Consider the following 55,521-nt stretch of genomic DNA (forward strand, 5'->3'; position numbering starts at 1 on the left):
CAGATCGCGTGGCGTCTGAGGGGCGGCGCACCGGGAGAAATACTCAGGGGAAGCTACAGCCGCTATGCGCAGTTTCGGGCCAATGGGTACGGCTATCATATCTTTGTCGATAGTGTCTCCGAGCCGCACGCCGGCATCAAAACGATCCGCAACGATATCCCGGAAGCCGTGGTTGGCATCAAACTCAATATGAATATCAGGATATTCGCGTAACAGTGGTGTCAGCTTTGGCAGCAGTGTGGTCTTCAGAACATTAGGTCCACATGTAATACGGACGGTCCCGGCAGGTTTATCACGCAGTGCCGTCAGCATGTCCAGCTCGGCTTCAATCTCATCAATACGATGTCCCACAGACTGCAGCAGGCGCTCCCCGGCAGCCGTCACTGACACACTGCGCGTGGTCCTTGTCAGCAGGCGGATTTGCATCCGTTCTTCCAGCCCGGAAATCGCCTGGCTCAGTGCGGGCTGGGTCACGCCGAGCTGGGCGGCAGCGCGCGTAAAGCTGCCCTCACGCGCCACGGTGACGAAAGAGAGTAAGTCGTTAAGATTGCGTCTGGCCATGCTCGTTTCCGGTCCATTTATAAATTTTACTTATAAGGGTATTAAGTATTCATTAGCTAGTTAACCCGCTGCATATTGGTAACAATAATGCGATGAAAAAGTCAACGCTAACCCTTATGCAAAACGCTTACCGCAGAACATCACTGCTGCTCCTTGCCGGCCTGCTTTTCATCACGCAGTCCGCTATGGCGGGTGACAACGACCGGGGAGTGGCGCAGGAGACGCTTATGAAAATTGAGATCATTGTGGAGGGAGATACCGCCACCGCCACCCTCTTTGATACGCCGACAGGCCGGGACTTTGCGTCTTTGCTTCCCCTCAGCCTGACGCTGGAAGACTATGACGATATTGAGCGTATAAGCGACCTGCCGCGCAGGCTTTCCACGGTGCAGGCACCGGACGGCATGACGCCGGAAGCCGGAGATATCACTTACTACGCGCCCTGGGGCAACCTGGCGATTTTTGCCCGGGGCAGGGCTTACGCCCGTTCACTGATCCCGTTAGGGAAAGTGGATTCCGGACTGCCGGTCCTGCAGCGCCACGGACCTCTTGCGGTGCAGATCAGGGTCGCCAACTGACCCGCAGCACCTTCCGTACCGCGATTATCCCTCTTATCCCGTCCCCGTATGCCGTTTCAGCTCTTCCTGCAGCGCTGAAGGCTCCGGGGCACAGACTTCATGTTATCTACTGAAAAGAAATCCCTGAATGAGTAATAAGACAGACGAAAACAGAAAAAAAAACACCGGAAGCGGGAAACAGCCTGCGCACTGGAGTGGTGTCTTTGCCATGACGCTGTGCGTCTTCGCCCTGATCGCCTCCGAATTCATGCCGGTCAGCCTGCTGACACCGATGGCGCAGACCCTTCGTGTCACCGAAGGCATGGCCGGACAGGGCATCGCTATTTCCGGGGCATTTGCAGTGGTAACCAGCCTGTTTATTTCCGTGCTGGCAGGCACGCTTAACCGGAAAACGCTGCTGCTCGGCCTGACCTGCATTATGGCAATTTCCGGTGCTGTTATTGCGATGGCACCCAATTACCTGACCTATATGGCGGGCAGGGCCCTGATTGGCATTGTGGTCGGCGGATTCTGGTCGATGTCGGCCGCGACGGCAATGCGTCTGGTCCCGGTGCATCGTGTTCCGCTGGCGCTGGCTATTTTCAACAGCGGCAATGCTCTGGCTACCGTCGTGGCTGCCCCTCTGGGCAGCTGGCTCGGATCGGTTGTTGGCTGGCGGGGCGCCTTCTTCTGCCTGGTGCCGGTTGCCATCATCGCGTTTGTCTGGCAATTACTCAGTCTGCCTTCCATGTCGGTCACCCGTCAGGCGGCGGCTTCCCGCAACGTTTTCATGCTGTTTCGTCGCCGGGTGGTCACGCTGGGCATGCTGGGTGTGGGGATCTTCTTTATGGGGCAATTCACGCTCTTTACCTACATCAGGCCTTTCCTTGAGACGGTGACGCGGGTGGATGACGCAACAGTGACCCTGGTCCTGCTGGTTATTGGTGTCGCGGGTTTCATCGGCACTACGCTGATTGGCCGGGTGTTAAAACGCGGGTTCTACCCGACCCTGATGGCCATCCCGGTACTGATGGCCATCACCGCGCTGGCACTGATTGCCTTCGGCAGTCAGGTCGCCATCGTGACGGCGCTGCTTGGGCTGTGGGGGCTGATTTCCACAGCCGCACCGGTGGGATGGTGGGCATGGGTTCCGCGTACCTTCCCTCAGAATGCCGAAGCGGGCGGCGGACTGATGGTGGCGATGGTGCAGCTGTCCATTGCTCTCGGTTCGACGGTGGGCGGCCTGCTTTTCGACCATCACGGCTACCAGAGCACCTTCCTGGCCAGCGCCGCGATGCTGATTATCGCAACCGTACTGATCTTCCTGACCTCGCGGGCAGACACTTCTGCCGCAGACCATTCATAAACCCAGGAGTAATGCCATGACAGTTAAAGCTTACGGTGCCCATGCGGGCACACTGCCGCTGGAGCCGATGGATATCACCCGTCGCGCCCCCGGTGCCCATGATGTGCAGATTAATATCGCGTACTGCGGAGTCTGCCATTCGGATATCCACCAGGTACGCGCTGAATGGGCTGGAACGCTCTATCCCTGCGTACCGGGACATGAAATTGTCGGTCGTGTAGTGGCCGTTGGCGATCACGTCTCCGGTTTTTGTGCAGGGGACCTGGTGGGGGTCGGCTGCATTGTCGACAGCTGCCGGCACTGCAGTGACTGTGACGACGGACTGGAGAACTACTGCGACCATATGACAGGGACATACAATTTCCCGACGCCGGATGCGCCGGGCCACACGCTGGGCGGATATTCGCAGCAGATTGTGGTGCATGAGCGCTATGTCCTGCGCGTCACTCACCCGGAAGCGCAACTAGCCGCCGTGGCTCCGCTGCTGTGCGCGGGGATCACAACGTACTCACCGCTGCGTCACTGGCAGGCGGGCCCCGGCAAAAAGGTCGGCGTGGTCGGTATCGGTGGACTGGGGCATATGGGGATCAAGCTTGCGCACGCCATGGGCGCGCATGTCGTGGCCTTTACCACGTCTGAGTCCAAACGTGACGCCGCCAGAGCGCTTGGTGCAGATGAGGTGGTGGTCTCCCGTCATGCCAGCGAAATGGAAGCCCATGCAAAGAGCTTCGATTTTATCCTCAACACCGTTGCTGCGCCGCATAACCTCGACGTGTTCACTGCGCTGCTGAAACGCGATGGCACGATGACCCTGGTGGGTGCGCCGGCCACGCCGCATGGCTCGCCAGAAGTGTTCAGCCTCATCATGAAGCGCAGATCGATTGCCGGGTCGATGATTGGCGGCATTCCTGAAACGCAGGAGATGCTCGATTTCTGCGCCCAACACGGCATTGTCGCCGACATTGAGCTTATCCGCGCCGACCAGATTAACGATGCCTATGAGCGCATGCTCAGGGGCGATGTGCATTACCGGTTTGTCATTGATAACGCCACCCTGGCTTAATGATAAGGAGACCATCATGAAAAAATTTACGTTAGCGCTGGGGCTGTTGATCAGTGCATTTGCTTCCTCTGCGGCGGATATGTCCCGTGGGGCCGATAATTTTTATAAAAGCGATAAGGTGACGCAGCAAAAAGTCACCTTTAAAAACCAGTATCAGATGGCCGTGGTCGGCAACCTGTTTATCCCGAAAAAGATGAACCAGAATACCCGACACCCGGCGATCGTCGTTGGTCACCCGATGGGAGCCGTTAAGGAACAGAGTTCGAATCTCTATGCGCAGAAGCTGGCGGAGCAGGGGTTTGTCACGCTGGCTATCGATCTCTCTTTCTGGGGAGAAAGCGAGGGCAAACCGGGGCACCTGATTTCACCGGAAATCTACACAGATGATTTCAGCGCGGCGGTTGATTATCTAAGCACACAGCCGTTTGTCGATCCGGATAGCATCGGTGTATTAGGTATCTGCGGCAGCGGAAGTTTTGTTATCAGTGCTGCCAAGATTGACCCGCGTATGAAAGCCATTGCCACCGTCAGCATGTATGACATGGGGCTGCATTTCGCAACGGCCTCAACCATTCCCAGACGCCGGAACAACGAAAGGCCTTTATCCGGTCAGCCACAGAGCAGCGTTTAGCAGAGTTTCAGGGAGGCGAGACGGCCTACATTCCCGGTACCGTGAATACACTGGACGCTTCAACGCCTGATATTCAGCGCGAGTTCTTTGATTTCTACCGCACCGAACGCGGCGGCTACACCCCACAGGGTCAGAAAGAAGAACTGACGACGAAACCGATGCTGAGCAGTATTGGCAAGTTTATGAACTTCTATCCGTTCAACGATATTGAAACCATCTCGCCGCGCCCGATGCTGTTTATTACCGGCGATCAGGCACACTCAAAAGAGTTCAGCGAGGACGCTTTCAAACGCGCCGGTCAGCCTAAAGAACTGTATGTCGTACCGGGCGCAGGGCACGTCGATCTGTATGACCGTACCGACATAATCCCGTTTAACAAGCTGACAGACTTTTTCCGTAAAAATCTGCAATAACACGTTCAGTTAAGGAGCATTTGACATGAACTACAAACATCTGGGGCGTACCGGTCTGCGGGTGAGCCGCATCGGTCTCGGCACCATGAATTTCGGTGAGCTGACGGATGAGTCGGCCAGCTTCAGGATCATGGATGAAGCCGTGGATGCAGGTATCAACTTTTTCGATACCGCTGACGTCTATGGCGGGCCGCAGTCACCGGATATGGCAAAGGGTTACGGAACATCCGAAGAAATCATCGGTAACTGGCTGGCGCGTATTGGTCAGCGTGACCGGATAGTGCTGGCCACGAAAGTTTACCAGCCGATGGACACGGGGCCGAACGACAAATACCTGTCTGCCTACCATATCCGCCGGGCCTGTGAGGCCAGCCTGAAAAGGCTGAAAACGGACCATATCGATCTCTATCAGATGCACCATATCGACCGGAACACGCCCTGGGAGGAGATCTGGCAGGCCATGGAACAGCTGATCCGTGAGGGTAAAATCAGCTACGTTGGCAGCAGTAACTTTGCTGGCTGGGATATTGCCACGGCACAGTGCAAGGCTGACGCGCGCAACCTGCTGGGGCTGGCATCGGAACAGAGCCTGTACAATCTGACCCAGCGCACGATTGAGCTGGAGGTCATTCCGGCGCTGCGTCATTACGGCATTGGCCTGATCCCCTGGAGCCCGGTCGGGATGGGGATGCTGGGCGGTGTTCTGAAGAAAATTGCCGGTGGCCGCCGGGCATCACCGCAGTTGCAGGCACAAATCAACCGCCTGCGGCCACAACTGGAGGCCTGGGAAACACTGTGTGATGAGCTGGGGGAAACACCATCAGACGTCGCGCTGGCTTGGCTACTGCAGAACTCGGTGGTTAGCGCCGTGCTCAGTGGTCCGCGTACAGTTGAACAGCTCCGTCAGAATCTCAATGCCCTGACGCTGTCTCTTTCAGACGATACGCTCAAAAGGCTGGATACCATCTGGCCGGGGCCAGGCGGAGAGGCACCTGAAGCTTACGCGTGGTAAAAGGTTATCAGTGTTAACAATTACCGGCCTTCGGGTCGGTAATTACATTATTTCGGCGAAATTTATTTATTACCTGAAGATGTTGTACTTTTCATCAATTCTTGGATGTCCGCTTTTCGCTCTGAGCGGACCTTCAGCGCTGTTGGCTTGTCCGCTCCGTGCCAGAAGCGGAAGTTTTAGAAGCCAGCTGTTTCCAATAACAGACGTATTATCGAACCGGAAACTCATGTTTTTTAATAACCCCTCTCCGGTTCGAAAGGCAACAAACCATTTTCACGGGGTTATTTCTGTTGTAGCCAGCGCTGAACGCCCGTTAATGCAGAGTCAATTGCGCCTGCCAGATAGCCCGAGAACTGCGGTGACCATTCACTGGCGACACCTGTTATCTCGCCGGACCATTCTACCCAGGCGGGAAGTTGCTCAGGCATTGCGTGCCCGACCTCCTGCAGGAGATCAAATTCCGTCGCAGTAAACGGATCGGCCGCCCAGTCTTTTATATACTCAGCTTCGGGTTCTGCCGCGTCCTGCCCAAATAAGCGTACGAGCTGCTCCCGGCAAAGGCTTTTGAGAACAGCTTCGCTGACTGTCCATCTTGATTTTGCCGGTACGCCAATGAAACCAAAAATCGCCGTTTTTCCCGAATCTGGCTCGGATACGTCGTGGATCTCAACCATTGGCCCCACGCGGCTTCCTGCATTCCCGGAAAGCTGTCGTGCATGAAATAAGTCTGTTTTATATACAGCGACATATTTCGCATGGGGAGCCATCCACGTCGGAGTTTTCCGCCAGTTCGACAGCACCTGTTCCGGCATCGCTGGTCTGAAATCTATTTTAGCTGCCAGGGCAGGAGGCAAAGCGAGGAAGACATGCTCACCGGAAAACAGGGCCTTTTTACTGCCTTCGGAACGGGTATGGACCTGCACTTCCTTGCCAGCCCGGGAAACCGCCACCACCCGATGGCCGGTTTTAATCTTCTCTGCCGGGATCTGACTTTTAAGTGCCGCCGTGAGCGTCTGCATTCCTCCCTTCAGCCTGAAAGACGCCGGGGAACTCTCCCATGACGGGTAGCGTTCGGGGGGCGAATCCAGTTGGCGCTCGTAGAGCATGTCGCCCGGACGGCCATGAGGTATTACCGGAAGATTAAGTCGCTCGATCAGTTGTGCGAAGTCCGGTTGAATATCAGGCCAGAACCACGCTGCCCCCATATCGACATGAATGCCAGCGGTGGTGCTCGCCAGTTCCAGGCCTGACAGTACGCGCCCGCCCGGTCTGTCACGAGCCTCAAGGATCACATAATCAACACCCGCTTTTTCAAGCAGCGTGGCGGCAAAAAGGCCGCTTATGCCCGCACCGATGATAACAGCGCTCTGCTTCATAATGTCGCTCCGGTCAGGGTTGTCGGGCTGAGATGTCCCGTTTTCAGATAAAAAAGTGCGCCAGAGGCGGTGGCTATCAGAGCTGGCATATCACCCGGCGGAAACCGCAGCCAGCTTCCTGACTCATAGCGACCTTCCGGCGCATGGAGTTCCCCCTGCAGAAGAAGGATCTCTGCTCCGCCAACAAGCGGTGCACAGAAGATCCGCTCGCCCGGAGCAAGCTTCTGAAGCTGAACGGTTTCTGAAGCACCGGAGAATAAAGGGCAGACTTGTCTTTGCGGCTGACCGTGCCAGTTAGCTGCCTCCTGCGTATTTATCCTGACCGGCTGGCGCTCATCGGCAGACATCTGGCGCAGCTTGACGAAAATGGTTGTGCCGTCGCGACTTGAGGGCTGGTGAGAAGAACCATCCGGGCTGCGCAGATACCAGCCGGCAGGATAGTCGACCCCGTTTTCGGTAAAAATACCGTCGAGCACCAGAATCTCTTCTCCACCGGGATGGCTGTGTGCGGGAAATTCGGATCCGGGCGCATACCAGACAAGGCTGGTTGCGCGGGCCTGCTCGCGACCAATCCGGTCAAGCATCACGCGCTCAACGCCGGGCTGGGGGGAAGGTATCCACTGATAATCGTCCGGAGTAACGATCGCACGCTGTGAAAAATCAGAATTCAGTAACATCATAGTGAGTGACCAGACGGCCCCGCAGGGGGCCGTCTACAGGCCTATTTGTTCGGCAGATTATCGTACACATCCAGAGCTCGCGCGGTATACGTCAGCGCTGCGCCGGTATTCAGGTTAATGGCAACGGCCAGCGCTTCGGCGATCTCTTCACGCGTGGCACCGTGCTTAACCGCAGCGTCCACATGAACAGCCAGGCAACCGTCACAGCGGGTGGTGACGGCCACGGCAAGTGCAATCAGTTCATGGGTTTTGGGATCGAGGTGCTTGTTTTCTGACGCCCCCTTATCCATTTGCTGAAAGCCTTTCATAAACTCTGGCTGCAGTTTGGCAAATTTGCCGATGGTGGCAAGCAGGCCACTGCGATATTCATTCCAGTTCAAGAACATTGAAAACTCCGGTTGTTGTTAGTTTCAGAAAAGTCATTTCATGACGTCGAAAATACGCACGTCAGGCGCGCTGTGTATTACCTTTCGTTGAGGGCGATTATCAGAAAGCCAGACAGCTTCAACAAATCAGATAATCTTGCGGAGCAGAGAAGAAATTCTATGTCGTGGTTTGGCAGGGAATAAGCATTACGCGCCCGGCATGATTGCAGGAGCAGCGTAATGCCTGAGTGGGCAGTTTATGAACGATCCGAGACGACATCCTGAAGAAGCCAGTCGTGGAAAACTTTCACATCATCACGCATGACTTTTTGCTGCGGGGTCACCACATAATAAGACCACTTGAGCGGCCACCGATGGTCAGGATGCAGCTGGACCAGCTGTCCGGTTTCGATAAGCTTTTTCACCAGCGCGTATCGCACGATAGCCACGCCCCTGCCACTCAGCGCCGCCAGAATCACAGCTGAAGTGGAATTAATATGTAGCCCGCTTTCCAGCGCTTCGGGGGCACCGACCGTTCTCAGTACATCATCCCATGAAGGAAAATCCGCACCAGGATGCGGCGTGTCATCGTGAATGAGTTTTTGCGTGGCGAGCCATTCACTGCAGGCCATTTTCCCGGACGGCACCAGGTGGGGACTGCAGACCAGCACCGCTTCCTCATCCATCAGCCAGGTTTTATTCACGCCTGGCCAGTCGCCCTGGCCGCAGCGAATACCGATATCCGCCTCGCCGTGCGACACGTCCATCAGTTTTTCCGTCACGTTAAGCCGCAAATCGATATTCTCATGGGATTCCGCAAACCGGTTCAGACGGTCCATCAGCCAGTTCATCATCAGTACCTGAGAAGCCGTCACCACCACCACCGAGCGCGACCGGCGACCACGAAGCTTATTTAATCCGGTTTCCAGTTTGTCGAGCCCCTGCGTGATGTCCTGGAGTGCCTCCTGCGCTTCGTCAACCAGCGTCAGCCGCTCTTTTCCTGAGCGGGTGCGGTGAAGAAGCGGGTGCCCGACCCAGTCTTCCAGCGAGCGTACCAGCTGACCTACTGCGGCGGGCGTAACGCCCAGTTCCTGAGCCGCGCCGGTAAAGCTGCCATGCCTGGCGGTGGCTTCAAAAGCGTGCAGCCATTTAAGTCGGTTTAGCGATCGCATTGTGGTCATCCTGATTCATAATTTTCCTCAGTATACGCCAGCGAGAAAGATTTTCTTTCCTGAGTCGCAATTTCTTCTCAGTCGTCAATCAGGGGCCCGGGTGGCATTCTGATTTCACACGATGAGGAGCGCGGCTTTTCATCAATGACAACCATATGAATTCAAAGAGGTTAGCGATGAACGCATCTTTTGCCGGTAAAAAACTGTTAGTGGTCGGTGGTACAAGCGGTATGGGCTTCGAAACGGCGAAGCTGGTTCTGAAAAACGGTGGCAGCGTTGTGCTGGTTGGCAATCGCCAGGACAAAGCCGAGCAGGCCCGCCAGGCGCTGGCTGCAGATGGTCAGGTTTCCATCATCGTTGCCGACCTGATGAAAGAAGAAGGTATGCAGCACGTGGTGAATACCATTAATGCCGAACACAAGGATATCAGCCTGCTGGTCAATGCTGCTGGCGTATTTTTCCCGAAACCGTTCACCGAACATGAAGCGTCAGACTATGACATGTACATGAACATTAACCGCGCGACGTTCTTTATTACCCGTGACGTGGTGCGCAATATGATCGAGGCCGGCATTAAAGGCTCCATCGTTAATATCGGATCCATGTGGGCACAGCAGGCCATCGGTGCCACTCCGTCTTCAGCGTACTCAATGGCAAAAGCGGGTCTGCACGCGCTGACCAAAAACCTGGCCATTGAGCTGGGTGAAAAAGGGATCCGCGTGAATGCGGTGTCTCCGGCCGTTGTTCACACGCCGATTTACGAAGGCTTCATTCCAAAAGACGACGTGAAGGACGTAATGAACAGCTTTGACAGCTTCCACCCGATCGGCCGCGTGGGTACCCCGGTCGATATCGCGGAAACCGTTGCTTTCCTGCTTTCTGACAAGACTGGCTGGGTCACCGGCGCTATCTGGGATATCGATGGCGGCGTAATGGCTGGCCGTAACGCCTGATGGCCATGCCGCACGCGCTGACCCGCGTGCGGCACTGGAGTAATTATGCAAATCCAGACCGCGCATTATGACCTTGTCACCTCGTGGCAGGGGGGTATGGCCAGCCGGACGCTCTGCCAGTCCTTTTCCGAAGACAACGCTTTGCCTGCCCTGCAAAGTCATGTTATCGATTCCGATGAACCGGTTTCGCTGGGTGGCGAAGGGCTGGCTCCCGACCCTCAGGAACTGATTCTCGCCGCGTTTAATGCCTGTATGATGGCCGCCTTTATTCAGGAAGCGAGAAATGAAGGTCTCGCCCTTACGCATCTTGAAATTCACACTGACGGGCACCTTCCGAAGGGTATACCGGCCTCCGGGGACAAGCGTGCAGATGATGCTTCCGGCACGCTTCAGTATGTCATCCATGTAAGCGGTGACGGCACGGTGCATCAATTTAATGGGGTTCATCAGCGGGTGATTAACGCCTCTCTGAACCGGTGGTTACTGGCCCAGAATATGCTGATCGAAGGTGACTTAATACTGTGCTGACGCGGCTGGATTATTCTGCTCAACAGGATGAAATGGTTAGGTGAAAAAGAGACCGTGGAAGCCGTTGCAACCGTCGCCGCCTATAACATGGTGTCTCGTTTTCTCGTCGCCCTTGCCATCTGATAATCCTCATTTTTTACCTGTGCAATTTATGAATAAAAAATATCGTGCTATGCAGGTCGTTGCCCCCGGTGTACTGGAAATGACAGAGCGGCCAATACCCGCTCCCGGCCCGGATGAGGTGCTCGTTAGAATTGAAGTATGCGGCGTATGCGGTGCCGATCTCCGGGACGCGGAAAAAGCACCGCTGGCGGGCCAGTCCGGCCGTATCCCGGGACATGAAATCGTCGGGTTTATTACCCGGAAGGGGAACCAGGTGCCCGATATCTGGCAAACCGGTCAGCGGGTAGGGATTGGGCGACTGGGAGGGTACTGTCAGCATTGCAACCCCTGCCGGAGCGGGCTTTTTCATCTCTGTGAAAACCAACTGACGCCCGGTCTCAGCTGCGATGGCGGCTACGCAGAGTACATTGTCATGCGTCATACCGCGCTCATAGCCATTCCCTCCGCGCTCTCTGCCGTGCATGCCGCTCCGATCCTTTGCGCCGGTACCGCTACCTTCAATGCACTGCGTAATTCAGGCGCAAGGGCGGGCGACAGAGTGGCGGTTCTCGGATTGGGGGGCCTTGGCCACATGGCCGTTCAGTACGCCCGTAAGATGGGTTTTGAGGTGACTGTGATTGCGCGGGGTAGTGAAAAAGAGCAGGCTGCTTTTGAGCTGGGTGCGCATCACTACATCAATATCCTTGATGAAAACGCATCAGAACGCCTGAAAAATGACGGCGGTGTGGATTTTATTGTGGCAACGGCACCGGCTTCAGAAATGGTTTCAGCCCTCATGTCCGCGCTGGCTCCACGGGGAAAAGCGATCCTGCTGGGTACCGGAAAAACGCCGCTGCTGGTCACACCGGGTATGATGATCGGCGCTGAACGTACCCTGACAGGATCCTTTGTCAGCACACCGGTGCAAACCGAGCGCGCGCTGCAGTTCAGCCACCTCTTTCAGGCTTTGCCTGTTACAGAGCTACTACCATTTGAAAGGGCAAATGAGGCGCTCAGCAGACTGAAACAGGGTCTGGCGCGATACCGAATAGTGCTCACCATGAATCAGGATAATTAATCACATGTCCGCAGAACATTTCCTGCCCGTAGCAGATCAGAAAAACAATATCATCCGCCTGTCGGCCGCACAGGCTCTCGCCGGTGCTAACTCCGTCGTCTTTTATGCCACAGGCGCAATTGTGGGTAACGCGATTGCGCCAGACAGCTCACTGGCCACGCTGCCCATCACCATGTTTGTGCTGGGGATGGCAGCCTGTATTCTGCCGTTAGGTTCACTGGCGCGAAAAGAAGGCCGTAAAGCTGCCTTTATGGTTGGCACCAGCGCAGGGGTTATTACCGGCCTGACTGCTGCCCTGGCCGTCATTGTTGGCTCATTCCTGTTGTTCTGCATTGCTGCATTTCTGGGCGGGGCCTATGCGGCCGTTGCGCTCAGCTTTCGTTTTGCCGCAACGGACGGCGTCACGCCCGAACGCAGGGCCCGGGCGCTGTCGTTGGTGATGGGGGGCGGAGTGATTGCTGGGGTGGTTGGCCCCATGCTGGTTTCCGGAACGATGCACCTCTGGCCGCCTCATACCTTCGCCGTCACGTTCCTCGCCCAGGCGCTCGTGGCCGTTATATCAGCGTTCATTCTTAAAGGCGTGAAAACGATAGATTCCGTCAGCACGGTTGGAACAGGTGGACGACCTCTGAGCGTAATAGTCCGACAGCCGGGGTTTGCCAGAACCGTATTCAGCGGTGCGGTAACCTATATGGTGATGAACTTCCTGATGACGGCAGCACCACTCTCGATGCACATGCACGGCATTTCTCAGCAGGCGTCAAATCTCGGTATCCAGTGGCATGTTATTGCCATGTACGGTCCGGGTTTTTTCACCGGTAAATTAATTAACCGTTTTGGGGCCATGCGTATCGCCGCTACGGGTCTGCTTATCACGGCATGTTCTGTCCTGGCCGGACTCAGTGGGACCGATATTTTCCACTACTGGCTGTCGCTGATTTTGCTGGGTCTCGGCTGGAATTTTGGCTTTACCGGCGCATCGGCAAAAATCATTGAATATCACCGTCCCGAAGAGAAAACCCAGGTTCAGTCCCTGAACGATTTTGTCGTGTTTGGGGTGATGATTGTAGGATCGTTTTCTTCTGGTGCTCTGCTTAGTCTCTACGGCTGGAACGCCGTCCTGTGGGGATCCCTTGTTCCCGTCGGGCTTGCATTTTTAGGTATTGTTAACGAGTTGCGGGCAAAAAAGGACCATAAATTAAGCTCCTGACACGGTTTTATCTGCTGCTGTAAGTGGATTATGTTTATGTGAAAAGTATTTAAAGCCCAAAATTAATGAGCATCATTTTGGGCATACTTGCCGATGCTTACTGGTTCCATGTTCTCATTAACGTCCGCTCTTCGCTCTGAGCGGACCTTCAGCGCTGTTGGCTTGTCCGCTCCGTGCCAGAAGCGGACTATGTTAAAGAAAAGAGCTTGAGGTGGCTGAAGTCAGTATAGGTGCAACAAATGTGGTAAATGAGGGTTGAACCAATGGGAAGCAAAAGCTATTTTCGTCTATGTAGGATATATCTCCAAATAGCTTAAAATCCCCAGATGGAAGAATGGTAGTATGGTTTTGATAATTAGAACCGCGAGTACATCAGGCACTCTATTCAAATGATTTATAAGGGAAAAATGACAATGCTTAAAACCTGGAATGATTTAGAAAGTTATACCCAATATGTCTACTCGACCTTGCTTAACCCACGAGATAATGGAGTGGAAGTTAGTCGTAACGTTATCCTTAAGGGATTAAAAGGTGAATATCAAATTGATGTATATTACCAATTTGAAAATGCAGGCTTTATACATCGTGTAGCGATAGAGTGTAAATATCACAATCGCCCGCTTGATCGCGATACTATTATGCCATTTTGCAACAAAATCACAGATATTGGGAATATTATCGGGGTAATAGTCAGTAAGTCTGGTTACCAAAGTGGCGCACAAGAATACGCAGAAAAACATGGCATTACTTTACTGACAACTGATGATTTACCAAAATTTAACATATTGGTTGCCGATTACTTGATAAATTCAACTTTACCTACAAAAGACTGGATCGGCGAGCCTTTTTGGATTTTGATGGAAAGAGAGGAAGATAATGTTTCAGGTTCATACTACAAGTTTGCACAAAAACATAACGGAAGAGATGTAATACCCTTATTCTTTTCAAAGCGTGAAGCAATTGACTTTCTAAATGAATCTGAGCAGTCACTGCATTTTGCAATAAGAGGTGTTCCACAACATTATTTGAAACGGTTGATAGCAATAACAGAGCGGTTAAAACCTTTATTCTTCTTAATGCATCCTGCTTTGAATGAAGAACAAGCCAAAGGTTTATTAATTGAACCAACTGAATTAATGAAAAGATATCTACTATCAGAAATATCACCTGAAGAATATCAAGAGTTTTACGTTAAAAGGAAGTCGCGTTACAAGAATGAGCTTACTCTTTTTAAAATATTAAAAGCAATGAAAGGTAAAATTGGTGCAGAATTGGCTGAAAAAATTTTAAAAAATAAAAAAACGTAATTGCGGAGCCGTGATCACGGGAACCGTTCAACCTGATGTGCTGGCGTTAAAGGTGAAGTGAAGGGCCATTTGCTGAAAAAAAGATTAAGATTTCGATGCAAAGCAAACGGTCTGCTGTGTACCAAGAGCGGAATCTGGAGCGCCAGAGGTCCTCTAAAAATTGATGGTTCGTTTTGCAGGGATACTTACACTTACAGTAGGGCATCTAGCTTTTCAACAGGAATGATGTGTCCTAAGATTGATGAAATTTTTAACTCGAGCAAACGTTATGGCAAAAAAACTAGAGCAATGGAAAAATACACTTGCCGTTGAGAAAATTGTAGAAGGCATGAATGCTGCATCATCTAACGCACGAAGGCTTCTGAACGATGCCTCTGCTTTGTTTGATTTAGAACGCTATCCCTCTGCTACCTCTCTGGCAATCTTAGCTATAGAAGAAGCAGGAAAGGTGTCAATACTTCGAGAGATGTCGCTGTTGAAAGATGGCAAAGATATCAAACAGATTTGGCACAGGTATCGCTCACATACTGAAAAAAATATGATGTGGGTGTTTCTTGATGCAGTTAAAAAAGGCGCTAGGAATCTTAACGATTTTGCACCAATTTTCAGCGATGAATCAGAACATCCCTTTATATTGGATCAATTAAAGCAAATATCATTTTATACGGATTGTCTTGGTAAGGCACATTGGTCGATACCAGACAATGTAATCAATAGAGATACAGCTATAAGCATCATAGAAGCCGCTAAACCTTTAGTGTCGTCAAAATTACACACAGTCGAGGAGGTTGAACTCTGGGTGAAGTACTTGGGACCTGTGTGGAACACTAATGATGCTCTTAAGCGTGAGGCATTAAAAAGTTACTTCGATGCCATGTCCGCAAAAGGACTACTTTCAAATAAAACAACCGCCTCAGCATTCTTAAGCATCTGAATCAATATTTCTTAAGGGATATTGCTGTTGGCGCTGCGAGAGACCTGAGATGGTTGATCAGCTACCCGTTGATTAACACGCCGCAATGCTAGTAATGTGACTGTTTGGCAACGAGATCAACTGCGAACTTCCGCTTTTCGCTCATAGCGGACCTTTTGCTCGGTCAGTTCGTCCGCTCCGTGTTGGGAGCGGGCGTTTGTAGTTCATGAAACTTGCGGCGTTTTATCTTTCGGCGCTCGCCAGTTGGCGAGATAACGCAGCACATTATCGCTATCCAGCTCACTATAGAAATTATCACCCGTGCTTAAGTAGCGAATGAATTTTCCAAGCATCGGAACATCCATATTCTGGCGCGGTAGGCCGGAGGTGTGGGTGACCAGTTCGAGTAGCGTAATTTTTTGTGCATCCGCGCTAAGCGGCGTTCCCGATGGTAGCAATGTCGCCAGGGTATCGTTCCAGTTCAGTTGCCCCTCATATACCAGACAAGCCACCACTTCTGCCGTAATCCCTTTGCTGAGCGAGCCGAGTGCAAACAGGGTGTTGGGCCTGACCGGGTACCGGCCTGACAATGTTGCTGATATGATAATTTTTTGTTGATTCGGAGGGGAAAAATGAACACAAACACGATAGTCACGCTATTAAAGTTCAAGCGCTGGGCAGATGCAGAAACATTACAAGCGATAAAGAAGGTAGATACGTTAGCGAATGCTGATAAGCATCATCTGATGCTCAGGCTTATGAACCATGTTTATGTCGTTGATATGATTTTCAGAGCCAACATTACTGGCCAAAAGCACCAATACACCGCGTTAAATACGCCAGAAACCCCGACTGCAGACGAGCTTCTGACAAAGATGTTTGAATGCACTGAATGGTATATTCAACACGTCGGTACAATGAACACGTCTGATCTTTCTGAAGTCGTTAAATTTCGTTTCGTCGATGGTGGGTATGGTGAAATGAAGGCAGGAGATATGCTCAATCATGTCCTTTTTCACGGTTCATATCATCGCGGCGCGGTGGGCTGGATGCTTTCAGAAACGGGAATAACCCCTCCTAAGGATGTGTTAACCGTTTTCCTGAGGGACCATCATCAGGAGTAATTCAACCTGAGGGTTAACCAGATTTCACGCCGAACCGTTTCTCTTTTAAGGATGCCAGCATGACCAATTTTCATCAACTTACCGCCACCAGCCTGGATGGCCGTCTTATCTCAATGGACGACTATGCGGGTAAGGTAGTTTTGGTCGTGAATACTGCCAGCCAGTGTGGTTTCACGCCGCAATACGCGGGCCTTGAAGCGCTATACACGAAATACGCCAGTCAAGGGTTAGTGGTGCTTGGCTTTCCCTGTAACCAGTTTGGTAAGCAGGAGCCCGGCGGCGCCGATGAAATCTCGAAGACTTGTTACATTAACTACGGCGTAAGTTTCCCCATGTTCGAGAAAGTTGAGGTAAACGGTGGCGCAGCGCACCCGGTGTTTCGTTATCTGCAAAACGAATTGCCAGGCGTGCTGGGAGGACGGATCAAATGGAATTTCACGAAGTTCCTGATCGGACGCGATGGGATACCCCTCAAGCGTTTTGCACCGATGACGACGCCCGAGAAAATGGAGGATGCAATTCTTGAGGCACTGGGGAGGTGAGCGCTTTGGTAGTGATTTAGCGTGCATGATGAACGACGAAATCGCAGGTTATTACCCTTGCGCCATAAAAAGGTTCATTGGAAGCATCGGGTTGTGTGAAAAATTGGTAGTTGAAACATGTCCAGTCAATACAGAAAAATAGATCACTATTTCTGATGCTTAAATGGACTGAGAGGCAAGAAGTGATCGTGTCTGAAACAATAAAGAAAATTGTTATAGTGGCATTTGTGGTGAACATGGCCGCAGGATGTGCGCCGTTGCATCCTTCTGGATGCCATAAGACCACGGCAACGGGCAGTTGCAGTTCAGGGCGCTGGGACGATCAGGATGAGTGGGGCGCGCAAGCGCGGGCAATCAGGGCGGCAATAAATGCCAAACTGGATGAGCCGCAAAACTGGAAAGGGAAAAAATGCAGGCTGCATATTGAATTTGCTCAGGATGGCACGCCTTTAAACATATCCACCAGCAACGGCAATAAAGCCTATTGTGAAGCGATAAAATCAGCAGCCCAAAAAGCCAAATTCCCGGCATTCAACAACCCGGAAGTCTACAGAGATTTTCAAAAATCCGGTTTCGATATGCGCGGGTAACATGCTAACCGCCCTTTGTAAGGTAGCGTCACGCTAAGCTAACACTCACTATGTCCGCCCCGGTTGCATATTTACACACAGATACCGGTTCTTCTGATATCTGTGTGCAACGTGTTCATTCCTGATGTTCAGGGATCCGGGCGATAACCTTTATCTCAAAATCAAATCCCGCCAGCCAGGTAACGCCCACGGCTGTCCAGTTCGGATACGGTGGCTTAGGGAAAAGCGTTTGTTTCACCTGCATAATGGCTGGAAATTGATTCTCCGGATCGGTATGAAAGGTTGTCACATCAACAAGATCGGCAAACGTACATCCTGCAGCGTCAAGCGTGGCCTTGAGATTATCGAAGGCACGCTCTACCTGCGTTGCAAAGTCGGGTTCGGGTGTACCGTCTTCTCGGCTACCCACCTGTCCGGAAACAAACAGTAAATCACCAGAGCGGATCGCTGCAGAATAACCGTGCTGCTCATACAGCGCGTGGCGATTTGCAGGGAAAACGGGTTTCGGTTGGTTCATAACGGATCCTTTCTTTGGACAGGGACAGTGGATGCGCAGCATAAATAAATGAATTAAGATACGCGGCGTATGTCAACTTAATCACACATACGCCGCGTATGTCAAACGACTTGCGTGGTGTAGATTGCAAGGAGTTCGTATGGCAGCCAAACGCCGCGCCGAAACGATGGAAGAAACCCGCACTAAATTGATTGCGGCTGCACGTAAAGCCTTTGCCGAAAAAGGGTTTGCCGCAGCCTCGATGGATGATTTAACCGCCAGCGTGGGCCTGACGCGCGGGGCCCTGTATCATAATTTTGGCGATAAAAAGGGGTTACTTGCCGCTGTCGTTACCCAGATTGATTCTGAAATGGCGCAAAGCGCCAAAAGTGCGGCGGCACATGTGGAGGATGACCAGCAAAAGCTTCTGGCTGAAGGGATAGCCTATATCGAGATGGCGCTGGATGAAGAAGTCCGGCGTATCGTTCTGCTTGATGGTCCGGCTTTTCTTGGGGACCCGGGAAAATGGCCGAGCCAGAATAACTGCCTCGACGCTACGCGTAAGAGCCTTTCCGACCTGATTGAACGCGGCTTAATCGAACCGGTAGATGTTGATGCCACCGCCTGGCTGTTAAACGGTGCCGCACTGAATGCCGCCCAGTGGGTGGCCGCCAGCGAAGATCCGCAGCAGGCATTACCAAAAGCGATTCAGGTTTTTACCCTGCTGGTAAATGGCCTGGTGAAGGGCGTCATACCTCCCGAAGCCACGGCGTAATCGTTAATCCCGTAAGCAAGCCCTCCGGGCTGAGCAGACGGGTGACGGTTTGCCCCCACGGTTCTGTGCGGTTTGCCACCAGCAACCGATAGCCTTTTTCAGTCAAAATACGGGTAGTCGAGTCCAGGTCCTGAACCTCGTACTCAACCCATCCTTGCGGTATCGGGTGCTCAGCGGGCCATTGTTCTTCTCCAAAGCAGGACATTGCCGCCTGTGTAAGCGGCCAGACGGCGAAATGCTTCACGCCTTTCAACTGGCCCACTTCTGCGAGCAGATAATCACTGTTCCCCTCCATCGGCTTAAGCGGAAGGCCGAGTGTATGGATATAAAACGCGGCGCTGGACGCTGTATCCCGTGAAATAGGCCCGAACCCAGCGACAAATAAAACATCAATTTCCGGTAACGCTTGCGGCATATCCCCTCCTGTATGACGTAACACTCACGCTGAATTTATCTTACGACCAGTTGAAATACGACTCTCAATTCTGGCATCGCTTTCACCGTGTCTACACGTTCCCGACGGGTTTAAATTTCAGTGCGATGACGTGCGTTTCAACGTGAGTTTTACTCAACCTCAGTTTTGGACTCATCACACTATACTTACGACCTGAAACCGAAGGGGGCGCACGAGGATGGTATGTCTGGCGAGAACTTATCCAGATCCCGCATGGATTTATCACACCCACGGCTGGTCTGAGTCAGCGCTTGAAAAATCCCTGTCTCTCTTAAAATTACCTGTCCGCGCGGAGCGGCAGATGCGATGTTTTCAACACGCTGGCAGCGTTTTGTTTCATAAATACCGTGGCTTATCGGCTTTTCAGAATGGTATAACGTCCTGCGGCAATCGGGTTGCCGCCAGCTGACCACATTCACAAAGGTGTATATGAAACAAATTACGTTCAGTGACCTGCAGCAACAAAGCGAGCAGGCTGCCAATTCTCCTCGCTTACGCGCGCACCGCAATTTACATCCCGAACTGAGCGACCCGGTACAACGCCTGGCTATCGCGATGGAGCCAGGTACCTATGTTCGCCCTCATCGCCACCCGCACACGTTTGAACTGCTGACGGCTCTGAGCGGTCGCTTTCTGGTGTTGAATTTTGATGACAGCGGTAACGTGACCCAGCGCGTGGTGTTAGGTGAAGACTGCAAAGTGCTGGAGATGGATGCCGGTACCTGGCATGCCGTGCTGTCGCTGGATAAAGGCGGCGTCATTTTCGAGGTCAAACACGGCGGCTATCAGCCTGTTCCGGAGCACGATACCGCTCCATGGTCACCGGCTGAAAACGCGCCCGGTACCGCAGAGCTGATGAAATGGTACGCGCAGGCGCAGGTGGGTGACGGCGGTTTTACCCTGTAATTGTGCTCTCAAGCCCCAGCAGGAATTCCTCAACCTGAGCAGGCATCGCCGTGTCTGCCTGGTAAAGAATATCGAGTTTGACGTTCTTCAAACCGCAGAAGCCGAAAATGCCCTCGATTATTTGAGTCTGAATCGCCGTCGAATAACCATGTTTATCGAAACCGTTAAGATCGCTGCCAGCAGTCGCAATAAGGCGAACGGGAACGTCGCGCAAATTGCCCACAATCCGGCCGTCTTCTGCCACTTTATACGCCCAGTTCAGCGTCAGAACGCGATCAAACCAGCCTTTCAACAGGCCGGGAACGGACCACCAGTACACCGGGAAAACGAATACCAGCATATCCGCCCGCTCGACCCGCTTCTGCTCGCGCAGAATATCTTCAGGAAGGGCGCTCGGATCGCCGTGGTACAAATCAAGATCGGCGCGGGACATGGCCGGGTTAAACCCTTCGGCATGCAGATCGGCCATCTCCACCTGCGTACCCTGTTCACGCAGTTTCCCGGCAATGCGGGCGGCCAGCGAATGGGATAACGAATTGTCGACAGGGTGAGCCGTCACGATCAGTGCATTATTAATGGCATGTGTAGCAGACATAGCGACCTCGAATGGGTGAGAATTGACGTTTATATTACTATTGGTAACTTAGCTGTCAATCCGCACCCAACGATCATTTTGTGCTATTCACGTAGGTCTCCAGCACCCCGGTGATGGCGCCGCTGAGGGTATCTTCCGCAACATTTCGGGCGAGCACGCCGTTACCCGCGGCGGTGCTGAGCGCGTCCGCCGCACCAATGATGGCCGTCAGTACCGCTTCTCCCTGAACGCCTTTCAGGACGACAAAAGGGGAAAGCGCGGTACGCAGGCAGTCGGCGCATTCGGCAACGCACGCCTCACGAAACGACTGCAACGCGCGAGAGCCGGACAGCGCCGCGGCGATGGGCCCGGTTTCGGGCCCGGCGGTCATCGCGCAATCAATATAGGCGGCGCTGAAAAAGCGGATCGTCTTGTCCAGCGTTTTGCTGTCTACCGCCAGCGTCTCACGGAATTTCGCCAACTGCCAATCGCTATAATCCTGATACAAGGCCATCAGCAACCCTTCACGATCGCCAAAATGGTCGTAGGGGATAGGCTTGGTCACGTTGGCCCGCTCCGCCAGGTAACCCAACGTCAGTGCCTCCGTGCCTTGCTGGCGGACAATTCCGCGCGCCACTTCCAGCAGCTGTACGCGGCGATCCTCTTTTCTTAAGCGCTTAACAACCATGCTTTCCTCGGAACAGTTATCTACTTAGGGTAGTTTACACGTTTTCTGCCGGGGACTGCACGCGCTGTTCCGCAGGGCGGATCCGGAACCAGATCGCATACATCGCAGGCAGGAACACCAGCGTAATGGCCGTACCGCCTAAGGTTCCGCCAATCAACGTGTAAGCCAGGGTTCCCCAGAATACCGAATGCGTCAGAGGAATAAACGCCAGCACGGCGGCAAGTGCCGTCAGCAGTACGGGCCGGGCTCGCTGAACCGTCGCCTCGACCACCGCGTGGAACGGATCGAGACCGTCCTTCTGGTTATGATCGATTTGCCCAATCAGGATTAGCGTATTGCGCATAAGAATGCCTGAAAGGGCGATCAACCCCACCAGCGCGTTGATGCCAAACGGCTGATTGAAAATCAACAGGGTCGGCACCACGCCAATCAGCCCCAGCGGCGCGGTAAGGAACACCATCACCATCGCCGAGAGCGAACGCACCTGCAGAATGATGATCAGCAGCGTCAGCGCAATCATGATCGGGAACAGCGGAATCATTGCCTGCGTGGCTTTGCCCGATTCCTCAATCGAACCGGCCATCTCAATGCGGTATCCGGCCGGTAGCGTATCTATAATCGGCTGGAGCTGTTTCATGATGGCGACCGATACATCCGGTGGCTGAAGATTGTCGGCGATATCACCCCGCACGGTAATGGTCGGAGTGCGGTCGCGGCGGCGCAAAATCGGGTCTTCCATACCGATCTCAATCTTGCCAATTTGAGACAGCGGAACGCGCTGCCCCGCATTGCCGACCAGGGTAAAACCCTCAATTTTTGCCGGGTCGAGACGGATATCCCCCGCGGCGCGCCCCATGACCTCTACCGAGCGAATATCTTCCCGCACGGCGGTAATTGGCACGCCTGAGAGCAAGAACTGAAGCTGCTCAGCCACGGCACTGGACGTTAAGCCGGTGGCCTGCAGACGGTTTTGATCGAGGGTGAAATGCAATACCGGAACGCGTGATCCCCAGTCGGTATTGACGGTACGCATCATTGGGCTTGCCTGAAGCACGCCTTTCACCTTGTCTGCGATATCGCGTAAGGTACCGACATCCGGCCCCGAAACGCGCCAGGCAACCGGGAAGGGCGAGTACGGGCCAAAGACCAACTGCGTCACCCGCACGCGGGCGTCAGGCGCCAGGCCGCTGGCGACAGCCTCCCTGAGCCTGAACTTGAGCGCTTCGCGTGACGTCTCGCTGTCCGTCAGGATCACGATTTTTGCAAAAGACGGGTCAGGTAATTCGGGGGCCATCGCCAGGTAAAAGCGGGGCGATCCCTGGCCAATATAGGCCGTCACGATGTTGGCCTCAGGCTGCTGGCTCAACCATGCTTCTATTTTTGCGGTTGCGGCACGGGTCTGTTCGATTGAGGTGCCATAGGGCATCTGCACTTCAACCAGTACTTCCGGGCGGTCGGATGTCGGGAAAAATTGTTTTTTTACCAGTCCCATGCCGGATATGGCGAGGATGAAAATAGCGACCACGGCACCGGCCACCCGCCATTTTCCGGCGATAACGCGGCTCAGCATCCGGCGAAAACGGTTATAACGCGGCGTGTCATAGATGGCGGCATGGCCTCCTTCCACTTTGGGAATGGCCGGGAGGATCTTCACCCCAAGATAGGGGGTAAACACCACGGCGACAAACCACGATGCAATCAGGGCGAGGCCGACAATCCAGAACATATTGCTGGTGTATTCCCCGGCGGTTGACTGGGCAAAACCGTTTGGCATAAAGCCAATTGCCGTCACCAGCGTACCCGCCAGCATTGGCGCGGCGGTATGGCTCCAGGCGTAGGCGGAGGCTTTGACCCGGTCGTAACCTTCCTCCATTTTGACCACCATCATTTCGATGGCGATAATGGCATCATCAACCAGTAAGCCGAGGGCAAGGATCAGGGAGCCCAGCGTGACGCGGTCAAAGTTTATCCCCGCGGCTTCCATCACCACGAAGACCACCGCCAGCGTCAACGGTACCGCCGCTGCAACCACCACCCCCACGCGCCAGCCCATGCTGACAAAACAGACCACCATCACCACCAGCAGGGCGACGAAGAATTTGATCATAAACTCATCCACCGCCGAGCTGATGTTCACTGACTGGTCGGTGACTTTGCTCAGGGTCATGCCCAGCGGCAGACTCGCGTTTATTTTTGCCGTTTCGGCATCCAGCGCTTTACCCAGTGCCAGACCATTCCAGCCCTCACGCATGACGATACCCAGCAGAAGGGCGGGTTCATGCTGGTTACGTATCAGCATCGTAGGGGGATCTTCATAGCCCCGTTCAACCGTCGCCACATCGGACAGCCTGAGCGTTTTGCCCTGAGCTACAACGGGTGTATCGCGGATCTTCTGCAACTCATCAAACGCGCCGTCGAGGCGGATAAACATCTGGGCGCCCCGGGTCTCAATAGAGCCCGCTGCTTTTAACGCGTTCTGATTGTTAAGGGCGTTGAAAATATCCTGCGGCGAAAGACCCAACGTAGCCAGTCGGTCATGAGAGAAAGCGATGTATATCCGCTCCGCCTGTTCGCCGATAATGTTCACTTTCTTCACGCCGGGTACGTGCAAAAGTTGCTGGCGCATGGCTTCGGCATCACGTACCAGCTGCCGCTGGGGTTCACCTTTCGCTTTCAGGGCAAAAAGGGCAAAGGTGACATCGGCGAATTCGTCATTGATCATCGGGCCGATCGTCCCGGCAGGGAGATTCAGGGATTCGTCTCCCAGCTTTTTCCGCGCCTGATAGAACGCCTCCTGCACCTCTGCGGGGGGCGTTTTGTCTTGCAACGATAAGGTGATAAACGCCATGCCGGGGCGGGTATAGGTTTCCGTCCGGTCATACCATTTGAGCTCCTGCAGGCGTTTTTCCAGCGGTTCGGCGACCTGATCCTGCATCTCCTGCGCGGTTGCGCCGGGCCAGACGGATATCACCGTCATTTGCTTCACCGTAAAAGGGGGATCTTCCGCGCGGCCAAGCCCAAAAAAGGCGTAGATACCGGCAATCGTCACAAGGACGATCAGAAACAGGGTGATGGAGCGCTCGCGCACGGCAAGCGCTGACAGGTTGAAGCGACTTCCGCTCATGGCGTGTTCTCCGCCAGCGCGGCATTGCGTTGTTCTGCAAGCCTGACGATTTCACCCTCGTGCAAAAGGTGTGCGCCCAGCGCCACAATCTTCTCGCCTGGCTTCACGCTGCCCGTGACCTGCGCGGCATCTTCACCCACGCTCAGCACCTTCACCGGCGTCCAGGTAACCTTTGCCGGCCTGGCGGAAATGCGCCAGACACCGGGGCCTTTGCCAGCATCGTAGAGTGAGGCGAGCGGAACCTGCATGACCTGACGTTCCGCTTTTGGGTCCTGAACGTTCAGCGTGACGGTTGCCCCCAGCGGCGCGTTTGCCAGGTCACCATTCAGCACGTAGCGGGCTTCATAGGTGCGGGTTGTGGCATCGGCTGAATCAGACAGCAGGCGCAGCGTTGCGCTGACCGGGTGTTTTTCATTGCCATAAAGTGTGGCCAGTGCAGGGCTGCCAACGGCAGGGCGCAGGGTCTCCGGGAACTGCACGAGCGCTTCACGTTGTCCCGCCCTGGCGAGTCGGATCACCACTTGCCCGGCACTCACCACCTGACCCGGCTCGGCGAGGGTTTCCATCACTACCCCGTCTGAATCCGCCAGCAGTACGGCATAGCCCGTTGCGTTTTGCGCCACGTTGGCCTGCGCCCGGGCTGCGCTGAGTTCCGCTCTGGCGGAATCGGCGGCGGCTTTGATCTGATCATACTCCGAGGCGGACACGGCGCCGGACGCCACAAGACCGCGATAACGCGCCTCATCGCTGGACGCTTTTCTCGCACGCGCCTGGGCAGCATCCACCGTGCGCTGCTGTGCCTGGGCCTGTAATTTCAGGTCAACCGGATCGAGGCGCAGTAACGGCTGACCCTGTCTGACGGTTTGCCCGGTATCGACGAGTCGCTCAAGGATTTTCCCCTGAACCCTGAAACCCAAATCACTTTGCGTTCTCGCCACCACCACGCCGGTAAAGGCGTGCGCAGTATTGTTCGCAAGCTCGATGGCGGCGGATCTGACAAGCGGTGGCTTTGTGCGCGGATCGTCACTCGCGGAATTATCGCCGCACGCCACGAGGACAAACGGCAGAAGGCTAACGGCAAGGCGGGCTGTATTGAGCCTGAGCATGGGAAACCCTTATAGAAGTAACAGGACAGTTTCCGCATTCTCAGACTAGTGACCAATAAAGTCAATGGTCACTAATCAGGGGGCCAGGCTTCTTAATACCAGCGAAGAGAGAAGCACCGCCGCAGTGGGGGCCGTTTCGAGGTTATATTGCAGCTGTATGGGATTGATATAAGGGCACATCACCATGTGGATAGCCTGCGTGACCTCATCCAGCGGCGTTTTTCTTTCGAATTCACCCGCCTGCCTGCCTTCAATAATGATGCTCTCAATCAGCTTCATCAGGCCGTCTGTATACCTTTCAGTAGACGGCCATTTGTCCCGTGCGGCGACGGCGGCAATGTCGTAAAGCTTCCGATCGTGGAAAAACAGCTCGCTTCCGGCCTCGGTAAGCGCTTTAAACAGACGGCGTAATTTTTCGCTGGCTGACGGCGCATCCTCGATGGCAGAAAGCACCGCCGCCATGATCAGCTCCAGGCGGTTAGCGCAGATCACTTCGCCAATAGCCTGTTTGGAATCGAAAAACTTATAAATGTAGGACTTAGAGAAACCGATGGATTTCGCGAGTTCGGCGACGGTGGTTTTTTCATAGCCGTAATGCCCGAAGTGCTCAAAAGCCGCTTCGACGATTTGCTCTCTGACAGAATGGTCAAGTGGACCACGTATTGATGGGGCGTTCATATTTTTAGTCATTATTTAAGCTTAGCGTGACAGGCCAGGATTGACAACGAGTGACCATTTCGTCATTTGGTTACTGTTGTTTCCTCATGCGTTCAAACGGGAAGACCCACCCGGTGGGGTAAGTGTATCACTGTTTTTCGCGCATTAAGGCATCTATCTGTCAGCGTTTCAGGGCAATCCTTTGCACTGAAACGACACGGTTTTGCTTAAGTCGATCGTGGACGCAATACTTTTTCAGCGATGAGTAACAGACGCTTACGCGTGACAAACCGGTATAACTGCCCCAGAAGCCAGTTACTGCATCCGGTGATCAGGTAGTTACGGTTGGTATCGACCGCCTTCAACGCCAGCGTAACCACCTTATCCGCTGGCATCCTTTTACCCACCGAGGCTTCTTCCGCATTCACCACATCAAAAAAAGCCGTATCCGTTGCCCCCGGGCAAAGCGCCAACACGCGAATGCCCTTTGCACGGTACTCTCCCCAAAGCGCATTTGAAAAGGAGAGCAGGAAGGCTTTGGTCGCGCCATAAATGGCCATATAGGGATCCGGTTGCATCGCGGCCGTTGAGGCCACATTAATTACCACTCCTGCGCCTTTGCGGAGCATTTCCGGTAGCAAAGCGTGAGTCAGTGCCACGGGGGCCACGCAGTTCACATATATCTCATCACGTTGCCTGTCGATCGACAGCGCTTCGAAGGGGCCATAGGTGGCGAACCCGGCGCAATTAATCAGAATGTCGGGGAAGCGCCTCAGGAGGCCCAGCCGTTCCGCGATGCGGGGAACGGCATCTGATTCCACTAAGTCCTGCACGATAATAGTGATTGATACGCCATGCTTTTTGGCCAGCTCTGCGGCAAGCGCCTGTAGCTTTGGCTCCGAGCGGGCAACCAGGATCAACGACACGCCGCGGGCAGCGAGTTGCCTGGCGAAATCACGACCTATTCCCGACGATGCCCCGGTAATCAACGCTATTTTTCCTGAATAATCAAAAATATTCATACCTCAAATCCCGTTTCCCTGATATGTGTATCACAGGATAAACCGTGCACTTAAGTACACGGTCAAGCGTGATTTTGAAAAGGGGAGGACGACGCGATGCGCATTGGCGAACTGTGTGTGAAAACGGGCTTATCGAAGGAGACGGTCCGTTACTACGAAAGGCAAGGGTTGCTGGAGAAAATCCCGCAACCGAATCGCAGCAACAACTACAAAGTCTACTCCGCCGTCGATTTACAGCGTTTGAAAATGATCAAGCATGCCAAAATGCTGGGCTTTACCCTGGCCGAAATTTCGGATGTTTTAGCTGTCTGGGTCGACGATAAATTTACCGCTGAGCAAAAACAAAGCGCGCTGCGCCGCAAGTTGCAACAGCTGGAAGAGAAGGAAGCCGCATTAACTGAACTCAGATCCAGGCTGGTCAACGCCCTGGATAAGGTGGGTCAGCCTTGTGTCGATGAATTTTAAGCGGGTCTAATCAACATTCACGCTACCGTTTTTTTAGCCAGTCGAGAAAAAACTGGCTAAAGGCCGTGACCTGAAGCGGCTGCAGTTTACGCTGCGGGTAAACAAACTGTAGCCCGACATCTTTGCGGTCGTATCGGCTAAAACCGGTAAAACTGTCAGCAAACAGGACGGTGAGTCTTCCGGCCTCAACATCGTCCTTCACATCCCACCAGGATTTCCCCGCAATGCCAGCGCCGCTGAGCGCCCACTGACGAAGCAATGCCCCGTCGTCGCACACCATGGCTGGCTCTACGCGAACGACACTTTCCTCGCCATCTTTTTCAAAGCGCCATTCGTTCATCACCACGCCCTGAGACTCAAGTGCAAGGCATCGGTGATGGGCTAACTCCGCAAATGTGGCGGGGACGCCGCGGTTGCTAAGATACGCCGCAGAGGCCACCAGCACCCGATGATTTGGGCGGATGTTTCTGACGACCAGGCTGCTGTCCGGCAGGTTACCGAAACGCACGCTCATATCCAGCCGGTTAGCGACCAGATCTTCAACATGTTCTCTTAACGCGATGAAAAATTTCACGTCAGGATGCTGTCGGGAAAATTCCACCACGGCGGGGCTAAGATACTGTCTGCCAAAATCCGAGGGGGCAGAAAGGCGAATATTGCCGCTGAGGACGCCCTCTTTTTGCGTCAGGAGCGACTCGGCATGGCGCATCTCTTCCAGCACGCGCAGCGCGGCATGATAAAACTCTTCTCCGGCACGGGTCAGCGTGATGGATCGCGTTGAACGGTGAAACAGGCGAGTCTGGTAACGTTCTTCAATCGCCTTCAGTCTGGCCGTCATGGTCGCAGGAGAGAGCGACAGCCGTCGTCCGGCGGCGGAAAGCCCCCCGGCCTCGGCCACTTCAACCAGCAATGCCATATCTTCAAGCTTGCCCATTATTCATATTTTCCGAAAAGTGCATCAGTTTTCAGTGTAATTATCAAAATGCAATACCGCCTGTAAAGTGATTTCATCCAAACCATAAGGGATGAAAACATGAACCGTTCCTCACTTTTTGACCGTTACCGGTTGGGTCAGCAGGACCTGAAAAATCGTATCGTTATGGCACCGATGACCCGCGCGCGTTCCCTTCAGCCAGGCAATATTCCCTCGTCGCTGATGGCGGAATACTACCGGCAGCGGGCCAGCGCGGGATTAATCATCACCGAAGCCACCCAGATCTCCCCGCAGGGCCAGGGATACTCCTGGACTCCCGGCATCCATTCGCCGGAGCAGGTTTCAGGATGGCAACTCACGACGGGGGCCGTGCATCAGGCGGGCGGGGTGATTTTTTCTCAGCTCTGGCACGTCGGGCGAATGTCGCACGCCAGTTTTCATCAGGATGGTCTGCCCGTGGCCCCGTCAGCGCTGGCACCGGACGCGAAAGTGTGGGTGGTGAACGAAAAGGGCGAAGGCCAAATGGTTGACTGCCCGCAGCCAAGAACGCTGACGCGCAAAGACATTCACGGCATCATCGCGGACTATCGCCAGGCGGCACTGAATGCCGTCCAGGCCGGCTTTGATGGCGTGGAAGTTCACGGCGGAAACGGCTATTTGATTGACCAGTTCCTGCGTCAAACCTCCAATAAACGCACGGACGAGTATGGCGGCACGCTTGCTAACCGGATCCGCTTTGCCCAGGAGGCCTTGAACGCGATTGCGGAGGCCATTGGCCCCGAGCGAACGGGCATCCGCCTTTCGCCGTTTATTACCCAGCGGGGGATGAATGACCCGCAGGTGATCGACGCCATCCTCGCTCTGGCGGCCTGGTGCGAACAACACGGGATAGCATTCATCCACCTGGCGGAAGCCGACTGGGACGACGCGCCGCAGGTACCCGACACTTTCCGTCAATCCCTGCGCGAGACGTTTAGCGGAACGCTTATCGTCGCGGGCAACTATGACCTTAACAAAGCCGAACAAATACTTACGGCTGGCTATGCCGATTTGATTGCCTTCGGACGGCCATTTATTGCCAACCCGGATTTACCCCACCGGCTGGCGCACAAGTTGCCGCTGGCCCAGGTGCGCGATCCCGCCACGCTGTTTGGTGGCAGTGCGACGGGATATACCGATTATCCCACCTTGCCGTTATCCTGATAAATGATTGAGAGAAAATGATGAACTATTCAACCTGTTTTCGTTCTGTTTTATTGCCGCTTATTTTTATCGGTCTGTCGGGCGCTGCTTATTCGGCGCAGGAGGAGTGGGTGAAACCACAGCAGCTGATTGTCGATAAAAGCCTGCCGCAGGCGCAATTAGCCGCGAATGAGGCTGCAGCCAGAAAATATGCAACGTTCTGGAATACGGGGACGCCGTCTCTGGCGCGTGAAGCGCTTGCAGTTAACTTTATTGATAAAACGCCGCCGGAAGGGCGTAAGCAGGGCCCCGAGGGCGCTATTTTAGCCTCCCGGGCATTTCGTACTGCCGTACCTGATTTGCGCTGTGACGTTGAGCAGATGGTTATTTCCGGTAATCGTGTGGTCTCCCATTTACGTTTTCACGGCACGTTTACCGGAACATTTGGCGAGCTGAAAGGAAAGGGGCAGAAAATAGATTTTATCGCCACGGATATCTATGAAATTAATGACGGTAAAATTGTGGCTAACTGGCATATTGAGGACAACCTGACGCTGATGAAACAGCTGGGCGCACTGTAAATTCATCACTCCGGGGGCGCCCCGGAGTGATGCGAAAATCCTATAACCCCAGATCGCTCAGCGAGGGGTGATCGTCCGGGCGTCTGCCCTGCGGCCAGTGGAACAGTCGCTCAGATTCTTTTATTGGCATATCGTTCACGCAGGCAAAACGACGCTTCATCAACCCGTCCGCTTCAAACTCCCAGTTTTCATTGCCGTAGGAACGGTACCAGTTGCCGGAATCATCATGCCATTCATAAGCATAGCGCACCGCGATCCGGTTATCCGTAAATGCCCAGAGCTCCTTAATCAGGCGGTAACCCAGCTCTTTTTTCCACTTCCGTTCCAGAAACGCCTGCGCTTCTTCACGGTTGGTGGCGAATTCTGCGCGGTTGCGCCATTGGGTATCCAGCGAATAGGCCAGCGCGACTTTTGCCGGGTCGCGACTGTTCCAGCCGTCTTCGGCGAGTCTGACTTTTTCGATGGCGCTTTCACGGGTGAAGGGCGGTAAAGGAGGGCGTGTATTCATGGCGATTACCTCAGTGTTATATTATGTAGACAGATCTGTCTACTTGCGTTAATCTATGCCTGAAAAATAACGTTGTCAATATCCCTTTTTGAGGCTGCCGAAAAATGAAAACAGAACCCGCAAGCAACGAGACAAAAATCAGCGTCAGGGATAAAATATTACGTACCGCTCACGATCTCTTTTATTCCACGGGCTTTAAGGCAACGGGCGTGGATACGTTGATTAAAGAGGCGAAAGTGACCAAGGTAACTTTCTATCGCCACTTTCCGAGTAAGAGTTTATTGATTCTCGCCTATTTGCACTATCGGCATGAAATATGGATGAACTGGTTTGAAGCCTCATTGCGGCGTAATCTCAACGCCGGTCAGACATCGTCAGAGGCATTATCTGCCACCCTTTACGAATGGTTTGTTTCACCCGAGTTTCACGGCTGCGCGTTTATTAACGCCAGTGCAGAGGCGAAGTCTGAAGATATTGAAAGTGAAATAAAGGCGATATGCCGTGACCATAAACTCGAAACAAAGAAAATGATTACGTCGCTGACGAAGATCGCTGATGAGCGCGTGATCAACGAAATCATGTTGCTTATTGACGGCGCCATTATTCATGCGCAAATGGGCGTGGAGATGGATGCTGTCCTCCACTCGTTATCACGCGGTCTGGAACAGTTAATGGAAAAATAAGCTTTTCCGGGGGCTTAACGGCTGTAAATACCCGCACCCCAGTAACCGGTACGGGGGCGGGTCTGTTCTTTCCAGCCAGATGCGAGCAGTTCTTTCGCAATATACCGGTTGATAATTCCGTGTCCCATCAGCAGGACGGGTGCGTCGGCATCCTTCGCTGCCTTCATCAGGATCCCCGCCGCCTTAGCGGCACGGATTTTTGCGACGCTAACCGATCTATAAAATATTTTTATGCGCGCGTATTCTGTGGGAATGCGCTGGGCATAACCATTCAGGGTAAAGGAAACGGAAAATGAGAACACAGAAGCGATGTCTGGGGTGCGTGGCTATTGTGGTTGATGACTACGATCGTGCAATTGAATACTACACCGACAAGCTGGGGTTTACCCTTGTCGAGGACACGCCGCAGCAGGATAAACGCTGGGTCGTCGTCACGCCAAATCCGGAAAGCGACTGCAATATTCTGCTGGCACGGGCTTCTAATGAGAGGCAGGAAGCCTTTATCGGCAATCAATGCGGTGGCCGGGTTTTCCTGTTCCTTCAGACGGATGATTTTTGGAGCGATTACCATGCCATGAAAGAAAAAGGCGTTCATTTCTGTGAAGCACCTCGTGAGGAAGAGTACGGTACGGTGGTGGTGTTTGAAGATCTCTACGGCAACCGCTGGGACCTCTTTCAAAAGGCCCAGGGCTGAATCGCACCAGAATATTGGTCACTCCCGCTGCGCCAGAGACAGCGCGCTGGCGCTGGCGGGATCGAACAGTGACAGGCTCTCAATCTGATTGAGTAAAATCACCTTTCGGAATGACATAGCGCTGCGGGGTTCGGAGTCGAGCGTAATGTCATGCTCCGCATACCACTTGCTGTAATTATTCTCGATGCGCAAATTCATTGTCTTCTCGTCTCTGTACCCGCTTAACATCGGTATCAGCACAATATTGGCCGTGTTTTCGTATTCCAGCGTCGCGGTGTGGATCATGCCGATATATATCCGCCGCGACCGAAGCGTCACCTGCGCCAGCTCGCCTTGCTCCATACACTGATAGAGCAGTTGTTCAATACCGCTCGACTGGGCAAGCCGTTTGTAGAGCTTTTTCCGGCTTTCACCGTCCAGCCTGGCGCTGCCTGCCCAGTTGGAGCGATAGAGGCAAAACAGGATGGCAAACGCCAGCATCACGACCACAGGCGCCTGAATGCCTAAAAAACTCCAGTTCATAAAGTCGATTTGCCAGTCGGTATATTTCGGTGAGGCAAAGTGAAAGGCGTTATTGGCGGCAGAAAGGGCGAGAAGCAGGAGCCAAAGCAGTCCCGTGGCAACCACGCCCTGGAGCACGAAAATACAGCCATAAAGCGCAACAAGGAAATAGACGTCCCAGCCGAAAGAGCGCTTGATTTTAAAGCGCGTCGACAGATCGCGACTGGTGTACCAGTACCCGCATACCATCAGCACCATAAATATCGCCGTTCCCATATCAGGCCCTCTTCAACGCGTTGACGTGACGCAGAAAATCCTGCCGTACCTCATTGCTTTTGTAGTTCACCGATGCATTCCCGTCCTGGTCGATGATGATGCGGTCACCATCCTCCACGGCTTCGATGATCTCCTGCTGACTCATCACCTGCAGCAAGGATTCAGGGCTTGAGAAAAGCGAGAAAAAGAAACGTCTCATGTCAGATATCCTTATGAATTTAAAAGGGTAAGCCTGGAAGAAGATTGAGGGATTTGCCTTAAGGTTAAACTGAAAAAACAAAGCCGGGTGGCGGCTACGCCTTACCCGGCCTACAAAAGACAATTTTTTGCCTGACATTAACTTATTGATATATTTAAAATATTAAAAATAGATATGCACAAACTTGGACAAATAACGTTAATTGTGTAAGTTTTAATTATGCGATTACGCCACGTTGTTTACAGCCAGGATGTGACCCATGAGCACTTTGCCCTCTGTCGTGAGTCGGTTTGTTGAGTACTACAGCGCACTGGATAGCCAGCCGCCCTCCGCACTGGTCGGGCTTTATCATTCGGATGCCACGCTAATCGATCCGTTCGGCGAGCACGACGGTATCTTTGCGCTTCAGCGCTATTTCACCCATCTGCTGGCGAATGTCGAAAACTGCCGTTTTACCATCGATCCACCGCTGTGCAGTGAAAACCGCTTTGTTGTGACCTGGGTGATGCACTGGTCGCACCCGCGCATCGCCGGAGGGGACCCGCTCGAACTGCCGGGCTGTTCGGTGGTGGACACGGAAAAGGGTCTTATCACGCGTCAGCGCGACTACTACGATGCGGGAGAGATGATCTACGAACATCTTCCGCTGCTGGGCTGGGCGGTACGCGGCGTGAAGCGGAGGGTGAAATCATGAAAACGGTACTGATCACCGGCGCAAGCTCGGGTATTGGCGCCGGGCTGGCGACCTCCTTCGCCGCGGAGGGGTACCACGTGATTGCCTGTGGGCGGGATCCTGCGCGCCTTGAAGCCTTGCATCAGACCTGCCCCAATCTCACAGTTCGCCTGTTCGATATGACAGACAGGGACGCCTGTCGCCAGGCGCTGAGCGGCGTTTACGCCGATCTGGTTATTCTCTGCGCCGGTACCTGCGAGTACCTCGATCGGGGCGTAGTGGACGCGGCGCTGGTGGAGCGGGTTATGAACACCAATTTCCTCGGCCCGGTGAACTGTCTTGCCGCGTTGCAGCCGCAGCTGGTTGCCGGCAACCGCGTGGTGCTGGTGAGTTCGATGGCCCACTGGCTTCCGTTCCCGCGGGCAGAAGCCTACGGCGCGTCTAAAGCCGCGCTGAGCTGGTTTGCGGACAGTCTGCGCCTGGACTGGGAGCCCAAAGGGATTGCCGTCACGGTGATCTCCCCAGGCTTTGTCGATACCCCCCTGACGCGCAAAAACGATTTCGCCATGCCGGGCAGGGTGAGCGTTGACGAGGCGGTCAAGGCGATCCGTTCCGGACTGGCGAAAGGGAAAATGCACATCGCGTTTCCCACCCGGTTCGGCTTCATTTTGCGACTGCTCTCCAGGCTACCCGCGTTTTTGCAGCGCACACTGCTGCGCAGGATGGTACGTTCATGAAGATTGCGATTATCGGCAGCGGAATTGCCGGGCTGACCTGCGCCTGGCGGCTGGCCGGTCACCATCAGGTGACCCTGTTTGAAGCGGGCGCCACGCCTGGCGGCCATACCGCAACGGTAGATGTCTCGACGCCACAGGGCACCTGGGCGATTGATACCGGCTTTATCGTCTACAACGACCGGACCTATCCGCGCTTTATGGGCCTGCTCAGCGAGCTCGGCATCAGCGGGCAAAAAACGCAGATGAGCTTTTCGGTGCACAACCCCCAGACGGGGCTAGAGTACAACGGACACACCCTGACGTCGCTGTTTGCCCAGCGCCGAAACCTGGTGAATCCGGCATTCTGGCGTCTGCTCGGAGAGATCGTCCGCTTTAATCGGCTGGCAAAACAGGCGCTGGAAGGGGCCGTGGATCCGCACGCCACGCTGGAGACGTTTCTGCAACAGCATGGCTTCACGCCGTTTTTTGCGCGCCACTACATTCTGCCGATGGGCGCCGCCATCTGGTCGTCGTCGTTGCAGGAGATGAAGCGTTTCCCGCTGCCGCTCTTCCTGCGCTTTTTTAATCATCATGGTCTGCTGGATATTACCCATCGTCCGCAGTGGTACGTGGTACCGGGCGGCTCGCGGGAGTACATCCGCGCCATGCTGGAAAAGCTGGGCGACCGCCTGACGTTACGCCTGAACGCGCCGGTGCAGCGTGTCAGCCGCCACAAAGACGGGGTCACGCTTCAGCTCGAAAACGCCAGCCATACCTTCGATCAGGTGATTTTTGCCTGCCACTCCGCCGAGGCGCTGGCCATGCTTGAGGCGCCGACGCCAGCAGAGCGAGAGGTGCTGGGGGATATCGGCTGGCAGCGCAACGAGGTAATTTTGCACAGCGATCCGCGCTGGCTGCCGGTACGCAAGCGCGCGTGGGCCAGCTGGAACTACCGCCTGAGCGAGCATGAGCAGGCCAGCGCCTGCGTCACCTACAACATGAACATTCTGCAAGGGCTGCCAGAGGGGAGCCCGCTGTTCTGCGTCACCCTGAACCCGGAAACGCCGGTGGATGAACGCTTCGTGTTACAGCGCTTTGTTTATGAACATCCGCTGTTTAACCCGCAAAGCTGGCGGGCGCAGGCGCGTCGCGGTGAAATCAACGGTCACCAGCGAAGCTGGTTCTGCGGGGCTTACTGGTACAACGGTTTTCACGAGGATGGCGTGCGCAGCGCGCTGGACGTGGTCAACGCGATCGCGGCCGGAGAGGGGAACTGAGATGAACAGCTGCCTCTATCACGGCGTATTACGCCACCGCCGCCTCCAGCCGAAAACCCACGAATTTCGCTACAGCGTCTTTATGGCCTGGCTGGATCTGGATGAACTGCCACTGCTGGCAGACGTCGGCGTACGGCGCAATCGCTTCGCCGCCGCCGCGTTTTATGACACGGACTATCCGCTGGGTACGCCGCTCAAAGAGAACGTCCTGAACACGCTGGAGGGGCTCACCGGAGAACGTCCCGGCGGACGAGTCATGCTCCTGACGCAGCTGCGCTATTTCGGGTTTCATTTCAATCCGGTCAACTTTTACTACTGCTATGACGAGAAGGGGACGTTGGGCTGGGTGCTGGCGGAGGTCCGCAACACGCCGTGGAACGAGCGGCATTACTATGCCGTCAACGGACAGGACGCGCAGCCGACGGAAAAAGCGTTTCACGTTTCCCCCTTCAACCCAATGGACATGATCTACCACTGGCGCTTCAACAACCCGGATAACACGTTGCATATGCACATTGAAAATCATCAGGACGCGAAGGTGTTTGACGCCACGCTGGCGCTACGCCGGGAGCCTCTGACGCGTCCGGCACTGCGTGCGTTACTGCTGCGCATTCCACTGATGACCCTGAAAACCGTTTTCGCTATTTACTGGCAGGCGCTGAGGCTGTGGCTCAAGCGCGTGCCGCTGCATAACCATCCCGTCAGCAGGAGTGAACGCTCATGACCGATCCCGTCTTTGCGCTAGAACCCGATATCCCGCGCAACGTCCGCATTGCGCGTTGGCTGCTTTTCCGTCTGTTAAGCGGTATTCGTGGCGGCTCGCTCACGCTGCGTGAAGGGGCACAGACATTCCATTTTGGCGAGACATCCTCCGCGCTGCACGCCGACATTCAGATCCTCGCGCCCGGCGTCTACTGGCGCGTCTTAACGGGCGGGAGCCTTGCCGCCGCAGAAGCCTGGATGGATGGCGAATGGGAAACCACGCAACTCACGCCGCTTCTGGAAATCCTGGCCCTTAATGGCGAGGTGCTTGGCCGTCTGGAGAAAGGGTTCCGGCTGCTCGGTAGACCGCTGGAGCGGCTGCGCCACTGGACGCGGCGCAATTCCCGGGCCCAGGCGCGTGAAAATATTGCCGCGCATTACGACCTGGGCAATACCTTTTATTCACATTTTCTGGATAAGGAGCTGCTTTACTCCAGCGCGCTGTTTACTGCGGATGAGCAGGATCTCACGGCGGCGCAGCAGGCCAAAATGGCGCGTCTGTGCGAACAGCTGGCGCTGTGTGAGTCCGATCACCTGCTGGAGATCGGTACCGGCTGGGGGGCGATGGCGGAATACGCGGCACGTCACTACGGCTGTCGGGTAACCACCACCACGCTGTCGCAGGAGCAGTATATCTGGGCAACCGAGCGGATCGCCCGCGCCGGGTTGCAGGACCGCGTTGAGGTTCTGCTTTGTGATTATCGCGACCTCACCGGGCAGTACGACAAGCTGGTCTCGATAGAGATGATTGAAGCCGTCGGGCAACGCTACCTGCCCGTGTTCTTCCGAACCTGTCAGGCGCGGCTGCGCCCGGGTGGCCGGATGGCGATTCAGGCCATTACCATTCAGGACCAGCGCTACCGCGACTACAGCAAAAGCGTCGATTTTATCCAGCGCTACATTTTCCCCGGCGGCTTCCTGCCGAGCATCACAGCGATGAATGAGCTGATGACGCGCCACACCGATTTTGTGGTCCGTAACCTCTTTGACATGGGGCCAGACTATGCCCGCACGCTGGCCCACTGGCGGCAGCGCTTTGTTCATGCCTGGCAGGAGATTGAAAAGCTCGGCTTCGACGAACGGTTCCGCCGTATGTGGCTGTACTACTTTGGCTACTGCGAAGCCGGGTTTAACGCCCGCACCATCAGCGTGGTGCAACTGACCGCCGAACGCGTATGAGACGTTATCTTCAGGTCTTTCTGCTGGCCGTCGGGTTCGATCTTTACTGGGCGCTGGTGGTGATCTTTCGTGAGCAGGGCCTGATTATCTGGCTTGCGCTGGCGGTGCTCGCCTGCCTGTTTTTGCCGCCGGTATACCGCCTTTACGCCATCGGTCTGGCGGCAGCGGGCAGCGTACTGGATGCGCTCTGGGCGTTGACGGGGCTGATTGCCTTCACCGGCGAGTCCCTGATGCCGCTATGGATGGTGGCATTGTGGCTGATGTTCGCCACCGTCTGGACACAGCTTGCTCGCACGACCACGTTACCCGGCTGGCTGCTGACGCTGCTGGCCGCCGTGGGAGGGCCGGTGGCGTACCTGATTGGCGAGCGGCTGGGTGCTATCACCTTTCAGGAGCCGACCTTTATCGTCGTCAGCTGGATGGTGCCGGGCTGGCTGGTATTAATGTTGTTTTTCCACCTGCTGATGGGGAGACAAAAATGAGAGCAGCGGTTTTCCTCCTTTGGCTGACGATGGTGATCCCTGCGGCCCACGCCGCCGACTGGCTGGCCTGGCGTAAGGTGGGTGACGCCACGCTCACCTGGGGCCCGTTTACGGTTTATACCTCCCAGCTGCGCACGCCGGACGGTCGCTACCGCGCGGCGGATCAGGATCAGGCGTTGATTATCACCTACGCGCGCGACATTGAACGTGATGAACTGGTGGAGGCCACGCGCGATCAGTGGCAGGCGCAGGGGATTTTGCAGCGGGAGCCGCAAAGCGAAGGCTGGTTACAGATGCTTCGTTCGCTGTGGCCGGATGTCCGGCCGGGCTCACAGCTGGCGTTTGTCCTCGATGATAAGCAGGGACAGTTCTGGTACCGCGCGTCAGCAACGCAGAAAAGCTTTATTCCACTTGGCCCGCGCCAGTCAGAAGCATTCAGCACGCGCTTTCTGGCCATCTGGCTCGATCCCCGCACGCAATATCCTGAACTGCGTCAGCAGTTACTTGGAGGACAAAAATGAAACGTTTCCTGATGATGGTGCTGGCATTGACCATGCTGCTGGCAGGCTGTAGCACAGAGGTGGCCGAGTATCGCCAGCAGCAGCCACGGCTTGATATCTTCGACTACTTCCAGGGGAAAACCGAAGCGTGGGGCATGGTGCAGGATCGCAGCGGTAAACAGATCCGCCGCTTTCACGTGGAGATTGCCGGGGATGTTATCGGCGATACGCTGACGCTCAATGAGCACTTCGTGTATGACGATGGCGAGAAGCAACAGCGGGTATGGCACATCCGCAGGCTGGGGAACGATCGCTACGAGGGAACGGCGGGGGATATCGAAGGGGTCGCTACGGGGCAGGCGGCAGGTAACGCCTTTAACTGGCATTACAGCATGAAGGTCAAAGCCAACGGCAGTAGCTGGCTATTGAAGTTTGACGACTGGATGTACCTGCAGGATGAGACCCATCTGTTTAATAAAACCGAGATGAAGAAATTTGGCGTCACCGTCGCCACGGTGACGCTGTTCTTTACCCGGAAGACGTGAGTCTAGTCGCGGGCGCTGTAGATTTTGCTGCTCGAGTAGATGAAATACAGTGCAATCCCCAGGCAGATAACCGCGCCCAGACGGCTCGGCGAAAAGGGAATAGCGGGATTACCCAACCAGCCAAAGTTATCTATCAACATGCTCATGGTGAGCTGGCCGAATATCACCGCCACCGTGGCGACGGCGGTGCCGATGCGCTGTACGGCAAGCACCATAATCACGATATAGGGCACGCCAAACATCGCGCCGAGGAGCTGCCATTTGGGTACGTCCAGCAGCGTGACCGCATGCTTAGGCTCAAAGAAAAATATGAGCAGGGCGGTCACCAGTGCGCCGACGGAAAAGGTCAGAAACGCGCTTTTGAATACCCCCACGCTGCTGCCGAGCTGTCCGTTAATCGCGGCCTGAATGCTCAGCGTAGCGCCGCCGCAAACGGCGAGAAGAATCATAATCAGTGTCATACGTTACCCCTGTGCGACCAGAACCAGTGCCGCAATGATGAACCCCAGTGCAATAATGCGCTTCGCATTTATCTTTCTGTGCGGCGAGCCCAGCAGACCGTAGTGGTCAATGATCAGGCTTTTAAAGACCTGACCGGCCAAAATCCCAATCATGGTCATTGCGATGCCGATGGCGGGTGTCGCAACGGTCAGGATGACCACGTACACCGGGCCGAGCACGCCGCCGAGCAACTGCCAGCCGGGCTGGGCAAAAAACGAGGGGCTGTTACGCGGGCTAAAAAACAGCATCAGTAAAAACGTCAGTGCGGCACCGACCCCAAAAATACTGAACGTGGCCCATAAGTCGCCCACTTCGCCCCCCAGTGGCCCCAGTAATCCCGCCTCAATGGAGAGACCCATCCCTCCGGCTATCACCAGTAAAATCAACACAAACTGCATAACGCTTCCTCCGTTTTAAGGCGAAGAAGATTACGTCGGTCGTCCAGTGAGAAAAATGCCATAATGCAGGAAACACCTTTGCAGGAAATGCATTAATGTTCGATGCCAGTAATATCAACGTCCGCGCGCTGCTGATCTTTATTGAGGTCTATGAAGCGCAGAATTTCTCCGTTGTCGCGCGGCGGCAGGGGATATCAGCCTCACAGATATCGCGCGTTATTCACCAGCTTGAGGATGCCCTCGGTCAGCAGCTGTTCTACCGCAATACGCGCGCGGTGATCCCCACAGAAAGTGGTCATCTGTTTATCCGCTATGCCCGGGCGATGGTCGAAAACGTCGAAGAGGCGCGGCGTGAGCTGGATGAACGTTCGTCGGAACCATCCGGCACAATTCGCATTAATGGGCCGGTATTTTTTGGGCAGAGGCATGTTGCGCCAGGCCTGGCGGAGCTGACCGAGCGTTATCCGCGGTTAAACATTGAGCTCACGCTGACCGATGACTTTATCGACCCGCACCGGGATGCGGCCGATCTTATCTTTCGCATTGGCATGTTGACGGACTCGACGTTCCACGCCCGCATTTTTGGTCAGCAGCGTTACCACCTTGCCGCGTCGCCCGCGTATCTGCGCAAACACGGTGTGCCGGACGATCCGGCCACGCTGAGCGATCATCAATGTCTGGTCTATCGCGGTTCGTCCGGGCCTAACCGCTGGCTGGTGCGTCGCGAGGGGGAGAACTGGATACACTATCCGGTGGTGGCGCGGATGACATCCAATAATGCGGAGTCGTTGCTCACTGCCGCGCTGGGCGGGATGGGGATCGTCCTGTTTCCGGACTGGCTGATTGGCGACAGGCTCCAGCGGGGAGAGCTTGTCGCACTTCTGCCGGAAATGGCGTGTGCGATCAACACGGAGCCGCTGAACATTGCGGCGATCTATCCACATGCACGTCATCCGCCCCTGAACGTCAGGGCGGTGATTGATTATTACGTCGAACGCTTTGGTACGCCGCCGTACTGGCAAACGTAAAGGATTACGCGCCGAGCTCTTTGCGGATAATCTCTGCGCCTGCGCTGAGGGCTCTCAGCTTACCGTTTGCGACGTGACGGGAAAGGGGGGCCATACCGCAGTTGGTCGAAGGGTAAAGCTTGTCGGCATCGACAAACTGCAGCGCTTTACGCAGGGTATCGGCGACTTCCTCCGGCGTTTCAACGGTGTTCGTTGCCACATCAATCGCGCCAACCATCACTTTTTTACCGCGGATCAGCGCCAGCAGATCCATCGGCACGCGGGAGTTGTGGCACTCCAGAGAGATAATGTCGATGTTCGAGGTCTGCAGCTTAGGGAAAGCCTCTTCGTACTGGCGCCACTCAGAGCCGAGCGTTTTTTTCCAGTCGGTATTGGCTTTGATGCCGTAGCCATAGCAGATATGGACCGCAGTTTCGCACTTCAGCCCTTCAATGGCGCGTTCCAGCGCGGCGATGCCCCAGTCGTTGACCTCGTCAAAAAAGACGTTAAATGCCGGTTCGTCGAACTGGATAATATCCACGCCTGCAGCCTCTAGCTCCCGCGCTTCCTGATTGAGGATTTTGGCGAATTCCCAGGCCAGCTTTTCGCGGCTTTTATAGTGCGCGTCGTAAAGGGTGTCGATCATGGTCATCGGTCCGGGGAGGGCCCATTTGATCGGCTTATCCGTGAGCTGGCGCAGGTACTTTGCATCGTCGACGAATACCGATTTCTGACGTGCCACAGCAGAAACCACGGTCGGCACGCTGGCGTCATAACGGTTACGAATGCGTACCGTCTGGCGGTTTTCAAAATCCACGCCGCTCAGGTGTTCGATAAAGGTGGTGACGAAGTGCTGGCGGGTCTGTTCGCCGTCGCTGACAATGTCGATTCCCGCACGGATCTGCTCATCCAGTGACAAACGCAGCGCATCCTGTTTTCCTGCCAGTAATTCCTGATCCTCTAATTTCCACGGAGACCACAGCGTTTCAGGTTGTGCAAGCCAGGTCGGCTTAGGCAGGCTGCCAGCCGTAGACGTCGGGAGCAATGTTTTCATAATAAAAGACCTATTTTGATGAATTAAAGCGTGTAGTTATCAGACCACTGCTCAAGAATGTGTTTATAAGGCTTAATAAAGTATTCTTCGGTGAATCGACCCTGTTCAATCGCCAGACGGCTTCGTTCTTCACGGTCATAAACAATTTTGGTGAATGAGTGATCCTGCTGGTTCAGATCCGGTCGGAAGCACAGTCCCGCCGACGAGTTGGCGTTATAAATTTCCGGGCGATAGATTTTCTGAAACGTTTCCATCGTGCTGATGGTGGCGATCAGTTCAAGATTGCTGTAATCATTCAGCAAATCACCGGTATAAAAGAACGCAAAAGGCGCCACGCTGTTTTCTGGCATGAAATAGCGCACCTTCAGGCCCATTTTGGCAAAGTACAGTTCCGTTAATGACTCGCCATCCGGCTGATACTCAATGCCAAGTACAGGATGCTGGTTGCCGGTGCGGCGGTAGGTGTCTTTGCTGGAAACGCTGAGGCAGATCACCGGTCCTTTTCTGAAGTTCTCTTTGTATTCCGGCGAACTCACAAAATGGCGGAATATGTTGCCGTGCAATTCACCAAACTTTTCCGGAACGCTGAAGTGCTGTTGGTTCTTGTTATGTTCCAGCAGCAGAACGCTGAAATCATAATCCCGCACGTAAGACGAAAAGTTATTGCCGACAATCCCCGGGATACGCAGGTTGTTTTTCTTGTCGACGATGGTGGTTTGCAATATCTCAATGGCCGGGAACGGCTTATCCGCACCAATGTTCAGATCGACGGAGATAATTTCAAGTTCAACCGCGTAGCGATCGGCGTTGGGGTTATCCCAGCGCGCCAGTGCGTTGAAGCGGTTATTGATCATCACCAGGGTATTGCGCAGGTTTTCCTGACGCTTTTCTCCGCGCGCCAGGTTGGCAAAGTTGGTGGTGGTACGCGTATTTTCTGACGGGTTGTAATTCTCATCGAAGCAACTGCGCTTAAGGGTATAGGTGAAAGCTTTGCTCATTGTCGTTATGCATCCTAAGTTCATGTTGCTAAGAAGTTACCGATGCATAATTTATGCCTGACCCCGCGGCGCAGGGGAAGTGACTTAATTTCACTGCAACATGAGCGAAGTTCATGAAGCGTGATACTCGCGTGTCGCTGCCTTCTTGCCGGGTGGCGCTGCGCTTACCCGGCCTACGGTTCAGCGTCGTATATGTGCTTTGCCGTCGCCGTTAACCCGCTGTAGAGGATTGGCATTTTTTTATTTCTGTTCAATTCCCGCTATAATCCCCAAAATTTCCAACCGGTTTAGAAACGATCATGACAAAACTCACCTTACAAGAGCAGATGCTGAAAGCGGGCCTCGTTAGCAGCAAGAAAGCGGCGAAAGTGCAGCGTACGGCAAAGAAATCACGCGTTCAGGCTCGTGAGGCGCGCGAAGCAGTGGAAGAGAATAAAAAAGCGCAGATCGAGCGTGACAAGCAGCTCAGCGAACAGCAGAAGCAGGCCGTGCTGGCAAAAGAGTTTAAAGCACAGGTGAAGCAGCTGATTGAGATGAACCGCATCACCGTGGCGAAAGGCAATATCACCTTTAACTTCACTGACGGTAATCTGATCAAAAAACTCGACGTCGACAAGCAAACCCAGACTCAGCTGATCAACGGCCGTCTGGCGATTGCGCGTCTGGTGATTAACGCCAGCGGCGACTGTGAATACGCGATTATCCCGGCAGTCGTGGCCGATAAAATTGCCCAGCGTGATGCCGACTGCATTGTGTTAAACAGCGCGCTCAGTCAGGAAGAGCAGGATGAAGACGATCCCTACGCGGACTTCAAAATCCCTGACGATTTGATGTGGTAAACCGCCGTCAGAACGGGGCGGTGTGACGGGCAGTAACCGGCTCGCCGCTCACCGGATGAATAAAATTCAGCTCGCAGGCATGCAGCATCAGCCGGGGCGTGATTTCCGCCCCCGGCGCGTCAAGACCGCCATACAGATCGCAGCCCAGAATCGGGTGCCCCAACTGCTGGCAATGAATACGCAGCTGATGGGTTCGCCCGGTTTCCGGGGTAAGCGTCACCCGCGTTAACGGCACTCCCGTTCCCTGATAAAAACGTTCCACCACCCGATAGCGGGAGCGGGCGGGTTTACCGTTAATGGCGCAGATTGACATCAGCGGGAACAGCGCCGGATCTTTGGCAATCGGGGCATCTATCACGCCCTCATCGTTTTCCAGATGTCCGCAAAGCAAGGCGCTGTAAACTTTCTCCACGCTGCGCTGGCTGAACTGCTGGCAGAGCGCCGCATTGATCGCTTTGTTACGCGCAATCACCATCAGCCCGGACGTGCCGAAATCGAGACGATGTACCAGCGTGCAGCCCGGGAACGTCTGAACCAGACGATAATGGACAGAATCAAGGTTTTGTGGATTTTTCCCCGAGAGGCTGAGCAGACCGGAAGGCTTATTGATCAGCAGCAGATGTTCATCCTGCCAGAGGATCTCGATGTCGTCATGACACGGTGGGGCAATAAAAGAATCAATAATCGCAGACATCAGGCCGCCCGGCTGGAGAGTGGGAGCGGATGATAACGAAATGTGGAGAAAAGAAAAACCCTCCCACCGGGCGGTGAGAGGGGGAAATCTTAGGCGGCAACCAGGCTGTCGATCGCGGCTTTCGCGTCGGTCTGCGCTTTCGTTGCCACTTCAGGACCGTAAGCGATGCCTTCCGCGAACACGAAGTTCACGTCAGTGATGCCGATGAAGCCCAGGAACAGGCTCAGGTACGGCGCAACCAGGTCGGTTGGGGTGTCTTTATGGATACCGCCGCGGCTGGTCAGTACGATCGCACGTTTGCCTTTCACCAGACCTTCAGGGCCGTTTTCAGTGTAACGGAAGGTTACGCCAGCACGCGCCACCAGGTCGAAGTAGTTCTTCAGCTGAGTAGGGATGTTGAAGTTGTACATTGGGGCGTTAATCACGATAACGTCGTGCGCCTGCAGCTCAGCAATCAGTTCGTCGGACAGGGCCAGGGCTTCCTGCTGACGCGGGCTCAGCGGAGCATCGCTCGGACGCAGCGCGCCAACCAGTTCACCGTCCAGCACAGGAATAGGGTTTGCCGCCAGGTCGCGCACGGTGATTTCGTCAGCGGAATGCTGTTCACGCCACTGTTCAACGAAATAATCAGACAGCTGACCAGACTGAGAGTACCCTGCCAGAATACTGGATTTCAACACTAATACTTTGCTCATGGGTGATTCCTGTTTTTGCATTTGATTGAAGGGGGTTGCCCCGTTGCTTGTTGACACTCTATTCACAATCCTGCCACAGAGATAGCGCAATATATCGAAGCCTATGTTCGAATTTTTTGAATAAGGCGCAGAAAGCGTCAATGTGGTACTCTATAGCAATCATTAAAAAGAGATTTTACCCGGCAGAGCACTGCCCATTAACGCTATGACAGAACACCAAAAAATCACCTTCCCGATACTCCTGCAAAGGCTTGATGCCCTGATGCTGCGCGATAAACAGCGGTTTGCGCGTCGTCTGCACGGCGTGAAGAAGGTTAAAAATCCTGATGCACAACAGGCCATTTATCAGGAAATGGCGAAAGAGATTGAACAGGCAGCAGGGAAAGTTGTGCTGCGCGAAGCTGCACGTCCGGCAATTACCTACCCGGAAAACCTGCCTGTCAGTCAGAAAAAACAGGACATCCTGGAAGCCGTGCGCGACCACCAGGTGGTAATTGTCGCAGGGGAAACCGGTTCGGGGAAAACCACCCAGTTGCCGAAAATCTGCATGGAGCTGGGACGCGGGGTGAAAGGTCTGATTGGCCACACCCAGCCGCGTCGTCTGGCGGCGCGTACCGTGGCGAACCGTATTGCCGAAGAGCTGCAAACCGAGCCGGGTGGCTGCATCGGTTACAAGGTGCGATTCAGCGACCACGTCAGCGATAACACCATGGTCAAGCTGATGACTGACGGTATCCTGCTGGCGGAAATCCAGCAGGATCGCCTGCTGATGCAGTACGACACCATCATCATCGACGAAGCGCACGAGCGCAGCCTGAACATTGACTTCCTGCTCGGTTACCTGAAAGAACTGCTGCCGCGTCGTCCGGATCTGAAAATCATCATCACCTCCGCGACCATCGACCCGGAGCGCTTCTCGAAGCATTTCAACAATGCGCCGATAATTGAAGTGTCAGGACGCACGTACCCGGTGGAAGTGCGCTATCGCCCGATTGTCGAAGAGGCGGATGATACCGAGCGCGACCAGCTCCAGGCCATCTTCGACGCTGTCGACGAACTGGGCAACGAAAGTGCGGGCGACATTCTGATCTTTATGAGCGGCGAGCGCGAAATTCGCGACACCGCCGATGCGCTCAGCAAGCGCGATCTGCGTCATACGGAGATCCTGCCCCTGTACGCGCGCCTGTCGAACAGCGAGCAGAACCGCGTGTTCCAGCCGCACGGCGGACGCCGCATTGTGCTGGCGACCAACGTGGCGGAAACCTCGCTGACCGTACCGGGGATCAAATACGTGATCGACCCGGGCACGGCGCGTATCAGCCGCTACAGCTACCGCACCAAGGTGCAACGCCTGCCAATAGAGCCGGTTTCTCAGGCGTCGGCCAACCAGCGTAAAGGCCGCTGCGGTCGTGTGTCGGAAGGGATCTGTATTCGTCTCTATTCCGAAGACGATTTCCTGTCGCGCCCGGAGTTTACCGACCCGGAAATTCTGCGTACCAACCTGGCGTCCGTTATCCTGCAGATGACCGCCCTGGGGCTGGGCGACATCGCGGCGTTCCCGTTCGTGGAAGCGCCGGACAAACGCAACATTCAGGACGGTGTCCGTCTGCTGGAAGAGTTGGGGGCCATTACCACCGACGAGCAGGCGACGGTCTATAAACTGACGCCGTTGGGTCGTCAGCTTAGCCAGTTGCCGGTCGACCCGCGTCTGGCGCGCATGGTGCTGGAAGCCCAGAAGCACGGCTGCGTGCGCGAGGCGATGATTATTACCTCTGCGCTCTCCATTCAGGATCCGCGCGAGCGTCCGATGGATAAACAGCAGGCGTCAGATGAAAAACACCGTCGCTTCCACGACAAAGAGTCCGATTTCCTCGCCTTCGTGAGCCTGTGGAACTATCTCGGCGAGCAGCAGAAAGCGCTCTCCTCGAACCAGTTCCGCCGCCAGTGCCGCGTGGATTTCCTCAACTACCTGCGCGTGCGCGAGTGGCAGGATATCTACACCCAGCTGCGCCAGGTGGTGAAAGAGCTGGGCATTCCGGTAAACAGCGAGCCGGCGGAGTACCGTGAAATTCATATCGCGCTGCTGACCGGCCTGCTGTCCCACATTGGGATGAAGGACGCAGAGAAGCAGGAGTATACCGGCGCGCGCAATGCCCGTTTCTCCATCTTCCCCGGTTCCGGCTTATTCAAGAAGCCGCCGAAGTGGACCATGGTGGCCGAGCTGGTGGAAACCAGCCGCCTGTGGGGACGCATTGCCGCGCGGATCGACCCGGAATGGGTTGAGCCAGTCGCGCAGCATCTGCTGAAACGCTCATACAGTGAACCACACTGGGAGCGTGCGCAGGGGGCAGTGATGGCGACCGAGAAGGTGACCGTTTATGGCCTGCCGGTGGTGGCCGCGCGTAAGGTCAACTACAGCCAGATTGACCCGGCGCTCAGCCGCGAGCTGTTTATCCGCCACGCGCTGGTGGAGGGCGACTGGCAGACGCGCCATGCGTTCTTCCGCGAAAACCTGAAGCTGCGCGCCGAGGTGGAAGAGCTTGAGCATAAATCCCGCCGTCGCGACATCCTGGTAGACGACGAGGCGCTGTTCGAATTTTACGATCAGCGCATCAGTCACGATGTGATTTCCGCCCGCCACTTTGACAGCTGGTGGAAGAAGGCCAGTAAAGAGACGCCGGACCTGCTCAATTTTGAAAAGAGCATGTTGATTAAAGAGGGGGCGGAGTCGGTCAGCAAGCTCGACTACCCGAACTTCTGGCATCAGGGCAATCTCAAGCTGCGTCTGACCTATCAGTTTGAACCGGGGGCCGATGCGGACGGCGTGACCGTCCACATTCCGCTGCCGCTGTTAAACCAGGTCGACGAGAGCGGATTTGAATGGCAGATCCCCGGCCTGCGCCGCGAGCTGGTCATTGCGCTGATTAAATCGCTGCCGAAACCGGTGCGGCGTAATTTTGTGCCTGCGCCGAACTACGCGGAAGCGTTTTTGGGCCGCGTCACGCCGCTGGAGCTGCCGCTGCTGGACGCGCTGGAGCGAGAATTCCGCCGCATGACAGGCACCACCATTGACCGCGAAGACTGGAACTGGGAACAGGTACCCGATCACCTGAAAATCAGCTTCCGCGTGGTGGATGATAAAAACAAAAAGCTGCTGGAAGGGCGTTCCCTGAGCGAGCTAAAAGAGGCGCTGAAAGGGAAAGTCCAGGAGACGCTCTCTGCGGTGGCGGACGACGGTATCGAGCAGAGCGGACTGCATATCTGGAGTTTTGGTCAGCTTCCGGAAAGCTACGAGCAAAAACGCGGTAACTATAAGGTGAAAGCCTGGCCAGCGCTGGTGGACGAGCGCGACAGCGTGGCGATCAAGCTGTTTGATAACCCGCAGGAACAGCAGCAGATGATGTGGCGCGGGCTGCGTCGCCTGCTGCTGCTGAACATTCCGTCGCCGATTAAATATCTGCACGAGAAGTTGCCGAACAAGGCCAAGCTGGGTCTGTACTTTAACCCGTACGGCAAAGTGCTGGATCTAATTGACGACTGCATCTCCTGCGGCGTGGACAAACTGATCCACGAGGCGGGCGGTCCGGTCTGGACGGAAGAGGGCTTTGCTCAGCTTCATGAAAAGGTTCGCGCGGAGCTCAACGACACCGTGGTGGAGATTGCCAAACAGGTCGAGCAGATCCTCACCGCCGTGTTCAACATCAACAAGCGCCTGAAGGGGCGCGTGGATATGACCATGGCGCTGGGGCTGTCGGACGTGAAGGCGCAGATGGCGGGGCTGGTGTATCGTGGCTTTGTCACCGGCAACGGCTTCAACCGTCTCGGCGATACGCTGCGCTATCTGCAGGCAATTGAAAAACGTCTGGAGAAAATGGCCATCGACCCGCACCGCGATCGCGCGCAGATGTTGAAAGTGGAAAGCGTGCAGCAGGCGTGGCAGCAGTGGCTAAACAAGCTGCCGCCGGCGCGCCGCGACGATGAAGACGTGCAGGCGATCCGCTGGATGATCGAGGAGCTACGCGTCAGCTTCTTTGCCCAGCAGCTCGGTACGCCGTATCCGATTTCGGATAAGCGTATCCTGCAGGCGATGGAGCAGATCTCTGGCTAAAAGCCTTGCCCGATTTTCTCCCTCTCCCTGTGGGAGAGGGTCGGGGTGAGGGCATCAGCCCGCACAATTTTCACCCGTTCACAATCGCCAGCGTAAACCCATCCCATCCCTTAACCCCCACCGTTTGCAACGCGGTGGCGGTTAAGCGCGGGTTATCTCCAGTCATCTCGATAAAACGCCGCACGCCCTGCACGCGCGCGTCGTCGCTTTGCCCGTTAACGACTTCACCCTCGCGAACCACGTTATCGCCGATAATTACCGTACCGGGACGGGAATAGTGCAACGCCCACTCCAGATAGCCGGGATTGTTCGGCTTATCGGCATCAATAAAGATCAGGTCGAACGGCGGAACGTCACCAAAATTTTCGAGCGAGCTCAGCGCCGGGCCTTCAATCAGTTCAATGCGATCGTTCAGCCCCGCGAGGTGAATATTCTGACGCGCAACGTCGGCATGTCTCGGGTCGGCCTCGAGTGTGATCAGCTTTCCGTCCGGCGGCAGGGCGCGCGCCATCCAGATTGAGCTATAGGCACCCAGCGTCCCGATCTCGAGAATGCGTCTTGCCTGCGTCATGCGCACGAACAGCGCCAGCAGCTGCCCCTGATTGGCCGCCACGTCGTGCTCGGGCAGCCCGGCGCGCTTGTTGTTTTCCAGTACCTGACTCAGTACGTCATCGTCAGGGATCAGCGAAGAAATCATGAAATTATCTACTGCAGACCACTGTTGTTGCATAGATTGACTCCTTGGGAAGGATTGCCGGGTGGCGACTACGCCTTACCCGGCCTACGGGTGCGAAATCCAGGACCGGTAAGCGACGCGCCACCGGGCAGGATTTCAGGCACTGCCCCAGCCGCCGCCCAGCGCCCTGTATAAATCAATCTGCGCCAGCAGCAGATTATTTTTCACCTGCACGACGCTGGTCTGGACCGAGAACAGCGTGCGCTGCGCGTCCAGCACGTCCAGATAGGAAGAATAGCCGTTGCGATAGCGATTCTGCGCAATGCGCAGCGTCTCCTGCGCCACAGCCTGCTGGGCGAGTAGCTCCGTCAGCTGTTCCTGATAGCGCGTAATGGCATCAAGGCTGTTGTTCACTTCCGCAAACGCGTTACGCACGGTTTTTTCATAGGCGTACAGCGCCTGGTTACGCTGAGACTGGGAAATATCCACCTGCGCATTCAGCGCCTGGCGGTTCAGCAGCGGGGCAAGAATACTGCCCCCGGCGCTCCAGAGCTGAAGCGGATTGTCCAGCAGGCCAGAAAGGGTACGATCCTGAATCGATCCGGTGGCAGTCAGGTTGATCGATGGCAGCAGGCTGGCGCGCGCCGCGGCAAGGGAGGCATCCGCCGCCACCAGCTGGCGTTCAGCCTGAACGATATCCGGGCGACGGTTCAGAAGCGTGGAAGGCAGCTGCGACGGCAGCTTCAGCGGCGTCAGCGCCGCAAAGCTTTCGCTGCGCGCTACCGCGCCGGGATTGCTTCCCAGCAGCAGGCTAAGCGCATTTTCCTGCTGCGCAATCTGATGCTGTAACACGGGCACCTGCGCCCGCGTTGAACGTAATTCGGAGTCAGACTGCATCAGCTCCAGGCGCGAACTGTAGCCGGTTTCAAACTGACGTTTCGCGAGGTTAAACGCCTCCTCGCGGGACTTCAGCGTGGATTCGGTCACGCGCAGCTGTTCGTCAAGTGAGAGCAGGGTGACGTACCCGGAAGCCACGGACGAGGCGACAGTCAAATCCGCGGCGGCAGCGGCGGCTTTTTGCGCCTCCAGCGACGCCTGAGCGGCATTCGCCGTGCTGCGGTTGACGCCCCAGATATCAACGTCGTAGCTCGCCGTCAGGCTGCCTCTGTACACCGTACCGTAGACGGGCAACCCGGTCGCAGCGGATTGCGAACGGGCGCGCGTCCCCGTGACGCCCGCGTCAAGCGAGGGAAACAGGCTGCCGTCGGCCGCAAAGACCCGCGCCTGATACTCGTTTATCCGTTCGCGGGCGATCAACACGTCACTGTTATTCTTAAGCGCCTGGTCCACATAGCGGTTCAGGTGGTTGTCATGAAAATTACGCCACCAGAGCTGTTCCGTCGGGCTGGCTGGCCCCGAGGTGGCCCGCCATTGCGCAGGAATGTGCAGCGTGGGCTGCGCCGGTTTGACGTCGACGGACTGGCATCCGGCCAGCATCACCGCCACGACCAGTCCGGCTATCGGACGCAGGATCATGGTTTCGCCTCCCGCGTATCAATTGTTACCTGTACCGACATGCCCGGACGCAGCAGGGCGGATTCCTCTGGCTTACCGAGTACCTCAATGCGCACCGGAATTCGCTGGGCAATTTTGACAAAGTTACCGGTGGCGTTATCCGGCGTGATCGCGCTGAATTCCACGCCGGTTGCGGGAGAGATGCTCTCCACGCGGCCCTGATACGCTTTGTCGTTCAGGGCATCGACGGTGAATTTCACCGGCTGACCAACGCGCAGCTCCGCGAGCTGGGTCTCTTTGATATTGGCAATAACCCAGTGCTGGGGGGGCACAAGGGTGGTGAGATGGGTCCCGGCGGTCACATACGCCCCGAGACGCACGGCAATCTGCCCCAGCTGGCCATCACGCGGGGCCACAATGCGGGTGTTTTGCAGATCGATCTGCGCCAGCTCCAGCGCCGCTTTGGCGTTCTCAACGTCCGCCTCCAGCGCCCCGCGGTTCACAATCACCGTCTGCAGATCCTGACGCGACATCTCAAGCGTTGCTTTCGCCTGGTCGATATCGGCGCTGCCTTGAGCCGCGCTTGCCAGGGCGGCATCGCGTTCGCGAACGGAAAGTGACCCATCCGCCGTCAGATCCTTCACGCGCTTCAAATCCGCCTGGGTTTTCAGGCTCTGGGCGCGGGCATTTTTCAGCGCGGCTTCATTTTTGGCAATCGTCGCTTCGGCGCTTTTACGCTGCTGCAGGTTATTATTCAGGGCGGCAATTTTCATCGCCAGCTGCGCCTCGGCCTGATGCACCCGCTGACGGTAGATGCGGTCATCAATCTGCAGCAGCAGATCGCCTTTTTTGACCTGCACAAAGTCCTGAACCTTCACCTCTGTGATATAGCCATTCACCTGCGGGCTGATAAACGTCGTTTGTCCCCGCACGTAGGCGTTGTCGGTAAACTGCACGTGTCGGGTAAAGGGCGGTAACTGCCAGGCGTAAAGGATCACCAGCACGCCGACAAGACCGATAGCAGCGGCGGTGAAAACGGAAACAATGCGCACATTTTTGCGGGTGTTGGCCTGCTCTTTGGCGGCATCCTGCTGACTCATAAATTCTCCAGAACTCTTTCAATTACTTGTTGCCGGTGGCGTTCTTCAGCGCCATACGGGCAGTGATGCGCAGACGCAGCAAGCGCCATAAAATCCAGACCAGCGTGGCGGCAGCGATGCTTGCCGTCAGAAGATAAGTATCGTTGTAAGCCAGAATATTTGCCTCAAGGGCGGTGACGCTTTGTAGTTGGGTAATTGCCTGAGTTCCCAACAGCGAACTGTCACCGATCAGGCTTTTATACATCTGGGTATAAAGCTGAATTCGCTCGTTGACCAGCGGGTTGAGCGTGGTGAGCTGGTCTGCCAGCAGGCTGGAGTGGTACTTCTCACGCCAGGTCTGGAAAGTACCGAGGATCGCCGACCCGAGCAGACCGCCGAGGTTCTGGCTCATGCCAAACATGACCGAGAAGCTGACCAGATTACGCGGGTCGGCGATCACTCCGCCAATGGCGGCCAGCATGGCCGGGGCGAGGAAGAAAGCGCTACCGAAGCCCAGCAGGAACTGGCTGACCATCAGCTGGTCCGGGCGGGTCAGGTTATTGGACTGGCTGTCCAGCAGCGAGGCAATGATCATCAGCGCCAGGGAGGTGATAATCGGCCACGCCAGTTTTGTGGGCTTGATGGTGAGACAGCTGGTGACGATCCCGCAGACGATCCCGGCGAAAATGGACCACGCCAGATGGGTCATCTGCTCATTCTGTAATCCCACATACTGTAACCAGCCAATCACCCCGGTATTTTGCTCCGCCAGCACGATGCGGATCAGCAGCATAATCAGTCCCAGACGGACGATGCTGCCGCTCGACAGCCAGCGGGTATTCAGCAGTGGGTTAGTGCGGTTATGTTCAAAGACGATGGCGGACACAATCAGCACCAGCGATAACGCCAGCGACCAGCCGATCCACGGCGCTTCAAACCACCAGTCCAGACGTCCCAGCGACAGCACCGCGCACAGCAAGGCCATGCCCGGCGCCAGCAGAAAGAAGGTGACAAAGTCTTTCTTCTCAAAGACCTTGCGTCGGTCGCCCGGCGGCAGCTTCAGCGCGATCACGCAGGCCAGGGAGATCAGCGCCAGCCCCAGTTCAAAGAAATACAATCCGCGCCACTCGTCCAGCTGGAGCAGTTCAGTCGAAAACAGCCGCGCCAGCGGAATGGCGAGTGACGAGCCGGTAATGCCTATGGTCAGCGCCTTCAGGCGATGTTTCGCCGGCCAGGCCTGGATCTGGTAGTAAATCCCCAGCGAGCTGAGCGCGGCGGCCACCATCCCGTGCGCGGCGCGCACCATCAGCGCTGAGCTGAGATCGTTAACAAACAGATGGAAAAAGGTGACCAGCACATACAGCACCAGAAACCCTTCGGTGAAGGCGCGCAGACCGTACTGCTGGCGGAATTTGACCAGCAGCAGGTTGATGGAGATGTTGGTCATCACATAGACCGCGGGCAGCCAGGCGATTTCCGTTGACCAGGCGCCGAAGGTGCCCTGCAGGTTTTGCAGATTGGCGGTCACCACCGCATTACCCAGCGCCCCCGTCAGGCACACCAGCAGGCCCACGACGCCGTAGGCAATCCGTTTGGGCGTGCTGTGTTCAGGTGTGGAAGGCGACCCCAGCAGAGCGGGTTTCTCATGTGGCTGCCACTCGCGAGGAGCATAAGGATCGCGTTCGGGCAGGCGCATAACGTTGTTTACCTTAGAAATAATGGAAAAATGTGTCGACTGGCGATTCTACGTCTGCCGCAAATGATAATTCAAGTGAATATGATTTACGCATGTTAATCAAATGTTGAGAGGGCACTTGAACAAAAAGAGCGGCCCGGGAAGGGCCGCCGAACGTTCAGATCTGGTCAGGTTGTGCCTGGACCGCGGGCGTTCGTTTCACGCGGCTGGCGCAGAAAATGGCAATCAGTGAGATAGCAACCGTCACGGCCAGATACCAGGCCACGGGCACCCAATCGCCGTCGTATTTTGCCAGCAGTCCAGTGGCAATCAGCGGGGCGGTCCCGCCTGCCAGCGCGGCACCTAACTGATAACCGAGCGTAATACCGGTGTAGCGTACGTTTGCGCTGAAGATCTCAGAGCAGAGTGTGCCGAGTACCGCCGTTACCGGAGCCCACAACACGCCAAAGGCGATGACCGTTGCGAGCACAATGCCCCACGTCGTGCCCGTATTGAGCAGCATAAACCATGGCACGATAAACAAACCGAGTATGAAGACGCTTGTGGCATACATGCGCTGCCGGCCAATTTTATCCGAGAGCAACCCCATTAATGGGATCATGATGGTGGCGACCAGAGCTCCCAGCGTCACGGCTTCCAGCGCCTGTGATTTCTGATAGGTGAGCGTGGTGGTGGCATAGCTCACCACGAAGGTTGAGAAAATATAGAATGGGGCGGTTTCCACGACCTTCAGCCCGGCGGCAATCAGCACTTCGCGCC

General features: G+C 55.3%; 60 protein-coding genes and 2 pseudogenes (2 of these 62 cut by a window edge). 32 read left to right on the plus strand and 30 right to left on the minus strand.

Going from position 1 to position 55,521, the window contains the following annotated elements; genetic code table 11:
• A protein-coding gene (locus G0034_RS10500; RefSeq protein WP_179120826.1) for a LysR family transcriptional regulator crosses the window boundary here: on the minus strand, positions 1-561 show its 5' portion. The gene continues 339 nt to the left of window position 1, outside the view; only the first 561 of its 900 coding nucleotides appear in the window; its start codon is at positions 559-561; its stop codon lies beyond the left edge, outside the window.
• Between the two features lie 227 nt (positions 562-788).
• Between G0034_RS10500 and G0034_RS10505 the strand changes: the two genes are divergently transcribed.
• From G0034_RS10505 to G0034_RS10525, 5 genes and pseudogenes are all read left to right on the plus strand, one after another.
• Complete coding sequence (locus G0034_RS10505; RefSeq protein WP_179120827.1) at positions 789-1,139, plus strand: cyclophilin-like fold protein; 351 nt, start codon at positions 789-791, stop codon at positions 1,137-1,139.
• Positions 1,140-1,266: 127 nt separating this feature from the next.
• Positions 1,267-2,484, plus strand: a complete 1,218-nt coding sequence (locus G0034_RS10510) for an MFS transporter (protein WP_202580871.1) — start codon at positions 1,267-1,269, stop codon at positions 2,482-2,484.
• Between the two features lie 16 nt (positions 2,485-2,500).
• Positions 2,501-3,547 (plus strand): NAD(P)-dependent alcohol dehydrogenase, encoded by a 1,047-nt coding sequence (locus tag G0034_RS10515; protein WP_045325187.1) that lies wholly within the window; start codon positions 2,501-2,503, stop codon positions 3,545-3,547.
• 16 nt (positions 3,548-3,563) lie between these two features.
• Positions 3,564-4,591: pseudogene (locus G0034_RS10520) on the plus strand (alpha/beta hydrolase).
• Between the two features lie 25 nt (positions 4,592-4,616).
• Positions 4,617-5,603, plus strand: coding sequence for an aldo/keto reductase (locus G0034_RS10525; protein WP_179120828.1), 987 nt, complete (start codon positions 4,617-4,619; stop codon positions 5,601-5,603).
• A 281-nt stretch (positions 5,604-5,884) separates the two neighbouring features.
• Here G0034_RS10525 and G0034_RS10530 read toward each other — a convergent pair whose 3' ends face one another.
• The 4 genes from G0034_RS10530 to G0034_RS10545 form a co-directional block, all read right to left on the minus strand.
• Positions 5,885-6,979: a flavin monoamine oxidase family protein gene (locus G0034_RS10530; protein WP_179120829.1), complete on the minus strand. Its 1,095-nt coding sequence runs from the start codon at positions 6,977-6,979 to the stop codon at positions 5,885-5,887.
• Positions 6,976-7,659 (minus strand): cupin domain-containing protein, encoded by a 684-nt coding sequence (locus tag G0034_RS10535; protein ID WP_179120830.1) that lies wholly within the window; start codon positions 7,657-7,659, stop codon positions 6,976-6,978. The genes G0034_RS10530 and G0034_RS10535 overlap by 4 nt, the downstream gene beginning before the upstream one ends.
• Positions 7,660-7,700: 41 nt before the next feature.
• Entirely contained in the window at positions 7,701-8,045 is a 345-nt protein-coding gene (locus G0034_RS10540) for a carboxymuconolactone decarboxylase family protein (RefSeq protein WP_007712977.1), read from the minus strand.
• 236 nt (positions 8,046-8,281) lie between these two features.
• Entirely contained in the window at positions 8,282-9,196 is a 915-nt protein-coding gene (locus G0034_RS10545) for a LysR substrate-binding domain-containing protein (RefSeq protein WP_179120831.1), read from the minus strand.
• Between the two features lie 176 nt (positions 9,197-9,372).
• Between G0034_RS10545 and G0034_RS10550 the strand changes: the two genes are divergently transcribed.
• The 6 genes from G0034_RS10550 (at position 9,373) to G0034_RS10580 (ending at position 15,308) form a co-directional block, all read left to right on the plus strand.
• Positions 9,373-10,149 carry an SDR family NAD(P)-dependent oxidoreductase gene (locus G0034_RS10550; RefSeq protein WP_179120832.1) on the plus strand — a complete coding sequence of 259 codons (777 nt, stop codon included), beginning with the start codon at positions 9,373-9,375 and terminating at the stop codon, positions 10,147-10,149.
• 45 nt (positions 10,150-10,194) lie between these two features.
• Entirely contained in the window at positions 10,195-10,677 is a 483-nt protein-coding gene (locus tag G0034_RS10555; RefSeq protein ID WP_179120833.1) for an OsmC family protein, read from the plus strand.
• Positions 10,678-10,828: 151 nt separating this feature from the next.
• Positions 10,829-11,857, plus strand: coding sequence for a zinc-binding dehydrogenase (locus G0034_RS10565; RefSeq protein ID WP_179120834.1), 1,029 nt, complete (start codon positions 10,829-10,831; stop codon positions 11,855-11,857).
• 4 nt (positions 11,858-11,861) lie between these two features.
• Positions 11,862-13,067: an MFS transporter gene (locus tag G0034_RS10570; RefSeq protein ID WP_179120835.1), complete on the plus strand. Its 1,206-nt coding sequence runs from the start codon at positions 11,862-11,864 to the stop codon at positions 13,065-13,067.
• Positions 13,068-13,480: 413 nt separating this feature from the next.
• The gene (locus tag G0034_RS10575) at positions 13,481-14,374 is read left to right on the plus strand and encodes a restriction endonuclease (RefSeq protein ID WP_179120836.1); all 894 of its coding nucleotides are present in this window, start codon (positions 13,481-13,483) and stop codon (positions 14,372-14,374) included.
• A gap of 268 nt (positions 14,375-14,642) precedes the next feature.
• Positions 14,643-15,308 carry an AbiV family abortive infection protein gene (locus G0034_RS10580; RefSeq protein ID WP_232952088.1) on the plus strand — a complete coding sequence of 222 codons (666 nt, stop codon included), beginning with the start codon at positions 14,643-14,645 and terminating at the stop codon, positions 15,306-15,308.
• Positions 15,309-15,514: 206 nt separating this feature from the next.
• On the opposite strand, the pseudogene G0034_RS10585 reads toward G0034_RS10580, so the two are convergent.
• A pseudogene (locus tag G0034_RS10585) lies at positions 15,515-15,868 on the minus strand (serine hydrolase); the annotation flags it as partial.
• A gap of 51 nt (positions 15,869-15,919) precedes the next feature.
• On the opposite strand from G0034_RS10585, the gene G0034_RS10590 reads away from it, so the two are divergent.
• The 3 genes from G0034_RS10590 to G0034_RS10600 all read left to right on the plus strand — a co-directional run bounded on the left by G0034_RS10590 (position 15,920) and on the right by G0034_RS10600 (position 17,543).
• The gene (locus tag G0034_RS10590) at positions 15,920-16,411 is read left to right on the plus strand and encodes a DinB family protein (RefSeq protein ID WP_179120837.1); all 492 of its coding nucleotides are present in this window, start codon (positions 15,920-15,922) and stop codon (positions 16,409-16,411) included.
• A gap of 59 nt (positions 16,412-16,470) precedes the next feature.
• Positions 16,471-16,953, plus strand: a complete 483-nt coding sequence (locus G0034_RS10595) for a glutathione peroxidase (protein WP_179120838.1) — start codon at positions 16,471-16,473, stop codon at positions 16,951-16,953.
• 155 nt (positions 16,954-17,108) lie between these two features.
• On the plus strand, positions 17,109-17,543 hold the full coding sequence (locus G0034_RS10600) for a cell envelope integrity TolA C-terminal domain-containing protein (RefSeq protein ID WP_063861702.1): 435 nt from the start codon (positions 17,109-17,111) through the stop codon (positions 17,541-17,543).
• A gap of 115 nt (positions 17,544-17,658) precedes the next feature.
• Here G0034_RS10600 and G0034_RS10605 read toward each other — a convergent pair whose 3' ends face one another.
• Positions 17,659-18,060 carry a RidA family protein gene (locus G0034_RS10605; RefSeq protein ID WP_014883721.1) on the minus strand — a complete coding sequence of 134 codons (402 nt, stop codon included), beginning with the start codon at positions 18,058-18,060 and terminating at the stop codon, positions 17,659-17,661.
• 139 nt (positions 18,061-18,199) lie between these two features.
• Here G0034_RS10605 and G0034_RS10610 point away from each other — a divergent pair, with 139 nt between their 5' ends.
• Positions 18,200-18,814 (plus strand): TetR/AcrR family transcriptional regulator, encoded by a 615-nt coding sequence (locus G0034_RS10610; RefSeq protein WP_087529274.1) that lies wholly within the window; start codon positions 18,200-18,202, stop codon positions 18,812-18,814.
• Here the strand turns inward: G0034_RS10610 and G0034_RS10615 are convergent.
• On the minus strand, positions 18,789-19,229 hold the full coding sequence (locus G0034_RS10615) for a VOC family protein (RefSeq protein ID WP_179120839.1): 441 nt from the start codon (positions 19,227-19,229) through the stop codon (positions 18,789-18,791). The two genes, G0034_RS10610 and G0034_RS10615, sit on opposite strands and share 26 nt — an antisense overlap.
• A gap of 468 nt (positions 19,230-19,697) precedes the next feature.
• Here G0034_RS10615 and G0034_RS10620 point away from each other — a divergent pair, with 468 nt between their 5' ends.
• Positions 19,698-20,174, plus strand: a complete 477-nt coding sequence (locus tag G0034_RS10620) for a WbuC family cupin fold metalloprotein (RefSeq protein ID WP_023330341.1) — start codon at positions 19,698-19,700, stop codon at positions 20,172-20,174.
• Here G0034_RS10620 and G0034_RS10625 read toward each other — a convergent pair.
• From G0034_RS10625 to G0034_RS10650, 6 genes are all read right to left on the minus strand, one after another.
• Positions 20,164-20,769, minus strand: a complete 606-nt coding sequence (locus G0034_RS10625) for an NAD(P)H-dependent oxidoreductase (protein ID WP_179120840.1) — start codon at positions 20,767-20,769, stop codon at positions 20,164-20,166. The two genes, G0034_RS10620 and G0034_RS10625, sit on opposite strands and share 11 nt — an antisense overlap.
• A gap of 73 nt (positions 20,770-20,842) precedes the next feature.
• Positions 20,843-21,436: a TetR/AcrR family transcriptional regulator gene (locus G0034_RS10630; RefSeq protein WP_179120841.1), complete on the minus strand. Its 594-nt coding sequence runs from the start codon at positions 21,434-21,436 to the stop codon at positions 20,843-20,845.
• Positions 21,437-21,470: 34 nt separating this feature from the next.
• The gene (locus G0034_RS10635) at positions 21,471-24,560 is read right to left on the minus strand and encodes an efflux RND transporter permease subunit (protein WP_179120842.1); all 3,090 of its coding nucleotides are present in this window, start codon (positions 24,558-24,560) and stop codon (positions 21,471-21,473) included.
• Complete coding sequence (locus G0034_RS10640; protein ID WP_014883732.1) at positions 24,557-25,666, minus strand: efflux RND transporter periplasmic adaptor subunit; 1,110 nt, start codon at positions 25,664-25,666, stop codon at positions 24,557-24,559. Before G0034_RS10640 ends, G0034_RS10635 begins: the two co-directional genes overlap by 4 nt.
• A gap of 75 nt (positions 25,667-25,741) precedes the next feature.
• On the minus strand, positions 25,742-26,356 hold the full coding sequence (locus G0034_RS10645; RefSeq protein WP_014883733.1) for a TetR/AcrR family transcriptional regulator: 615 nt from the start codon (positions 26,354-26,356) through the stop codon (positions 25,742-25,744).
• Between the two features lie 194 nt (positions 26,357-26,550).
• A complete protein-coding gene (locus G0034_RS10650) occupies positions 26,551-27,345 on the minus strand; it encodes an SDR family NAD(P)-dependent oxidoreductase (protein ID WP_045135147.1) in 795 nt (264 codons plus the stop codon).
• A 96-nt stretch (positions 27,346-27,441) separates the two neighbouring features.
• Between G0034_RS10650 and G0034_RS10655 the strand changes: the two genes are divergently transcribed.
• The gene (locus G0034_RS10655; protein WP_045135148.1) at positions 27,442-27,810 is read left to right on the plus strand and encodes a MerR family transcriptional regulator; all 369 of its coding nucleotides are present in this window, start codon (positions 27,442-27,444) and stop codon (positions 27,808-27,810) included.
• A 22-nt stretch (positions 27,811-27,832) separates the two neighbouring features.
• Here G0034_RS10655 and G0034_RS10660 read toward each other — a convergent pair whose 3' ends face one another.
• Positions 27,833-28,744 (minus strand): LysR family transcriptional regulator, encoded by a 912-nt coding sequence (locus G0034_RS10660; protein WP_179120843.1) that lies wholly within the window; start codon positions 28,742-28,744, stop codon positions 27,833-27,835.
• Positions 28,745-28,843: 99 nt separating this feature from the next.
• On the opposite strand from G0034_RS10660, the gene G0034_RS10665 reads away from it, so the two are divergent.
• Together G0034_RS10665 and G0034_RS10670 are read left to right on the plus strand one after the other, a co-directional pair.
• Positions 28,844-29,947: an alkene reductase gene (locus G0034_RS10665; protein ID WP_179120844.1), complete on the plus strand. Its 1,104-nt coding sequence runs from the start codon at positions 28,844-28,846 to the stop codon at positions 29,945-29,947.
• A 20-nt stretch (positions 29,948-29,967) separates the two neighbouring features.
• Positions 29,968-30,507: an ester cyclase gene (locus tag G0034_RS10670; protein ID WP_179121328.1), complete on the plus strand. Its 540-nt coding sequence runs from the start codon at positions 29,968-29,970 to the stop codon at positions 30,505-30,507.
• Positions 30,508-30,547: 40 nt separating this feature from the next.
• Here the strand turns inward: G0034_RS10670 and G0034_RS10675 are convergent, their stop codons facing one another.
• Complete coding sequence (locus G0034_RS10675) at positions 30,548-31,015, minus strand: nuclear transport factor 2 family protein (protein WP_014883739.1); 468 nt, start codon at positions 31,013-31,015, stop codon at positions 30,548-30,550.
• Positions 31,016-31,119: 104 nt separating this feature from the next.
• Here G0034_RS10675 and G0034_RS10680 point away from each other — a divergent pair, with 104 nt between their 5' ends.
• Complete coding sequence (locus G0034_RS10680) at positions 31,120-31,698, plus strand: TetR/AcrR family transcriptional regulator (RefSeq protein WP_179120845.1); 579 nt, start codon at positions 31,120-31,122, stop codon at positions 31,696-31,698.
• Between the two features lie 14 nt (positions 31,699-31,712).
• Here the strand turns inward: G0034_RS10680 and G0034_RS10685 are convergent, their stop codons facing one another.
• Entirely contained in the window at positions 31,713-31,865 is a 153-nt protein-coding gene (locus G0034_RS10685) for a phosphoglycerate mutase (RefSeq protein ID WP_166479279.1), read from the minus strand.
• 125 nt (positions 31,866-31,990) lie between these two features.
• Here G0034_RS10685 and G0034_RS10690 point away from each other — a divergent pair, with 125 nt between their 5' ends.
• Positions 31,991-32,392, plus strand: a complete 402-nt coding sequence (locus tag G0034_RS10690) for a VOC family protein (protein ID WP_121527845.1) — start codon at positions 31,991-31,993, stop codon at positions 32,390-32,392.
• Between the two features lie 18 nt (positions 32,393-32,410).
• Here the strand turns inward: G0034_RS10690 and G0034_RS10695 are convergent, their stop codons facing one another.
• Positions 32,411-33,169, minus strand: a complete 759-nt coding sequence (locus G0034_RS10695; protein ID WP_023330351.1) for a hypothetical protein — start codon at positions 33,167-33,169, stop codon at positions 32,411-32,413.
• Between the two features lies 1 nt (position 33,170).
• Positions 33,171-33,368, minus strand: a complete 198-nt coding sequence (locus G0034_RS10700) for a hypothetical protein (RefSeq protein WP_069602063.1) — start codon at positions 33,366-33,368, stop codon at positions 33,171-33,173.
• Positions 33,369-33,627: 259 nt separating this feature from the next.
• On the opposite strand from G0034_RS10700, the gene G0034_RS10705 reads away from it, so the two are divergent.
• From G0034_RS10705 to G0034_RS10740, 8 genes are read left to right on the plus strand one after another with little or no spacing between them, the layout of a single operon-like run.
• Positions 33,628-34,062, plus strand: a complete 435-nt coding sequence (locus tag G0034_RS10705; RefSeq protein WP_014883743.1) for a nuclear transport factor 2 family protein — start codon at positions 33,628-33,630, stop codon at positions 34,060-34,062.
• A complete protein-coding gene (locus G0034_RS10710) occupies positions 34,059-34,778 on the plus strand; it encodes an SDR family NAD(P)-dependent oxidoreductase (RefSeq protein WP_014883744.1) in 720 nt (239 codons plus the stop codon). The genes G0034_RS10705 and G0034_RS10710 overlap by 4 nt, the downstream gene beginning before the upstream one ends.
• Positions 34,775-36,034 (plus strand): NAD(P)/FAD-dependent oxidoreductase, encoded by a 1,260-nt coding sequence (locus G0034_RS10715; RefSeq protein WP_179120846.1) that lies wholly within the window; start codon positions 34,775-34,777, stop codon positions 36,032-36,034. Before G0034_RS10710 ends, G0034_RS10715 begins: the two co-directional genes overlap by 4 nt.
• Position 36,035: 1 nt before the next feature.
• On the plus strand, positions 36,036-36,758 hold the full coding sequence (locus tag G0034_RS10720) for a DUF1365 domain-containing protein (RefSeq protein ID WP_014883746.1): 723 nt from the start codon (positions 36,036-36,038) through the stop codon (positions 36,756-36,758).
• Positions 36,755-37,975 carry an SAM-dependent methyltransferase gene (locus G0034_RS10725; RefSeq protein WP_014883747.1) on the plus strand — a complete coding sequence of 407 codons (1,221 nt, stop codon included), beginning with the start codon at positions 36,755-36,757 and terminating at the stop codon, positions 37,973-37,975. Before G0034_RS10720 ends, G0034_RS10725 begins: the two co-directional genes overlap by 4 nt.
• Positions 37,972-38,457 (plus strand): DUF2878 domain-containing protein, encoded by a 486-nt coding sequence (locus G0034_RS10730; protein ID WP_014883748.1) that lies wholly within the window; start codon positions 37,972-37,974, stop codon positions 38,455-38,457. Before G0034_RS10725 ends, G0034_RS10730 begins: the two co-directional genes overlap by 4 nt.
• The gene (locus G0034_RS10735; protein ID WP_014883749.1) at positions 38,454-38,978 is read left to right on the plus strand and encodes a hypothetical protein; all 525 of its coding nucleotides are present in this window, start codon (positions 38,454-38,456) and stop codon (positions 38,976-38,978) included. The genes G0034_RS10730 and G0034_RS10735 overlap by 4 nt, the downstream gene beginning before the upstream one ends.
• Complete coding sequence (locus G0034_RS10740; protein WP_014883750.1) at positions 38,975-39,502, plus strand: DUF3833 domain-containing protein; 528 nt, start codon at positions 38,975-38,977, stop codon at positions 39,500-39,502. Before G0034_RS10735 ends, G0034_RS10740 begins: the two co-directional genes overlap by 4 nt.
• A 2-nt stretch (positions 39,503-39,504) precedes the next feature.
• Here the strand turns inward: G0034_RS10740 and G0034_RS10745 are convergent, their stop codons facing one another.
• Together G0034_RS10745 and G0034_RS10750 are read right to left on the minus strand one after the other, a co-directional pair.
• The gene (locus G0034_RS10745; protein ID WP_023330358.1) at positions 39,505-39,963 is read right to left on the minus strand and encodes a DMT family transporter; all 459 of its coding nucleotides are present in this window, start codon (positions 39,961-39,963) and stop codon (positions 39,505-39,507) included.
• 3 nt (positions 39,964-39,966) lie between these two features.
• Positions 39,967-40,401, minus strand: coding sequence for a DMT family transporter (locus G0034_RS10750; RefSeq protein WP_014883752.1), 435 nt, complete (start codon positions 40,399-40,401; stop codon positions 39,967-39,969).
• Positions 40,402-40,496: 95 nt separating this feature from the next.
• Here G0034_RS10750 and G0034_RS10755 point away from each other — a divergent pair, with 95 nt between their 5' ends.
• Positions 40,497-41,429, plus strand: a complete 933-nt coding sequence (locus tag G0034_RS10755) for a LysR family transcriptional regulator (RefSeq protein ID WP_023330359.1) — start codon at positions 40,497-40,499, stop codon at positions 41,427-41,429.
• Between the two features lie 4 nt (positions 41,430-41,433).
• On the opposite strand, the gene G0034_RS10760 is transcribed toward G0034_RS10755, so the two are convergent.
• The gene (locus G0034_RS10760) at positions 41,434-42,462 is read right to left on the minus strand and encodes a methionine synthase (protein WP_058690003.1); all 1,029 of its coding nucleotides are present in this window, start codon (positions 42,460-42,462) and stop codon (positions 41,434-41,436) included.
• A 23-nt stretch (positions 42,463-42,485) separates the two neighbouring features.
• Entirely contained in the window at positions 42,486-43,460 is a 975-nt protein-coding gene (locus tag G0034_RS10765; RefSeq protein ID WP_014883755.1) for a DUF1852 domain-containing protein, read from the minus strand.
• A gap of 299 nt (positions 43,461-43,759) precedes the next feature.
• On the opposite strand from G0034_RS10765, the gene G0034_RS10770 reads away from it, so the two are divergent.
• Positions 43,760-44,299, plus strand: a complete 540-nt coding sequence (locus tag G0034_RS10770; RefSeq protein WP_032636630.1) for a DUF2058 domain-containing protein — start codon at positions 43,760-43,762, stop codon at positions 44,297-44,299.
• Positions 44,300-44,306: 7 nt separating this feature from the next.
• On the opposite strand, the gene G0034_RS10775 is transcribed toward G0034_RS10770, so the two are convergent.
• Together G0034_RS10775 and azoR are read right to left on the minus strand one after the other, a co-directional pair.
• Complete coding sequence (locus G0034_RS10775) at positions 44,307-44,993, minus strand: RluA family pseudouridine synthase (protein WP_023330362.1); 687 nt, start codon at positions 44,991-44,993, stop codon at positions 44,307-44,309.
• An 89-nt stretch (positions 44,994-45,082) separates the two neighbouring features.
• Complete coding sequence (gene azoR / locus G0034_RS10780) at positions 45,083-45,688, minus strand: FMN-dependent NADH-azoreductase (protein WP_008502313.1); 606 nt, start codon at positions 45,686-45,688, stop codon at positions 45,083-45,085.
• 205 nt (positions 45,689-45,893) lie between these two features.
• On the opposite strand from azoR, the gene hrpA reads away from it, so the two are divergent.
• Positions 45,894-49,796 (plus strand): ATP-dependent RNA helicase HrpA, encoded by a 3,903-nt coding sequence (gene hrpA / locus G0034_RS10785; protein WP_179120847.1) that lies wholly within the window; start codon positions 45,894-45,896, stop codon positions 49,794-49,796.
• Positions 49,797-49,866: 70 nt separating this feature from the next.
• Here the strand turns inward: hrpA and G0034_RS10790 are convergent, their stop codons facing one another.
• The 5 genes from G0034_RS10790 to G0034_RS10810 all read right to left on the minus strand — a co-directional run.
• Complete coding sequence (locus G0034_RS10790; protein ID WP_179120848.1) at positions 49,867-50,526, minus strand: O-methyltransferase; 660 nt, start codon at positions 50,524-50,526, stop codon at positions 49,867-49,869.
• 102 nt (positions 50,527-50,628) lie between these two features.
• Complete coding sequence (locus tag G0034_RS10795; protein ID WP_179120849.1) at positions 50,629-52,008, minus strand: efflux transporter outer membrane subunit; 1,380 nt, start codon at positions 52,006-52,008, stop codon at positions 50,629-50,631.
• Positions 52,005-53,087 (minus strand): HlyD family secretion protein, encoded by a 1,083-nt coding sequence (locus G0034_RS10800; protein ID WP_023330366.1) that lies wholly within the window; start codon positions 53,085-53,087, stop codon positions 52,005-52,007. The genes G0034_RS10795 and G0034_RS10800 overlap by 4 nt, the downstream gene beginning before the upstream one ends.
• A 22-nt stretch (positions 53,088-53,109) precedes the next feature.
• Positions 53,110-54,762: an MFS transporter gene (locus G0034_RS10805; protein WP_023337255.1), complete on the minus strand. Its 1,653-nt coding sequence runs from the start codon at positions 54,760-54,762 to the stop codon at positions 53,110-53,112.
• A gap of 157 nt (positions 54,763-54,919) precedes the next feature.
• Positions 54,920-55,521 carry the 3' portion of an MFS transporter gene (locus tag G0034_RS10810; protein ID WP_179120850.1) on the minus strand. The gene runs 718 nt beyond the window's last position, so the window shows 602 of its 1,320 coding nt (coding positions 719-1,320); the start codon falls outside the window, past its right edge — the gene reads right to left on this strand; its stop codon occupies positions 54,920-54,922.

The sequence above is a fragment of the Enterobacter sp. T2 genome, from assembly GCF_010692925.1.
In the GTDB taxonomy this organism is placed as follows: Bacteria; Pseudomonadota; Gammaproteobacteria; order Enterobacterales; family Enterobacteriaceae; genus Enterobacter; species Enterobacter kobei.

Coding starts and splice junctions, on each gene's coding strand:
- G0034_RS10505 (WP_179120827.1), top strand. CDS start 789: ATGAAAATTGAGATCATTGTGGAGGGAGATACCGCCACCGCCACCCTC.
- G0034_RS10510 (WP_202580871.1), top strand. CDS start 1,267: ATGAGTAATAAGACAGACGAAAACAGAAAAAAAAACACCGGAAGCGGG.
- G0034_RS10515 (WP_045325187.1), top strand. CDS start 2,501: ATGACAGTTAAAGCTTACGGTGCCCATGCGGGCACACTGCCGCTGGAG.
- G0034_RS10525 (WP_179120828.1), top strand. CDS start 4,617: ATGAACTACAAACATCTGGGGCGTACCGGTCTGCGGGTGAGCCGCATC.
- G0034_RS10530 (WP_179120829.1), bottom strand. CDS start 6,979: ATGAAGCAGAGCGCTGTTATCATCGGTGCGGGCATAAGCGGCCTTTTT.
- G0034_RS10535 (WP_179120830.1), bottom strand. CDS start 7,659: ATGATGTTACTGAATTCTGATTTTTCACAGCGTGCGATCGTTACTCCG.
- G0034_RS10540 (WP_007712977.1), bottom strand. CDS start 8,045: ATGTTCTTGAACTGGAATGAATATCGCAGTGGCCTGCTTGCCACCATC.
- G0034_RS10545 (WP_179120831.1), bottom strand. CDS start 9,196: ATGCGATCGCTAAACCGACTTAAATGGCTGCACGCTTTTGAAGCCACC.
- G0034_RS10550 (WP_179120832.1), top strand. CDS start 9,373: ATGAACGCATCTTTTGCCGGTAAAAAACTGTTAGTGGTCGGTGGTACA.
- G0034_RS10555 (WP_179120833.1), top strand. CDS start 10,195: ATGCAAATCCAGACCGCGCATTATGACCTTGTCACCTCGTGGCAGGGG.
- G0034_RS10565 (WP_179120834.1), top strand. CDS start 10,829: ATGAATAAAAAATATCGTGCTATGCAGGTCGTTGCCCCCGGTGTACTG.
- G0034_RS10570 (WP_179120835.1), top strand. CDS start 11,862: ATGTCCGCAGAACATTTCCTGCCCGTAGCAGATCAGAAAAACAATATC.
- G0034_RS10575 (WP_179120836.1), top strand. CDS start 13,481: ATGCTTAAAACCTGGAATGATTTAGAAAGTTATACCCAATATGTCTAC.
- G0034_RS10580 (WP_232952088.1), top strand. CDS start 14,643: ATGGCAAAAAAACTAGAGCAATGGAAAAATACACTTGCCGTTGAGAAA.
- G0034_RS10590 (WP_179120837.1), top strand. CDS start 15,920: ATGAACACAAACACGATAGTCACGCTATTAAAGTTCAAGCGCTGGGCA.
- G0034_RS10595 (WP_179120838.1), top strand. CDS start 16,471: ATGACCAATTTTCATCAACTTACCGCCACCAGCCTGGATGGCCGTCTT.
- G0034_RS10600 (WP_063861702.1), top strand. CDS start 17,109: ATGCTTAAATGGACTGAGAGGCAAGAAGTGATCGTGTCTGAAACAATA.
- G0034_RS10605 (WP_014883721.1), bottom strand. CDS start 18,060: ATGAACCAACCGAAACCCGTTTTCCCTGCAAATCGCCACGCGCTGTAT.
- G0034_RS10610 (WP_087529274.1), top strand. CDS start 18,200: ATGGCAGCCAAACGCCGCGCCGAAACGATGGAAGAAACCCGCACTAAA.
- G0034_RS10615 (WP_179120839.1), bottom strand. CDS start 19,229: ATGCCGCAAGCGTTACCGGAAATTGATGTTTTATTTGTCGCTGGGTTC.
- G0034_RS10620 (WP_023330341.1), top strand. CDS start 19,698: ATGAAACAAATTACGTTCAGTGACCTGCAGCAACAAAGCGAGCAGGCT.
- G0034_RS10625 (WP_179120840.1), bottom strand. CDS start 20,769: ATGTCTGCTACACATGCCATTAATAATGCACTGATCGTGACGGCTCAC.
- G0034_RS10630 (WP_179120841.1), bottom strand. CDS start 21,436: ATGGTTGTTAAGCGCTTAAGAAAAGAGGATCGCCGCGTACAGCTGCTG.
- G0034_RS10635 (WP_179120842.1), bottom strand. CDS start 24,560: ATGAGCGGAAGTCGCTTCAACCTGTCAGCGCTTGCCGTGCGCGAGCGC.
- G0034_RS10640 (WP_014883732.1), bottom strand. CDS start 25,666: ATGCTCAGGCTCAATACAGCCCGCCTTGCCGTTAGCCTTCTGCCGTTT.
- G0034_RS10645 (WP_014883733.1), bottom strand. CDS start 26,356: ATGACTAAAAATATGAACGCCCCATCAATACGTGGTCCACTTGACCAT.
- G0034_RS10650 (WP_045135147.1), bottom strand. CDS start 27,345: ATGAATATTTTTGATTATTCAGGAAAAATAGCGTTGATTACCGGGGCA.
- G0034_RS10655 (WP_045135148.1), top strand. CDS start 27,442: ATGCGCATTGGCGAACTGTGTGTGAAAACGGGCTTATCGAAGGAGACG.
- G0034_RS10660 (WP_179120843.1), bottom strand. CDS start 28,744: ATGGGCAAGCTTGAAGATATGGCATTGCTGGTTGAAGTGGCCGAGGCC.
- G0034_RS10665 (WP_179120844.1), top strand. CDS start 28,844: ATGAACCGTTCCTCACTTTTTGACCGTTACCGGTTGGGTCAGCAGGAC.
- G0034_RS10670 (WP_179121328.1), top strand. CDS start 29,968: ATGAACTATTCAACCTGTTTTCGTTCTGTTTTATTGCCGCTTATTTTT.
- G0034_RS10675 (WP_014883739.1), bottom strand. CDS start 31,015: ATGAATACACGCCCTCCTTTACCGCCCTTCACCCGTGAAAGCGCCATC.
- G0034_RS10680 (WP_179120845.1), top strand. CDS start 31,120: ATGAAAACAGAACCCGCAAGCAACGAGACAAAAATCAGCGTCAGGGAT.
- G0034_RS10685 (WP_166479279.1), bottom strand. CDS start 31,865: ATGAAGGCAGCGAAGGATGCCGACGCACCCGTCCTGCTGATGGGACAC.
- G0034_RS10690 (WP_121527845.1), top strand. CDS start 31,991: ATGAGAACACAGAAGCGATGTCTGGGGTGCGTGGCTATTGTGGTTGAT.
- G0034_RS10695 (WP_023330351.1), bottom strand. CDS start 33,169: ATGGGAACGGCGATATTTATGGTGCTGATGGTATGCGGGTACTGGTAC.
- G0034_RS10700 (WP_069602063.1), bottom strand. CDS start 33,368: ATGAGACGTTTCTTTTTCTCGCTTTTCTCAAGCCCTGAATCCTTGCTG.
- G0034_RS10705 (WP_014883743.1), top strand. CDS start 33,628: ATGAGCACTTTGCCCTCTGTCGTGAGTCGGTTTGTTGAGTACTACAGC.
- G0034_RS10710 (WP_014883744.1), top strand. CDS start 34,059: ATGAAAACGGTACTGATCACCGGCGCAAGCTCGGGTATTGGCGCCGGG.
- G0034_RS10715 (WP_179120846.1), top strand. CDS start 34,775: ATGAAGATTGCGATTATCGGCAGCGGAATTGCCGGGCTGACCTGCGCC.
- G0034_RS10720 (WP_014883746.1), top strand. CDS start 36,036: ATGAACAGCTGCCTCTATCACGGCGTATTACGCCACCGCCGCCTCCAG.
- G0034_RS10725 (WP_014883747.1), top strand. CDS start 36,755: ATGACCGATCCCGTCTTTGCGCTAGAACCCGATATCCCGCGCAACGTC.
- G0034_RS10730 (WP_014883748.1), top strand. CDS start 37,972: ATGAGACGTTATCTTCAGGTCTTTCTGCTGGCCGTCGGGTTCGATCTT.
- G0034_RS10735 (WP_014883749.1), top strand. CDS start 38,454: ATGAGAGCAGCGGTTTTCCTCCTTTGGCTGACGATGGTGATCCCTGCG.
- G0034_RS10740 (WP_014883750.1), top strand. CDS start 38,975: ATGAAACGTTTCCTGATGATGGTGCTGGCATTGACCATGCTGCTGGCA.
- G0034_RS10745 (WP_023330358.1), bottom strand. CDS start 39,963: ATGACACTGATTATGATTCTTCTCGCCGTTTGCGGCGGCGCTACGCTG.
- G0034_RS10750 (WP_014883752.1), bottom strand. CDS start 40,401: ATGCAGTTTGTGTTGATTTTACTGGTGATAGCCGGAGGGATGGGTCTC.
- G0034_RS10755 (WP_023330359.1), top strand. CDS start 40,497: ATGTTCGATGCCAGTAATATCAACGTCCGCGCGCTGCTGATCTTTATT.
- G0034_RS10760 (WP_058690003.1), bottom strand. CDS start 42,462: ATGAAAACATTGCTCCCGACGTCTACGGCTGGCAGCCTGCCTAAGCCG.
- G0034_RS10765 (WP_014883755.1), bottom strand. CDS start 43,460: ATGAGCAAAGCTTTCACCTATACCCTTAAGCGCAGTTGCTTCGATGAG.
- G0034_RS10770 (WP_032636630.1), top strand. CDS start 43,760: ATGACAAAACTCACCTTACAAGAGCAGATGCTGAAAGCGGGCCTCGTT.
- G0034_RS10775 (WP_023330362.1), bottom strand. CDS start 44,993: ATGTCTGCGATTATTGATTCTTTTATTGCCCCACCGTGTCATGACGAC.
- azoR (WP_008502313.1), bottom strand. CDS start 45,688: ATGAGCAAAGTATTAGTGTTGAAATCCAGTATTCTGGCAGGGTACTCT.
- hrpA (WP_179120847.1), top strand. CDS start 45,894: ATGACAGAACACCAAAAAATCACCTTCCCGATACTCCTGCAAAGGCTT.
- G0034_RS10790 (WP_179120848.1), bottom strand. CDS start 50,526: ATGCAACAACAGTGGTCTGCAGTAGATAATTTCATGATTTCTTCGCTG.
- G0034_RS10795 (WP_179120849.1), bottom strand. CDS start 52,008: ATGATCCTGCGTCCGATAGCCGGACTGGTCGTGGCGGTGATGCTGGCC.
- G0034_RS10800 (WP_023330366.1), bottom strand. CDS start 53,087: ATGAGTCAGCAGGATGCCGCCAAAGAGCAGGCCAACACCCGCAAAAAT.
- G0034_RS10805 (WP_023337255.1), bottom strand. CDS start 54,762: ATGCGCCTGCCCGAACGCGATCCTTATGCTCCTCGCGAGTGGCAGCCA.